Annotated in this window: 52 protein-coding genes, 2 tRNA genes and 1 other RNA gene (1 of these 55 running past the window's edge); 31 read left to right on the forward strand and 24 right to left on the reverse strand. The window is 69.7% G+C overall.

The features are described 5' to 3' along the window. The first annotated feature begins 164 nt into the window (after positions 1–164). Together istA and ACZK39_RS13360 are read left to right on the forward strand one after the other, a co-directional pair. The gene (gene istA, locus ACZK39_RS13355) at positions 165–1700 is read left to right on the forward strand and encodes an IS21 family transposase (protein WP_463612418.1); all 1536 of its coding nucleotides are present in this window, start codon (positions 165–167) and stop codon (positions 1698–1700) included. Beyond that, positions 1697–2440: an ATP-binding protein gene (locus ACZK39_RS13360; RefSeq protein ID WP_463612417.1), complete on the forward strand. Its 744-nt coding sequence runs from the start codon at positions 1697–1699 to the stop codon at positions 2438–2440. Before istA ends, ACZK39_RS13360 begins: the two co-directional genes overlap by 4 nt. Positions 2441–3396: 956 nt before the next feature. Here ACZK39_RS13360 and ACZK39_RS13365 read toward each other — a convergent pair. From ACZK39_RS13365 to ACZK39_RS13375, 3 genes are all read right to left on the reverse strand, one after another. Continuing rightward, positions 3397–3484 (reverse strand) — tRNA-Ser (locus tag ACZK39_RS13365). A 55-nt stretch (positions 3485–3539) separates the two neighbouring features. Further along, a complete protein-coding gene (locus ACZK39_RS13370; protein WP_182782078.1) occupies positions 3540–4889 on the reverse strand; it encodes a Na+/H+ antiporter family protein in 1350 nt (449 codons plus the stop codon). Positions 4890–4963: 74 nt separating this feature from the next. Beyond that, the gene (locus tag ACZK39_RS13375) at positions 4964–5944 is read right to left on the reverse strand and encodes an asparaginase (RefSeq protein ID WP_463613578.1); all 981 of its coding nucleotides are present in this window, start codon (positions 5942–5944) and stop codon (positions 4964–4966) included. Between the two features lie 84 nt (positions 5945–6028). Between ACZK39_RS13375 and ffs the strand changes: the two genes are divergently transcribed. From ffs to recR, 4 genes are all read left to right on the forward strand, one after another. After that, an RNA gene (ffs, locus tag ACZK39_RS13380) (signal recognition particle sRNA small type) lies at positions 6029–6125 on the forward strand. 34 nt (positions 6126–6159) lie between these two features. Then, positions 6160–8316 carry a DNA polymerase III subunit gamma and tau gene (locus ACZK39_RS13385; protein ID WP_463613579.1) on the forward strand — a complete coding sequence of 719 codons (2157 nt, stop codon included), beginning with the start codon at positions 6160–6162 and terminating at the stop codon, positions 8314–8316. Between the two features lie 39 nt (positions 8317–8355). Beyond that, positions 8356–8679, forward strand: coding sequence for a YbaB/EbfC family nucleoid-associated protein (locus ACZK39_RS13390; protein ID WP_182782080.1), 324 nt, complete (start codon positions 8356–8358; stop codon positions 8677–8679). Positions 8680–8687: 8 nt separating this feature from the next. Then, a complete protein-coding gene (gene recR, locus ACZK39_RS13395; RefSeq protein ID WP_463613580.1) occupies positions 8688–9344 on the forward strand; it encodes a recombination mediator RecR in 657 nt (218 codons plus the stop codon). A gap of 61 nt (positions 9345–9405) precedes the next feature. On the opposite strand, the gene pdxR is transcribed toward recR, so the two are convergent. Further along, complete coding sequence (pdxR, locus tag ACZK39_RS13400) at positions 9406–10803, reverse strand: MocR-like pyridoxine biosynthesis transcription factor PdxR (RefSeq protein ID WP_463613581.1); 1398 nt, start codon at positions 10801–10803, stop codon at positions 9406–9408. A gap of 82 nt (positions 10804–10885) precedes the next feature. On the opposite strand from pdxR, the gene pdxS reads away from it, so the two are divergent. The 8 genes from pdxS to maeA all read left to right on the forward strand — a co-directional run bounded on the left by pdxS (position 10886) and on the right by maeA (position 21201). Continuing rightward, the gene (gene pdxS, locus ACZK39_RS13405) at positions 10886–11785 is read left to right on the forward strand and encodes a pyridoxal 5'-phosphate synthase lyase subunit PdxS (RefSeq protein ID WP_182799168.1); all 900 of its coding nucleotides are present in this window, start codon (positions 10886–10888) and stop codon (positions 11783–11785) included. Beyond that, a complete protein-coding gene (gene pdxT / locus ACZK39_RS13410; protein ID WP_463613582.1) occupies positions 11782–12408 on the forward strand; it encodes a pyridoxal 5'-phosphate synthase glutaminase subunit PdxT in 627 nt (208 codons plus the stop codon). Before pdxS ends, pdxT begins: the two co-directional genes overlap by 4 nt. Positions 12409–12608: 200 nt before the next feature. Continuing rightward, positions 12609–14651 (forward strand): PhoX family protein, encoded by a 2043-nt coding sequence (locus ACZK39_RS13415; RefSeq protein ID WP_463613583.1) that lies wholly within the window; start codon positions 12609–12611, stop codon positions 14649–14651. Positions 14652–15039: 388 nt separating this feature from the next. Next, positions 15040–15966, forward strand: a complete 927-nt coding sequence (locus ACZK39_RS13420) for an ABC transporter ATP-binding protein (RefSeq protein WP_463613584.1) — start codon at positions 15040–15042, stop codon at positions 15964–15966. After that, positions 15963–16805, forward strand: a complete 843-nt coding sequence (locus tag ACZK39_RS13425) for an ABC transporter permease (protein WP_463613585.1) — start codon at positions 15963–15965, stop codon at positions 16803–16805. Before ACZK39_RS13420 ends, ACZK39_RS13425 begins: the two co-directional genes overlap by 4 nt. Further along, the gene (locus ACZK39_RS13430; protein WP_463613586.1) at positions 16802–17623 is read left to right on the forward strand and encodes an ABC transporter permease; all 822 of its coding nucleotides are present in this window, start codon (positions 16802–16804) and stop codon (positions 17621–17623) included. Before ACZK39_RS13425 ends, ACZK39_RS13430 begins: the two co-directional genes overlap by 4 nt. A gap of 76 nt (positions 17624–17699) precedes the next feature. Continuing rightward, a complete protein-coding gene (locus tag ACZK39_RS13435; RefSeq protein ID WP_463613587.1) occupies positions 17700–19439 on the forward strand; it encodes a SulP family inorganic anion transporter in 1740 nt (579 codons plus the stop codon). 46 nt (positions 19440–19485) lie between these two features. After that, positions 19486–21201, forward strand: coding sequence for an NAD-dependent malic enzyme (gene maeA / locus ACZK39_RS13440; RefSeq protein ID WP_463613588.1), 1716 nt, complete (start codon positions 19486–19488; stop codon positions 21199–21201). An 890-nt stretch (positions 21202–22091) separates the two neighbouring features. On the opposite strand, the gene ACZK39_RS13445 is transcribed toward maeA, so the two are convergent. Next, positions 22092–22889, reverse strand: a complete 798-nt coding sequence (locus tag ACZK39_RS13445) for an HAD-IIA family hydrolase (protein WP_463613589.1) — start codon at positions 22887–22889, stop codon at positions 22092–22094. A 220-nt stretch (positions 22890–23109) separates the two neighbouring features. Between ACZK39_RS13445 and ACZK39_RS13450 the strand changes: the two genes are divergently transcribed. From ACZK39_RS13450 to ptsP, 9 genes are all read left to right on the forward strand, one after another. Then, on the forward strand, positions 23110–24183 hold the full coding sequence (locus tag ACZK39_RS13450; protein ID WP_463613590.1) for an NAD(P)H-dependent glycerol-3-phosphate dehydrogenase: 1074 nt from the start codon (positions 23110–23112) through the stop codon (positions 24181–24183). A gap of 49 nt (positions 24184–24232) precedes the next feature. Next, positions 24233–26134 (forward strand): BglG family transcription antiterminator, encoded by a 1902-nt coding sequence (locus ACZK39_RS13455; RefSeq protein WP_463613591.1) that lies wholly within the window; start codon positions 24233–24235, stop codon positions 26132–26134. Continuing rightward, positions 26134–26604 (forward strand): transcriptional regulator GutM, encoded by a 471-nt coding sequence (locus tag ACZK39_RS13460; protein ID WP_463613592.1) that lies wholly within the window; start codon positions 26134–26136, stop codon positions 26602–26604. Before ACZK39_RS13455 ends, ACZK39_RS13460 begins: the two co-directional genes overlap by 1 nt. A 111-nt stretch (positions 26605–26715) precedes the next feature. Beyond that, positions 26716–27279 (forward strand): PTS glucitol/sorbitol transporter subunit IIC, encoded by a 564-nt coding sequence (srlA, locus tag ACZK39_RS13465; RefSeq protein WP_068749711.1) that lies wholly within the window; start codon positions 26716–26718, stop codon positions 27277–27279. Next, positions 27272–28321 carry a PTS glucitol/sorbitol transporter subunit IIB gene (srlE, locus tag ACZK39_RS13470; RefSeq protein WP_463613593.1) on the forward strand — a complete coding sequence of 350 codons (1050 nt, stop codon included), beginning with the start codon at positions 27272–27274 and terminating at the stop codon, positions 28319–28321. Before srlA ends, srlE begins: the two co-directional genes overlap by 8 nt. Positions 28322–28342: 21 nt before the next feature. After that, positions 28343–28705 carry a PTS glucitol/sorbitol transporter subunit IIA gene (locus ACZK39_RS13475; RefSeq protein WP_463613594.1) on the forward strand — a complete coding sequence of 121 codons (363 nt, stop codon included), beginning with the start codon at positions 28343–28345 and terminating at the stop codon, positions 28703–28705. Continuing rightward, entirely contained in the window at positions 28698–30053 is a 1356-nt protein-coding gene (locus tag ACZK39_RS13480) for a sn-glycerol-1-phosphate dehydrogenase (protein WP_463613595.1), read from the forward strand. The genes ACZK39_RS13475 and ACZK39_RS13480 overlap by 8 nt, the downstream gene beginning before the upstream one ends. Then, on the forward strand, positions 30040–30312 hold the full coding sequence (locus tag ACZK39_RS13485; protein ID WP_463613596.1) for an HPr family phosphocarrier protein: 273 nt from the start codon (positions 30040–30042) through the stop codon (positions 30310–30312). Before ACZK39_RS13480 ends, ACZK39_RS13485 begins: the two co-directional genes overlap by 14 nt. Further along, entirely contained in the window at positions 30309–31979 is a 1671-nt protein-coding gene (gene ptsP, locus ACZK39_RS13490) for a phosphoenolpyruvate--protein phosphotransferase (RefSeq protein ID WP_463613597.1), read from the forward strand. The genes ACZK39_RS13485 and ptsP overlap by 4 nt, the downstream gene beginning before the upstream one ends. Positions 31980–32007: 28 nt before the next feature. Here the strand turns inward: ptsP and ACZK39_RS13495 are convergent, their stop codons facing one another. Genes ACZK39_RS13495 through ACZK39_RS13510 form a run of 4 tightly spaced genes read right to left on the reverse strand, consistent with a single transcriptional unit; the run spans position 32008 to position 34855 of the window. Continuing rightward, a complete protein-coding gene (locus ACZK39_RS13495; protein WP_182799154.1) occupies positions 32008–32337 on the reverse strand; it encodes a type II toxin-antitoxin system PemK/MazF family toxin in 330 nt (109 codons plus the stop codon). Next, positions 32334–32567, reverse strand: a complete 234-nt coding sequence (locus ACZK39_RS13500; RefSeq protein ID WP_182782100.1) for a DUF2191 domain-containing protein — start codon at positions 32565–32567, stop codon at positions 32334–32336. Before ACZK39_RS13500 ends, ACZK39_RS13495 begins: the two co-directional genes overlap by 4 nt. A gap of 34 nt (positions 32568–32601) precedes the next feature. After that, positions 32602–33645 carry a Gfo/Idh/MocA family protein gene (locus tag ACZK39_RS13505; RefSeq protein WP_182799153.1) on the reverse strand — a complete coding sequence of 348 codons (1044 nt, stop codon included), beginning with the start codon at positions 33643–33645 and terminating at the stop codon, positions 32602–32604. A gap of 19 nt (positions 33646–33664) precedes the next feature. Beyond that, positions 33665–34855 carry an MFS transporter gene (locus ACZK39_RS13510; protein ID WP_182782102.1) on the reverse strand — a complete coding sequence of 397 codons (1191 nt, stop codon included), beginning with the start codon at positions 34853–34855 and terminating at the stop codon, positions 33665–33667. Positions 34856–35043: 188 nt separating this feature from the next. Between ACZK39_RS13510 and ACZK39_RS13515 the strand changes: the two genes are divergently transcribed. Continuing rightward, the gene (locus tag ACZK39_RS13515; protein WP_463613598.1) at positions 35044–36321 is read left to right on the forward strand and encodes a thymidine phosphorylase; all 1278 of its coding nucleotides are present in this window, start codon (positions 35044–35046) and stop codon (positions 36319–36321) included. Between the two features lie 75 nt (positions 36322–36396). Here ACZK39_RS13515 and ACZK39_RS13520 read toward each other — a convergent pair whose 3' ends face one another. The 7 genes from ACZK39_RS13520 to ACZK39_RS13550 all read right to left on the reverse strand — a co-directional run bounded on the left by ACZK39_RS13520 (position 36397) and on the right by ACZK39_RS13550 (position 46034). Further along, on the reverse strand, positions 36397–38283 hold the full coding sequence (locus tag ACZK39_RS13520) for a phosphoenolpyruvate carboxykinase (GTP) (RefSeq protein WP_463613599.1): 1887 nt from the start codon (positions 38281–38283) through the stop codon (positions 36397–36399). 89 nt (positions 38284–38372) lie between these two features. Continuing rightward, on the reverse strand, positions 38373–39809 hold the full coding sequence (locus ACZK39_RS13525) for an NAD-dependent succinate-semialdehyde dehydrogenase (RefSeq protein ID WP_463613600.1): 1437 nt from the start codon (positions 39807–39809) through the stop codon (positions 38373–38375). Between the two features lie 86 nt (positions 39810–39895). Then, positions 39896–40894: a trypsin-like serine peptidase gene (locus ACZK39_RS13530; protein ID WP_182782105.1), complete on the reverse strand. Its 999-nt coding sequence runs from the start codon at positions 40892–40894 to the stop codon at positions 39896–39898. A 99-nt stretch (positions 40895–40993) separates the two neighbouring features. Next, a complete protein-coding gene (locus tag ACZK39_RS13535) occupies positions 40994–42184 on the reverse strand; it encodes an AI-2E family transporter (protein ID WP_463613601.1) in 1191 nt (396 codons plus the stop codon). Between the two features lie 423 nt (positions 42185–42607). Continuing rightward, positions 42608–42681, reverse strand: a tRNA-Pro gene (locus ACZK39_RS13540). A gap of 42 nt (positions 42682–42723) precedes the next feature. Beyond that, complete coding sequence (locus tag ACZK39_RS13545; RefSeq protein WP_463613602.1) at positions 42724–43632, reverse strand: metallophosphoesterase; 909 nt, start codon at positions 43630–43632, stop codon at positions 42724–42726. Then, complete coding sequence (locus ACZK39_RS13550; protein ID WP_463613603.1) at positions 43629–46034, reverse strand: transglycosylase domain-containing protein; 2406 nt, start codon at positions 46032–46034, stop codon at positions 43629–43631. Before ACZK39_RS13550 ends, ACZK39_RS13545 begins: the two co-directional genes overlap by 4 nt. A gap of 146 nt (positions 46035–46180) precedes the next feature. Between ACZK39_RS13550 and ACZK39_RS13555 the strand changes: the two genes are divergently transcribed. After that, entirely contained in the window at positions 46181–46492 is a 312-nt protein-coding gene (locus tag ACZK39_RS13555; protein WP_182782108.1) for a WhiB family transcriptional regulator, read from the forward strand. A 46-nt stretch (positions 46493–46538) separates the two neighbouring features. Here the strand turns inward: ACZK39_RS13555 and ACZK39_RS13560 are convergent, their stop codons facing one another. The 7 genes from ACZK39_RS13560 to ACZK39_RS13590 all read right to left on the reverse strand — a co-directional run bounded on the left by ACZK39_RS13560 (position 46539) and on the right by ACZK39_RS13590 (position 50504). Further along, positions 46539–47174: an NUDIX hydrolase gene (locus ACZK39_RS13560; protein ID WP_182782109.1), complete on the reverse strand. Its 636-nt coding sequence runs from the start codon at positions 47172–47174 to the stop codon at positions 46539–46541. Next, complete coding sequence (locus tag ACZK39_RS13565) at positions 47171–47758, reverse strand: TlpA family protein disulfide reductase (protein WP_463613604.1); 588 nt, start codon at positions 47756–47758, stop codon at positions 47171–47173. Before ACZK39_RS13565 ends, ACZK39_RS13560 begins: the two co-directional genes overlap by 4 nt. A 10-nt stretch (positions 47759–47768) precedes the next feature. Further along, entirely contained in the window at positions 47769–48440 is a 672-nt protein-coding gene (nth, locus tag ACZK39_RS13570) for an endonuclease III (protein ID WP_182799148.1), read from the reverse strand. Continuing rightward, complete coding sequence (locus ACZK39_RS13575) at positions 48440–48904, reverse strand: RidA family protein (protein ID WP_182782112.1); 465 nt, start codon at positions 48902–48904, stop codon at positions 48440–48442. Before ACZK39_RS13575 ends, nth begins: the two co-directional genes overlap by 1 nt. Next, the gene (sp36, locus tag ACZK39_RS13580) at positions 48901–49056 is read right to left on the reverse strand and encodes a Sp36 family protein (protein WP_182782113.1); all 156 of its coding nucleotides are present in this window, start codon (positions 49054–49056) and stop codon (positions 48901–48903) included. The genes ACZK39_RS13575 and sp36 overlap by 4 nt, the downstream gene beginning before the upstream one ends. 126 nt (positions 49057–49182) lie before the next feature. Beyond that, a complete protein-coding gene (locus ACZK39_RS13585; protein ID WP_182799147.1) occupies positions 49183–49677 on the reverse strand; it encodes a phage holin family protein in 495 nt (164 codons plus the stop codon). Between the two features lie 83 nt (positions 49678–49760). Beyond that, a complete protein-coding gene (locus ACZK39_RS13590; protein WP_459056188.1) occupies positions 49761–50504 on the reverse strand; it encodes a class I SAM-dependent methyltransferase in 744 nt (247 codons plus the stop codon). Positions 50505–50629: 125 nt separating this feature from the next. On the opposite strand from ACZK39_RS13590, the gene ssd reads away from it, so the two are divergent. Genes ssd through ACZK39_RS13610 form a run of 4 tightly spaced genes read left to right on the forward strand, consistent with a single transcriptional unit; the run spans position 50630 to position 54303 of the window. Beyond that, on the forward strand, positions 50630–51640 hold the full coding sequence (gene ssd / locus ACZK39_RS13595; RefSeq protein ID WP_182799145.1) for a septum site-determining protein Ssd: 1011 nt from the start codon (positions 50630–50632) through the stop codon (positions 51638–51640). Next, positions 51633–52778, forward strand: a complete 1146-nt coding sequence (locus ACZK39_RS13600; RefSeq protein WP_463613605.1) for a TadA family conjugal transfer-associated ATPase — start codon at positions 51633–51635, stop codon at positions 52776–52778. Before ssd ends, ACZK39_RS13600 begins: the two co-directional genes overlap by 8 nt. Beyond that, positions 52772–53578: a type II secretion system F family protein gene (locus ACZK39_RS13605; RefSeq protein ID WP_463613606.1), complete on the forward strand. Its 807-nt coding sequence runs from the start codon at positions 52772–52774 to the stop codon at positions 53576–53578. Before ACZK39_RS13600 ends, ACZK39_RS13605 begins: the two co-directional genes overlap by 7 nt. Beyond that, positions 53575–54303: a type II secretion system F family protein gene (locus ACZK39_RS13610; protein ID WP_182782119.1), complete on the forward strand. Its 729-nt coding sequence runs from the start codon at positions 53575–53577 to the stop codon at positions 54301–54303. Before ACZK39_RS13605 ends, ACZK39_RS13610 begins: the two co-directional genes overlap by 4 nt. A 2-nt stretch (positions 54304–54305) precedes the next feature. Here ACZK39_RS13610 and ACZK39_RS13615 read toward each other — a convergent pair whose 3' ends face one another. Next, a complete protein-coding gene (locus ACZK39_RS13615) occupies positions 54306–54935 on the reverse strand; it encodes a polysaccharide deacetylase family protein (protein WP_182799142.1) in 630 nt (209 codons plus the stop codon). On the opposite strand from ACZK39_RS13615, the gene ACZK39_RS13620 reads away from it, so the two are divergent. Further along, on the forward strand, positions 54928–55431 hold the full coding sequence (locus ACZK39_RS13620; protein WP_182799141.1) for a hypothetical protein: 504 nt from the start codon (positions 54928–54930) through the stop codon (positions 55429–55431). The two genes, ACZK39_RS13615 and ACZK39_RS13620, sit on opposite strands and share 8 nt — an antisense overlap. Before the next feature lie 33 nt (positions 55432–55464). Beyond that, on the forward strand, positions 55465–56267 hold the start of the coding sequence (gene sftH, locus ACZK39_RS13625) for a DNA 3'-5' helicase SftH (protein WP_463613607.1). The gene runs 1447 nt beyond the window's last position; the window shows 803 of its 2250 coding nt (coding positions 1–803); it begins with the start codon at positions 55465–55467; its stop codon lies beyond the right edge, outside the window.

A 56267-nucleotide genomic window follows, 5' to 3' on the forward strand; every position in this document is an offset into this window, starting at 1 on the left:
TGCATATTGCGCTGGGTGAGAGCCGGTGTTCCGTTGTGGGGTGAGCCAGTGTTCCGTTGACGGCTGAGCCATGGTGACGCCGCGGTCGGCCGCGGTTTCGCGTGTGGGACGTTCGTCGGGTCCGTGCCGTTGGGGCACGGTCGTGACGAGAGGGGTCGCCTTCGATGGTCGACTACAAGAGGATTCTTCAGCTTCGTGCTGAGGGGGTGAGCCAGCGCGGGATCGCTGACGCGTTGGGGTGTTCACGTAACACGGTGGCGGGGGTGTTCACGGCGGCGGACTCGGCTGGTGTCGGGTTCGGGCAGGTGGCGGACCTCGGGGCTGAGGAGGTCCGCCACCTGTTGCTGCCGGAGCCGGTGAGGCCGGACTCTGGGCGGGCTGCACCAGATTTCGAGTATGTGCACCGGGAGCTGGGTCGGCCGTCGGTGACATTGCTGGTGTTGTGGAACGAGTACGTGGCGAAGTGCCGCTCGACGGGCGAGGTGCCGTACCAGTATTCGTTCTTCAACGAACAGTACCGCCGCTGGATTAAGTCGACGGGGGCGTCGATGCGGATCCAGCGCAGCCCCGGGGAGTCGGTCGAGGTCGACTGGGCCGGGGACCCGATGTGGTTCGCTGATCCGCTGAGCGGGACCCCGACCCAGGCGTGGGTGTTCGTGGCGGCGTTGTCGTTCAGCGCCTACACCTATGTGGAGGCATTCACCGACATGACGCTGTCGTCGTGGATCGAGGGCCACGTGCATGCGTTCGAGCAGTTCGGGGGCGTGGGTCGTCTGCTGGTGCCTGACAACCTCCGCACGGGGGTGTCGCGGGCGGACCGGTACGAGCCGGCGTTGAACCCGGCCTACGCCCAGTTGGCGGAGCATTACGGCACCGCGATCATCCCGGCCCGCGTGAAACGTCCCCGCGACAAGGCGGTGGTCGAAGGCAGCGTCCGGTTCGTCGCAGGTCAGGTCGCCGCGATACTGCGTGATCGTCAGTTCGTCGGGTTGGCGGAGCTGAACGAGGCCATCTTCGACGAGGTCGCCGCGATCAACGCCCGCCCGTTCCAGAAGCGGGAGGACTCCCGGCTGGTGGTGTTCGAACGCGACGAGAAGCCGCTCCTGATGCCGCTGCCGCCGATCGGATTCGAGCTGGCCGATCTCCGCAAGGCGAAAGTGGGGCCGAACTATCACGTCCAGGTCGACCGGAACTTCTACTCGGTCCCCGCGAGGCTGATCGGTGAATCGCTGGATGTCCGGGTCACCTCCAGCATCGTGGAGGTGTTCGATGGCGTCGAACGCGTCGCGTCCCATCCGCGGTTCAAGGGGGTCAGGGGCCGCTACTCGACCCTGCCCGCGCACATGCCGGCCTCGCACGCGAGCCGGCTGGTGGACTGGTCACCGGAACGCTTCGAGCAGTGGGCCGCGACCGTCGGACCGAACACGCAGGCCGCGATCCGGGCGATCCTCGGCTCACGCAAGATCGTCGAGCAGTCCTACCGGTCATGCCTGGGGGTGATGTCGCTGGCCAAGAGGTCGGGCGGTATGGCCCGGCTGGAGGACACCTGCGGCAGGGCGTTGGCGGCCACCCCTGCGCCGTCCTACACGCTGATCAAGAAGCTATGGGCTGGATGGACACCGGTCCCGACCCCGCCGCCGCCATCGCTGGGTGATGCAGGGTTCGTCCGCGGCTCTGACTACTACGGGAGCCGGGCATGATCGACATCGAAACCCTCACCCGGCTCAAGACCATGCGGCTCTCGGGGATGGCCGAGTACTTCGAGAACCTCGCCGACACCACCACCGCGGCCCCGTTGAACGGCCCAGAGCTGGTCAAGCAGGCCGTCGACTGGGAATACGAACGGCGCCGTGACAGCAAGCTGCACCGACTCCGCCGGCAGGCCGGCCTCGCGCAACCCGGTGCCGACATCGCCGACCTCAAGGCCATGCCCGGACGCAGCGTCGACGCCGAGTTGATCAGCCGGCTGGCGATCGGCTCCTACCTGGTCAAACACCAAGACGTCATCCTGCAAGGACCCACCGGAGCCGGGAAAACCTACGTCGCCTGCGCCCTGGGGAACAAGGCCTGCCAGCAGTACCGCAGAGTGCTCTACCTGTCCGCCGATGAACTGTTCGACCGGATCACCATCGCTGAGCGCACCGGCGACAAGAAACGATGCCTCGACACGCTGGTCAAGGTCGAGCTGCTGATCATCGACGACTGGTTCCTCACACCGCCGAGCCGGCCCCAGGTCCAGCAACTCCACACCCTGATCGACCGGCGCCACAAGACCACCTCAACGATCTACTGCACCCAGCTGCCGCCCGGTCAATGGCACGACCGGATGGAAGAGAAGATCCTCGCCGACGCCATCGTCGACCGGATCACCACCAACGCGCACGCCACCGTCCTCAACTGCGACGACTCCATGCGCAAACACTTCACCCACCTCGAATAGCCAACAGTCGGGGGCCGACCGTCCCGGCCGGCCCCCGACACCCACAGCCCACCCCACCACGCCCGTCGCACTGGCTCACCACCGCCCGGAACACTGGCTCACCACACAGCGGAACACCGGCTCTACCTGAGCGCAATATCCAACAGGAAGACGGTGATGGCTATCAGGATGCGCGGGTCAGACCCTCGCAGTTGTCGGGGGGCTCTCAGGATGCGTGGGCCCTGACGAGGGCATCTCCGACGGGGATGGGCCGGAACAAGCGATCGAGGTCTTCAACACGCACCCTGATCAGCCGCACTCCAAACCGGGCTGCTGGCAGACGGCCAGCGGAGATACGACGACGTAGAGTGTCAACACACTCCGTAGTAGAGAGCAGCCTGTTGAAGGGATAGCCACTCGGCGCTGGGATACTTGCTGGCTTCGGGATGCGTAGCGACGGCCATTACGACAACTCCTTTGATGGCAGGGCGCGAGATTCGGTGGTGCCCCCCTCGCCGTGTTCTCTTGCTAGTAAGAACCCGGCCCGGAGCTGGACACAGCGTGAGCAACGGCGCCCTACTCCGGGCCTTGGTGCCCACTCGGTGCCCAAGCAGGCCACCGAGGCGCGAGGCGGAGGACCATCACCAGGCACCAACCGGACATGTGTCGACAGCTGACCCCGCCTCCCGTGGGAGCTGCCTGACCGGAGACGTCCGTCCACGCAAGCACCATCCTGACCACCGACCTGTCAACGATGCCCGGCGCGCCCAGGCATGTAGCGCTGTGCGGCCGCAGGGTCCTGGCGCCTGAATGCGGGACTCCCCTGTCCATCGCACCCAGGAAAATGATACAGGTGCCCCCACGAAGCGCACGCACTCCCAAAAAACTCGGGGCACATTCGGGGCACGAATCGCGTCTGGCACCCCGCTGTGCCCCAGAAATAGCGATTCCCGCCCTAGTCAGAGCGGGAATCGTGGTGGCGGAGGATACGAGATTCGAACTCGTGAGGGCGTTAACCCAACCCGCTTTCCAAGCGAGCGCCATAGGCCTCTAGGCGAATCCTCCACGCGAGACCCTACCGGAGGCGACGACGGCGACTCAAGTCGGACCGGGTGAAGGGTCAGAGCACCATCGCCGCGACCCACCCAGCGGCCAGCAGCGGCAGGTTGAAGTGCAGGAAAGTGGGGATGACGGTGTCTCGGATGTGGTCGTGCTGCCCGTCGGCATTCAGGCCCGCCGTGGGTCCGAGCGTCGAGTCCGAGGCGGGCGAACCGGCGTCGCCCAGGGCGCCTGCGGTGCCGATGATGGCCACGGTCGCCACGGGCGAGAATCCGAGCGAGACACACAGCGGCACGTAGATCGCCGCGATGATCGGCAGCGTCGAGAACGAGCTGCCGATGCCCATCGTCACGAGCAGGCCCACCAGCAGCATGACGAAGGCCGCCATGCCCCGGTTGTCCCCGAAGATCGCTGCTGACCCCTCGACCAGCGGGGCGATCTGCTCGGTCGCGCGCATCACGGACGCGAATCCCTGGGCCGCGATCATGATGAGCCCGATGAGCGCCATCATGCGCATGCCGCCGGTGAAGACCTCGTCGGCGTCCTGCCACTTCACAGCGCCGGTGATGATGAACAGGCACAGGCCGAGCAGCGCGCCCACCAGCAGCGGATCGGCAGCGGATCCAGCGAGCGTCAGCCAGGTCTGGATCCCGAACGAGACCACGATGGCAGCCAGGGCGATGACGATGCGGAACGGCTTGATCTCGGTGGGCGCGTCGTGGTCGACGACGGCGTCCCGGTCGTAGTCGCGGGGGCGCCGGTAGGTGACGAACACGGCCACCAGGAGGCCGATCACCATGCCGAGTGCGGGGATGCCCATCGCGGACATGACGTTGACGTCGCTCACGTCCAGTCCGGAGGAGATGATGTTGCCGTAGAGGATGTCGCTCAGGAAGATCTTCCCGAAGCCGATCGGCAGGAACATGTAGGTGGTGACGAGGCCGAACGTCAGCACGCTCGCCACGGCGCGGCGGTCCAGTTGCAGGCGGTTCATCACGATCAGCAGCGGCGGGATGAGCAGCGGGATGAACGCGATGTGGACCGGGATGAGGTTCTGGCTCATGATCGCCATGGCCAGGGTTCCGGTCAGAAGGCCCGCGGTGGTCCAGCGGGTGACCTTCTGGGACGTCGTGAGGTCGTCCGAATCGAGCTTGCGGATCAGCCAGTTGGCGAGCAGTTGCGGCAGCCCCGAGTGGGCCACCGCCATCGCGAAAGCACCGAGCAGCGCGTAGCTCAGCGCGATCTTCGCGCCGCCGGCCAGGCCGTCCTGGAACGCCACCATGGTTGCCTCCAGGCCGAGGCCTGCGGCGAGGCCGCCGATCAGGGCGCCGAGAAACAGCGCCAGGACCACGTGCACGCGTGCCACCGACAGCACCAGCATCACGACAACGGACAGCACAACGGCGTTCATACAGACCTCTGGGGGAGACGGCGGGGCGGGCGCAGACTATCGGACCGCCCCGCGACATTCGACGGCGGGACCCGTCAGCCGAGACCGGCGCGCAACGCGGCGTCGAGGCCCGGATCGACGGTTATCCGGCCCACGGGCCGGCCGTGGCCGAGCACGGGCTCCGGCTGCAGCTCCCGCAGCGTTGCCGTGTCGTGGCCCAGCGCTGCCAGCACGGCCACGAGTGCTGCGACGGCTGCCCGGTGATGCCCGTCGCCCGCCTTCACCGCGACACCCGTGCCGTCCGCCAGACCCGCCGCGAAGCAGCCCTCCGCGCCCACTTTCGTCACCAGGCCCGGCACCTCGCGGTGGAGGACCAGCTCGTCGCGCCGCGTCCCCGACGCGTACTCGGGGTGGGCGCGGAAGGCCTCGGCCACCCGCAGCTCAGGCCCTGAGCGCGCACTCGCGAGTCGCCCGAACGCCCGCGACAGTCCAGCCAGGCTGAGGGGGAACGCCGGCGTGCCGCAGCCGTCGACCACCGGAACCCCGACGGGGTCGTCGGCCAGCTCGGAGATGGTGTCGCGGCAGGCGCGCTGCAGAGGATGGTCGGCCTCAAGGTAGGACTCGATGCTCCAGCCGGCCCGCACGCAGGTCCGCAGCATGCCGGCGTGCTTCCCGGAGCAGTTGTGCGCCAGCGGCTCCCTCCCGTTCCCGCCCGCCAGCCAGTCGGCCTGCGCGACGGCGTCCGACGGCACCCCGGGTGTGGTCTGCAGGTCCGCCGGCGAGAGGCCCGCGCCGTCGAGGATGCGGCGGACTCCGTCGAGGTGGAACGGCTCGCCCGAGTGCGAGGCGCCGACGAGGGCGAGCTCCGCGCCTTCGACGTCGAGCCCGTGGCGGAGCATCGCGACGGCCTGGAGCGGCTTGAGGGAGGAGCGGGGCAGGAGGGGGATTGACGCGTCGCCGGCCGCGAAGCGGAGCGCGCCGCCAGGTGAGGTGATGACGACCGATCCGTGATGCAGGCACTCGACGTACCCACCCCTCCACACCTGCGCGATCACCGGATCCTGACTGCTCACCATGGCCGCCAGACTAGGGCAGCACCTCGCCTCCAGCGTGAGGCCTCATCGGCTCCCGGGAGCCTCAGGGGATGGGGTAGAGTTAACGGAGGTTCCTCGCGCGGCGGTATCTCGCCCAACCCCCCCAGGGTCGGAAGGCAGCAAGGGTAAGTGAGCTCTGCTGGGTGCGCGAGGGACCCCTTTCTTTGCCGCTGGAATTGTCGGGCCTCTGGAATAGGGTGGGTCGCGTGGACGACTACGACGAGGACGAGTACGCCCCCATCGCCGACGAGGGGGTCGCGGCAGCTGATCTGCCCGGCTTCGAGCCGATGGACGGCCCCGGCCTGTTCGATGACCTGGAGCCTGAGGCCACCGTCGATGCGCCCGCGCTGCACGTGCCGCCGTCGAAGCTGAGCACCGGCCCCCGCCGCGAGTCTCCCGCGTCACCCTTGGCCCTCTACCGTCGCTACCGGCCGGACGCCTTCTCGGAGGTGATTGGTCAGGACCACGTGACCGTGCCCCTGCAGCGGGCGCTGGCCAGCAACCGGGTCAACCACGCCTACCTGTTCTCCGGGCCGCGCGGCTGCGGCAAGACCACCTCGGCCCGCATCCTGGCGCGCTGCCTCAACTGTGAGCAGGGCCCCACGGACACGCCGTGCGGCACTTGTGACTCCTGCAAGGACCTGGCGCGAGGCGGGCCGGGCTCCATCGACGTGATCGAGATCGACGCCGCCTCCCACGGTGGCGTGGACGACGCCAGAGACCTGAGGGAGCGCGCCTACTTCGCCCCCGTCGCCAGCCGCTACAAGATCTACATCATCGACGAGGCCCACATGGTCACCACGCAGGGCTTCAACGCCCTGCTCAAGCTCGTCGAGGAGCCGCCCCCGCACACCAAGTTCATCTTCGCCACCACGGAGCCCGAGAAGGTCATCGGCACCATCCGTTCGCGCACGCACCACTACCCCTTCCGGCTGGTGCCTCCGCGGATGCTGGTGGACTACCTGGCGGACATCTGCCAGAGCGAGGGTGTCGCGGTGGATCAGGCCGCCATCCCGCTGGTGGTGCGCGCCGGCGGCGGATCGGTGCGCGATTCCCTCTCTGTGCTGGATCAGCTGCTCGGCGGCTCGGGCGACGAGGGCGTCAGCTACACGCAGGCCGCCGCCCTCCTCGGCTACACCCCGGACGCGCTGCTGGACGAGATCATGGACGCCTTCGCGGCGGGGGATTCGGCCGGCGTTTTCCGGACGGTGGACAAGGTGATCGAGGTGGGGCAGGATCCGCGCCGGTTCGCCGAAGACCTGTTGCGCCGCCTCCGTGACCTGATCATCCTCGCCGCCGTGCCGGAGGCCGCCACCAACGGACTGCTGGATGTGGCCGCGGATCAGGCGCAGCGCCTCCAGACCCAGGTGGCGGGCCTGGGGGCCGGCGAGCTCACCAGGGCCGCCGAGGTGATCGCCACCGGCCTCACGGACATGCGAGGCACCACCGCGCCGCGGCTCCACCTGGAGCTGATGTGCGCCCGGGTGCTGCTGCCCGGCGCGGACGCGGACGAGCGCGGGCTGCACGCGCGGATGGACCGGCTCGAGAGGCGGGTCGGCATGATGGGCGACGGCGAGTCGGCCGCGAAGGTCGCGGATTGGGAGGACGTCGGGGAACCCACCCAACGTATCGAGACGCCCCGCGCCGCGGCCAGGTCGCCTCGGCCCACCCCTAGCCCCACTCCCGAGGCCGCGCCCGAACCTGCGCCGCCGTCGGCGCCGGCTGAGCGCAGGCCCGCAGGCGAGCCGCCGCGTCAGCGTTCCGCCGGGTCGCCGCCCGCCCAGGCCTCGGCAGCCAACCCCGGAGAGGCCCCTGCGCGGACGCCAGAGCCCACCCGGCCGCAGGCGCCGTCGGCCACCCCGGCCCAGCGGGCCGGCCTGAACGCTGCTGAGCTGCGCCGGGTCTGGCCCAACGTGCTGGAGGAGGTCAAGCGTCGCCGCCGCTTCACGTTCATGCTGCTCAGCCAGCACGCCCAGGTGCTGGACGTGACCGACGGCGTGTTGCACCTCGGGTTCACCCAGAGCGGACCCAAGGACAACTTCGGCAGTGGCGGAAGCCAGGACGTGCTGGCGGACGCGCTCATCCAGGTGATCGGCGTGGAGCTGCGGATCCAGGCCGTCATGGTCTCCGGCGAGGACGCCCCGTCGCAGCCCGTCCAGCGCCCCTCCGGTGCGCCGGTGGCGCCGTCCGCCCCGCCCGAGCCGGCGGCCGTCGTCGCCCCTCCGGATCCGAGCCCGGAGCCGGAGGTCTCCACCGACGACGAGGTGCTGGACTCGGCCCACAACGCGGAGGAGCTGCTGAGCAACGCCTTCGGCGCCGAGGTCATCTCGGTGCGCGATCTCAACGAGCCGTGAACCTAAGCTTTCCCCAACCCACCCAGGAGTAGACGAACCATGTTTGGTGACTTCGACATCAATGCCCTGATGCAGCAGGCCCAGCAGCTGCAGGAAGACCTTGCGCGCGCCCAGGCCGAGCTCGCCGAGAAGACCTTCACCGCTTCGGCTGGCGGGGGCGTGGTGACCGTCGCCCTCACCGGCGCCGGAGACATCGAGAGGCTCGACATCACGCCCGAGGCGTGGGACCCGGAGGACCCGGAGACGCTGTCAGCCCTCATCATCGCGGCGTTCCGTGCAGCCAAGTCCGAAGCGGACGCAGCCACCGCGGCGGCCATGCCGGACCTGCCGTCGATGCCGCCCATGCCCGGCCTCGGGGGCTGACCGCCGCCGTGTACGAAGGGCCCATTCAGGACCTCATCGACGAGCTGAGCCGGCTGCCGGGCATCGGCCCGCGGGGGGCGCAGCGCATCGCCTTCTACCTCCTCGACGCCCCGGAGGAGGAGGTCTACCTGCTCGCGGACACCCTGCGTCGCGTGAAGGAGTCCTCCCGGTTCTGCGAGGTCTGCTTCAACATCTCGCAGGAGGAGCGCTGCCGCGTCTGCCGGGATCCCCGCCGCGACCGCAGCCAGCTGTGCGTCGTCGAGGAGTCCAAGGACGTCGTGGCCATCGAACGCACCAACGAATTCCGCGGCCTCTACCACGTCCTCGGGGGCTCGATCTCGCCCATCGACGGTCGCGGCCCGGCGGATCTGCACACGCGCGAGCTGTTCCAGCGCCTCGCCGACGGCGTGGTCAGCGAGGTCATCATCGCCACGGACCCGGACACTCAGGGGGAGGCCACCGCGTCCTACCTCAGCCGCATGCTTCGAGACTTCGGCGTGCGCGTCACCAGGCCGGCCAGCGGCCTGCCGGTCGGCGGTGACCTCGAGTACGCGGACCAGGTGACGCTCGGGCGGGCCTTCGAGGGTCGGCGCTCGATGTTCGGACCGGAGGATTATCCGGCGCAGCCCGCCGTCGTGACGGCTGCGGGTGAGGCTCCCGCTTAGGTTCCCCGGCTACGCCTGTCGCTTGGCCACGATGGCCGGTGACCAGGGGTGCGGTTCCAGATCATCCAGACGTGAGGTCTGCGCCCGGCGCGCCCACCGCGTCGGCCAGGACGGCCACGGCCCGGCGGACGTCGCCGGGCTCGTGGCCGCCGTAGCTGAGCAGGAGCCCGGTGAGCCCTGGGTTCCCGGCCCACCCGTCGGCGAGGTCCGCGATGAGGAGCCCGCGCCGGCTGCAGTCCACGCGCACCGCGGTGGCTGCCTCGGCGGACATGTGAAGGACCAGCAGGTGTCCGGTGTCGGTCACGGAATCGACGACGGGGCCGAGACGGAGGTCGTCGACGCGACGGGTCACCTCAGCCTGGGCGGCGTCCGCCCGGCGACGGGCCCTTGCCAGGCGCCTGCGCAGGCCGCCGGTCTGCAGGTAGCGCGCCAAGGCCCGCTGCACGATGGGCGCCACTCCGCCGCCGAGCGCGGCCCGCGCCTCCAGAAGCTCGTCCTGCCACGACGGCGGGGCCACCAGGTAGCCCGTCCCGACGTCGCGGCCGAGAACCGCGGCGAAGGTGCCGAGGTGAGCCACCACGTCGGGCGCCAGGCTCCAGAGTGGGGGTAGGGGCGGCCCAAGGTGCCGGTACTCGGAGTCGTAGTCGTCCTCAACCAGCAGGACGCCGGTGCTCATCGACCAGCCGATCAGCGCCTGCCTGCCGGTGGCGTGCAGCGCGGTGCCGGCCGGGAACTGATGGTTGGGCGTGACCAGGACCAGGTCCAGAGGCAGCGCCCGGTCCAGCGCACCCAGATCCACGCCGTCGGCGCCGACGGGTACCGGGATCACCTCCACGCCCAACACCTCCAGCACCCGGCGCAGGCCGGGGAAGCCGGGGCTCTCTACGGCCACACGGGGCCGCACGCCCGTGCGCCGGGCCACCGCCCCCAGGAGGAGCGCGAGTCCGGAGCGGGCGCCCGCGGTGACGATGACGGCCGAGGGGTCCACCGCCATGGCACGCATGAGGCGCAGGTGCTGGGCGATGGCGTCGGTCAGCTGTGGTCCGCCCGGCGAGACCGCGGCCCGCAAAGCGGAGCGCCAAAGGGCGTCATCCAGGGGGCGCGAGGATTCGTGCCCGGACGAGAAGTCGAGCGGGGGGCGGTGCGGCGACGAGGGGGTGCGTCGGGCTGGAGCCGGGGCGCGAGGGGCGGCCGATGACAGGTTGGGGGCCACGCGCACTCCTGAGCGGTCCCGGGTGACCAGGTATCCCTCGGCTGCCAGCTGGTCGTAGGCCGCGCTCACCGTTCCGCGGGCCACCCCGAGGGTCTCGGCGGCGGACCGGCTGGAGGCCAGCACGTCGCCGCTCGCGAGAGCTCCCGAGGCGATCAGTCCGCGCACCCCGGCCGCGATCTGCGCCGGGAGCGGGGCGGCGCCCGGAGTGCGATCCAGTGCAAGCGTGGAGAGCGCGTCCGACTCCATGGCCCCACCCTACAACTGGCCCAACAAACTGGAAAGGGTCTGGCTCTTGTCTGGTCCAGAAACGGAGGCGAAGATCGTGCCCATGACTGCTACCGATGCACCTGTGTCCCCTCGCGCCCTCGTCAACACCGGCCTCGCCGAGATGCTGAAGGGCGGAGTGATCATGGACGTCGTCACTCCCGAGCAGGCCAGGATCGCGGAGGAGGCGGGCGCGGTCGCGGTGATGGCGCTGGAGCGGGTGCCGGCTGACATCCGCGCGCAAGGCGGCGTGGCCCGGATGAGCGACCCGGATCTCATCGACCGCATCATCGAGACGGTGTCGATCCCGGTGATGGCCAAGGCCCGCATCGGCCACTTCGTCGAGGCTCAGGTCCTGCAGGCGCTGGGGGTGGACTACATCGACGAGTCCGAGGTGCTCTCGCCCGCGGACTTCGTCAACCACATCGACAAGACCCGCTTCGACGTTCCGTTCGTGTGCGGCGCCACCAATCTGGGTGAGGCGCTGCGTCGGATCACCGAGGGCGCGTCGATGATCCGCAGCAAGGGCGAGGCCGGCACCGGCGACGTGTCCGAGGCGATGAAGCACCTGCGCACCATCAAGGGCGAGATCCGCGCCCTCGCTGCGAAATCTGAGGACGAGCTGTTCGTTGCGGCCAAGGAGCTCGCCGCCCCCTACGAGCTGGTGCGGCGCGTGGCCCGCGACGGCGCGCTCCCCGTCGTGCTGTTCGTGGCCGGCGGAATCGCCACCCCGGCCGACGCCGCGATGATGATGCAGCTCGGCGCCGACGGCGTGTTCGTGGGCTCCGGCATTTTCAAGTCCGGCAACCCCGAGCGGCGGGCCAAGGCGATCGTCGCCGCCACCGCCCACTTCGCCGATCCGTCGGCGATCGCGGAGGCGTCGCGGGGTCTGGGCGAGGCCATGGTGGGCATCAACGTGGCCGACGTGCCCGCCCCGCACCGGCTGTCCGAGCGCGGCTGGTGATTGTCGGCATCCTGGCGCTCCAGGGCGCCGTCCGGGAGCACGCGGCCGTGCTGCGGCTGTTGGGTCGCGACGTGAGCCTGGTTCGAAGCCCCGCCGATCTCGCCGGGGTGGACGGCCTCGTGCTGCCAGGGGGAGAGTCGACGGCGATCGCGAGGCTGGCCCGCCCGTCGGGGCTGCTCACGGAGATCCGGAACCGGATCGACGGCGGACTGCCCGTGTTCGGCACGTGTGCGGGGCTGATTCTGCTCGCCGACGATGTCGCGGACCCGGCCGCGCTCGCGGGGCTGCCCACCATCGGCGGGTTGAACGTGACGGTGCGGCGCAACGCGTTCGGCGCACAACTCGCGTCGGGCGAGGCAGAGGTGGGCCTGGTTGGCGGGTCGGCCTCGTCGGGTGATGCGCTGGCGGGCGAGGGCCCGTCGTCGGACGCTGCTGGGCCGACCATGCGGGGGGTGTTCATCCGTGCGCCGCGGATCGAGCGGGTGGGCGCGGGGGTGGAGATTGTCGCGGTGCGGGGGGACGAGCCTGTCGCGGTGCGTCAGGGCGCCGTCGTCGCCTGCACCTTCCACCCCGAACTGGTCCCCGACCCCACTCTGCATCGCCTGTGGCTGGGTGGAGTTTGAGCAAATGGAACGGGTCGCGGCGAATGTGATCGATCAAATGGGCCGCTCCGGGGGTTGACCCGTTCCATTTGCTCAACTCCCAGCGCGGCAGGGGCGGGGTCACCGAGTGTTCACCGAACGGTCACCTGAGGGTGGGGGAAGTCGTCGCCACTGTCGCGTTGGATGGTCGGGACCCACCGACCACCAAGAGGAGACCCTCCATGAAGCGACTGCTTCCCATGCTCGGCCACACCCGCGGTAACCGCTCGCCAGTCACCTGCGAGCTCAAGTGCGGCAGCGCCTGCGCGCACCCCGCCCCGAACACCTCAGGCAACGAGTCCTTCCGCGACATCGTCAGCGGTGTGTTCTCCCGCCGCGCCGCGCTCGGCGCCGGCGCCGGGGTGACCGGCGCGATTGTGGTGGGCGGCTGGGCCCAGCCCGCCGCGGCTGACTTCGGCAACCCGCCCAAGGGCGGCGGCAAGCTCCCCTTCACCGCGATCGAGCCGACGGCGCGCACCGTCGACACCGTCACCGTGCCCGAGGGCTACCGCTGGGATTCGATCATCCGCTGGGGCGACCCGCTCTTCACCGACTCGCCGGAGTTCGACATCACGAACCAGACCGGCGCCTCACAGGCGAAGCAGTTCGGCTACAACTGCGACTACCTCAACATCATCTCCGACGGACGCAACGACCGCTCCGGCTACCTCGTGACCAGCCACGAGTACACCAACGAAGACATCATGTTCCCGCCCGGGACCGACAAGCGCGACATCGTCGACGCCGCCCTGGCCGCCCACGGTCTGTCGGTCGTCGAGCTGACCCGAGCCAAGCAGGGCGACGTGTGGACCTACGTGCGCGGCGGCCGCCGCAACCGCCGCATCACGGGGTTCACCGAGTTCTCGGTGAGCGGCCCGGCCGCGGGCTCGAAGCTCTTGAAGACCGACGACGACCCCTCCGGCACGAAGGTGATCGGCACCCTCAACAACTGCGCCGGCGGCACCACGCCCTGGGGCACCGTGCTCTCCGGCGAGGAGAACTTCAACCAGTACTTCGTCGGCACCGGCTCCACCGAAGAGCGCCGCTACGGCATCGGTACGGGGCGCACCTTCCGCCGTTGGGAGGATCACTACGACCGGTTCAACCTCACCAAGCCCGGCTACGCCAACGAGGCCAACAGATTCGGCTGGATCGTCGAGGTGGACCCCGAGGACCCGACGTCGACGCCCGTCAAGCACACGGCGCTGGGACGCTTCAAGCATGAGGCCGGCACCGTCGCGATCTCGAAGTCCGGGCACGCGGTGGTCTACATGGGCGACGACGAGGTCAACGACTACGTCTACAAGTTCGTCTCCTCGGCCATGTACCGCAAGGGCGACAAGGCGCACAACATGCGCCTCCTCGAGGACGGCACCCTGTACGTGGCCAGGTACTCGGGCAATTCCCCGCAGTCCGAGATCAACGGGACCGGCGCGCTGCCCTCCGACGGTGCCTTCGACGGGACCGGGGAATGGATCGCGCTGGTCCGAGGCACGCAGTCGCTGGTGCCGGGCATGAGCGTCGACGAGGTGCTGGTGTGGACCCGCCTGGCGGCGGACAAGATGGGCGCCACCAGGATGGACCGCCCCGAGGACATGGAGCCCAACCCTCTCACGGGCAAGGTGTACCTGGCGCTCACCAACAACAGCCGACGTGGCTCCGTCAGCGCCCTCGACGAGGCCAACCCCGTCACTGGCAACCGCGACGGCCACGTCATCGAGATGACCGAGGCAGGGAATGACGCCGCCGCGGAGTCCTTCGCCTGGAACATCCTTCTCCTGTGCGGCGATCCGGCCGCCTCGACGTCGGCCTACTTCTCCGGCTTCCCGAAGAACAAGGTCTCCCCAATCAGCTGCCCGGACAACCTGGCGTTCGACTCCGAGGGCAACCTCTGGATCTCGACCGACGGCGCCCCCGGCAAGATCGGCCTCAGCGACGCCCTGCACAAGGTGACCCTCACCGGCCCGGAGCGCGGCCGGGTCGAGCAGTTCCTGGCAGTGCCTCGCGACGCCGAGACCTGCGGCCCGGTCATCCACGACAAGGACCAGTCCGTGTTCGTCGCCGTGCAGCACCCGGGCGAGGACGGCAAGTGGGGCGCCCACACGTCGTACTTCCCGGACCAGCTGCCGGCCGACGGCCCGGTCCAGGTGGGCGACAAGGTCGCGGTGCCCCGCCCGACCATCGTCCAGGTGACCCGCACCTCGGGCAACCGCTCGCGCAAGTGACATCTTGCCGATCCCTGAGGAGGCCGGCGTCGCGTAGCGACCGTCGGCTGTCTCGAAGGGTCGCGGGTCTGGCTCATCCCGGTCTGGCGTGGAGGTTGCGTCACGACCCTTCGAGACGGCCCACGCGCCTTCGGCGGTGGGCCTCCTCAGGGATCGAGGTGAGGCGCCCAGCGCGCCTTCGGCGGTGGGCCTCCTCGGGGATCGAGGGTTAGGCGCGGAGCGCCGCCGACCGCGTCGAAGCCTCCGGCGCACGGTGCTGGAACCTGTGGCCGGATCGGGCGACAGGGCTCACGTCCGCTTCGAGGCCGCTTCGCGGCTCCTCAGCCAGCGGGGTGGCCCGGCGCCGCGGCCGTGTGAAACGTCGGTGGGGTGTCGTAGTGTGTCGCGGGTGACTGAGCCAGTGATCACCGCCCGCGCGCTGACCAAGCGCTACGGCAACCTCACCGCCGTCGACGGGATCGATTTCGAGATCGCGCCGGGGGAGTCGTTCGGCTTCCTCGGCCCCAACGGCGCCGGCAAGTCCACCACGATGCGGATGATCGCCGCCACCTCCACGCGCACCGACGGCGAACTCACCGTGCTCGGCCTCGACACCAACCATCACGGCCCGCAGATCCGGGCGCAGCTCGGCATCGTCCCCCAAGGCGACCTCCTCGACGAGGAGCTGCGCGTCATCGACAACCTCACCGTCTACGGCCGCTACTTCGGTCTTCCCCGCGCCTACGTCAAGCAGCGGGCCGAGGAACTGCTGGACTTCGCCCAGTTGAAAGACAAGCGGCTGGCACGCGTCGATGGTCTCTCGGGCGGCATGAAGCGCCGCCTCACCATCGCGCGCGGCCTGATCAACAACCCGAAGATCATGCTGCTCGACGAGCCGACGACGGGCCTGGACCCTCAGGCGCGCCACGTCCTGTGGGACCGGCTGTTCCGGCTCAAGGAGGAGGGCGTGACGCTGGTGGTCACCACCCACTTCATGGACGAGGCCGAGCAGCTCTGCGACAGGCTCGTGGTGATCGACAAGGGGCGGATCGTCGCGGAGGGGAGCCCGCCGTCGCTGATCCGGCAGTACTCCACCCGCGAGGTGCTGGAGGTGCGCTTCGGGTCTGCGCGCAACGAGGAGGCCGCCCGCGTGCTGGCGGGCATCGGCGAGCGGCAGGAGGTGCTGCCGGACCGGGTCCTCATCTATGCGGACAACGGCGAGCACGCACTCCAGGCCGTGATCGAGCGCGGGATGGAGCCGGTCACGTCGCTGGTGCGGCGATCCTCCCTGGAGGACGTGTTTCTCCGCCTCACGGGACGGAGCCTCATCGAATGAGCGCAGACGTCACCCCCCGCGCCCCCGTCATCGACCGCGGCATGGCGGCGGAGCACCGCGTCGTCGCTCAGTGGGGGTGGTGGGCCGTCGTCGAGCACCACCTTCACCGGATGCGCCGCTACCTGGGGACGCTGCTGGTCACCGGCATCGGCTCGCCGATCGTCTACCTGCTCGGGCTCGGCGCCGGCCTCGGCGTGCTCGTCGACGGGGGCGAGGGCATCGAGGGCGTGCCGTACCTCACCTTCATCGCCCCTGCACTGGTGATGTCGACGGCGATGCTCACGTCAGCACAGGAGAACACCTACGGGGTGTTCGGCGGATTCAAGTGGTTCAACACCTTCCCCGCCATGCGGCTGACACCGATCAGTCCGGCCCAGATGGCGGTGGGCGTGCAGGTGGCGGCGCTGCTGCGGGTGCTTCCGGTGCTGGGGTTCTACCTCGCCGCGCTGGTGCTGTTCGGGATCGCAGGGCCGCTGCGGGCCCTGGCGCTGCTCCCCGTCGGACTGCTCCTGTCGGTGGCCGTGGGGTTCGCGGTCATGGCATGGGTGGCCACGCAGAAGGACGACCGCGGCCAACTGTCCTTCATCGAGCGGTTCGTCGTCGTGCCGCTCACGCTGTTCTCCGGCACCTACTTCCCTCTCGAGACGCTGCCCGGATACCTCCAGCCCATCGGGTGGGTCTCCCCGCTGTGGCACGCGGCCGAGCTGGGCCGCTGGGCCATGTACGGGCAGCCGCTGACCGTCCTCATGGTGTCCGTGCACATCGGATTCCTCGCCCTGCTCGCGGTGGTCTGCGGATGGCTGTCCATCCGGACGTTCAGGCGGAGGCTCGACGAATGACGTCCCCCGTTCAGGCTCCCGCTCCCCGTGTGCCGGCGTTCCTCGCCGGCCTCTACGGCGGCAACACCCGCTCGGTCGTCGCCCGCGGGATGAGGGTGGTCGCCCGCAACAACTGGCTGATCATCCTGACCGGCTTCTTCGAGCCCGTGTTCTACCTGCTCTCGATGGGGCTCGGCCTCGGCGCGCTGATCGGCTCGGTGGAGTACTACGGGCGCGACGTGCCCTACGCCGCCTACATCGCGCCCGCGCTCATGGCGGTCTCGGCCATGAACGGTGCCATCTACGACTCGACGATGAACGTCTTCTTCCGGATGCGCTACGGCAAGATCTACGACCAGATGCTCTCCACGTCGCTAGGCCCCATGGATGTGGCGCTGGGGGAGATCATCATGGCGCTGTTTCGCGGGCTGCTCTACGCGTGCGGGTTCATGGTGGTGACCACCGCGCTCGGGCTGAACCTGTCCTGGACGGCTGTGCTCGCCATCCCCGCCGCCCTGATGGTGGCGTTCGGGTTCGCGGCCATCGGGCTGGCGGCCACCAGCTTCATGAAGTCGTTCCAGCACCTGGACATCGTCTACTTCGTCATGTTGCCGATGTTCCTGCTGTCGGCCACCTTCTTCCCCATCGACGTGTACCCGCAGTCCGTGCAGTGGCTGATCATGGCCCTGCCGCTGTGGCACGCCGTGGACATGGTGCGCCAGCTCACCACCGGCCTGATCCAGCCGTCGATCTGGGGGCACCTGGCGTACTTCGCGGTGATGATCGTCCTGGGCACGACGGCGGCCACGCTGCGGCTGAAGGCGCTCTTCCTGCGCTGAGCCGGGGGCGGCGCCTGACCCCGATGAGCGGCGCCTCGTGGATCGGGCGTACCCTGACCTCTCGGAGAGGGTGAGCGTGGGCAACAGGGATTTCAGGATCGAAGCGAAACGGCTGACACCCCGGGAGAAGCTCGAACGCTACCGAACCCTCGTCGGCAGCCACCTGGTGAGCTTCGCCGGGCTGTGGCCCACCCCGAAGGACTACGCCGGGCTGCGCTCCTCCTGGGGCAAGGACCTGCTCGCGGGCGTCACCGTCGGGATCGTCGCCCTGCCCCTCGCGCTCGGGTTCGGCGTCGCCTCCGGTGCAGGTGCCGCCGCCGGCCTCGTCACTGCGATCATCGCGGGACTGGTCGCGGCGATCTTCGGGGGCAGCCACCTGCAGGTCTCGGGCCCCACCGGCGCGATGACGGTGGTGCTGCTGCCTGTGATCGCGAAGCATGGCGTCGAGACGGTGCCGCTGCTCGCCATCTTCGCGGGCACCATCGTCGTGGCCATGGCCCTGACGGCGGTGGGCCGCTCTGTCGAGTTCATCCCCCTCTCCGTGGTGGAGGGGTTCACCATCGGCATCGGCGTCATCATCGCGCTGCAGCAACTCCCGCTGGTTCTGGGGACCGAGCGTGCGGAAGCGGAATCCACGCTGGTGTCCTCGTGGCTGACGCTCGCCTCCACAGACTGGTTGCTCGCCTGGCGGCCGCTGCTGGTGACGGTGGGTGTGATTGCGGTTCATCTGCTCGGGCACCGCTTCTTCCGGCGGTTGCCCCTCTCCCTGATCGCCATCGTCGTCGCGACGATCGCGGTGGAGCTCACCGGGGCCGACGTCCATCGAATCGGCGCCCTCCCCACAGGCCTTCCGATGCCGACCCTCCCGCCTGTCAACGCGGCCCTGCTCCAGGATCTGATCGCGCCCGCATTCGCAGTGGCGGCTCTCGCCGCACTTGAGTCACTGCTGTCAGCCCGCGTCGCCGACGGTATGCGCCCCGATCTGACTCAGACCAGCCCGGACCGCGAGCTCATGGGTCAGGGGCTCGCCAATGTCGCCTCGGGCTTCTTCGGCGGCCTTCCCGCCACTGGCGCCATCGCCCGCACCGCGGTGAGCGTGCGCTCCGGAGCGAGGACGCGGCTGGCGTCCGTCTCGCACGCGGTAGTGCTGCTACTGGTCATGCTGCTGTTGGCGCCGCTGGTGTCGCTGATCCCCATGGCGGCGCTGGGCGGTGTGCTGCTGGTCACCGCCGGTCGCATGATCAACCTGGGACTGGTCCGAACCCTCACCGTCGTGACCCGGGCGGACCGCAACACGTTCTGGCTCACTCTGGGCGCCACCATCCTCCTCGACCTCGTCGCAGCTGTCCTCCTGGGCATCGGCATGGCGGCGCTGATGAGCCTGCGCCACATGGCGTCCTACTCCGTCGTCGCCCGACAGCGGCTGCCCACCAACACCCGTGAGGGCGACGTCGACCTCCGCCCCGAGCACGAGCATCTACGCCCGAAGGTCGCGGTGTTCCGCGTGGACGGAGCCCTGTTCTACGGCAACGCACGCCGTTTCGTGGACGAGGTCACGGCCGTCGAGGACGAGGTCGGCGCCGTGATCCTGCGATGCCACCGGATGACCATCCTCGATGCCTCCGGCGCCGACTCGATCAAGGCGGTGGTGCGGCAGTTCAAGGCGCGCGGGGTGTCGTTCGTGGTGCAGGGGATGACCGAGTCCCAACAGCGGACCTGTCGCCTGATGAATGTGTTCGACGACGATCAGCACGTGCGCGAGCTGTCGGAGGCCGTGGAGTGGGCAGTGCGGAGCCTGGCCGGGAACCAGCGCTGATCCCTCCGGCTCACGGCGGGCTGTCCGCTCGCGGTAAGTTGGAGGCGTGCCTGAACAACGTCGTTACGAGGTCCTCCCCGGCAACCACGGCTCACGAGTCAAGGTGAATGTCCGAGGCAGAGCCATCCTGAGAACGCCCCGCCTCAACCGGGGCACCGCCTTCACCTCGGAAGAGCGCCGGAACCTCGGCCTGGTCGGCCTCCTGCCGACCGGTGTCACACCCATCGACGCACAGGTCCACCGCGCCTACGAGCAGTTCCTGGAGGCGCGGCTGCCGATGGCGAAATTCCGCCGCCTCGCCGCTCTCAAGGACCGCAACACGGTGCTGTTCTACCGGCTGCTCAGCGAACACCTCGACGAGATGATGCCCATCGTCTACACCCCCACCATCGGCGACGCCATCGAGCAGTTCAGCCGGCAGTTCACCCGCCTCGACGGGGTGTTCCTGTCCATCGACGCACCGGAGGACATCGAGGAATCGCTGCGCGCCAGCGGCCGCACCGCCGACGACATCGACATCGTGGTGGTGACCGACTCGGAGGGGATCCTGGGCATCGGCGACCAGGGCGTGGGCGGGATCCTCATCTGCCACGGCAAGATGAGCCTCTACACGGCGGCGGCCGGCGTGGACCCGGACCGGATGATCGCCGTCGGGCTGGATGTGGGCACCGACAACATGGGCCTCCTCAACGACGACCTGTACCCGGGGCTGCGGCACGCCCGGGTGCGCGGCGAGCGCTACGACGAGTTCGTGGAGGCCTTCGTCGCCGCAGCCCAGCGCGTGTTCCCGCGGGCGATGATCCACTGGGAGGACTTCGGCGCGGCCAACGCCCACCGCATCCTCACCCGGTACCGCGACGAGGTGTGCACCTTCAACGACGACGTGCAGGGCACCGCCGCCGTCGTGGGGGCCGCCGCGCTGGCCGCCGTCCGGGCCAAGGGGGAGCGGCTGAGCGATCAGCGCATCGTCATCCACGGGGCGGGCACCGCCGGCGTCGGGATCGCGGACCTCATGCGCGACATGATGGCGGGTGAAGGCCTCGACGACGAGGACGCACACCAGCGCTTCTGGTGCCTCAACAGTCGAGGCCTCATCACGGACTCGTCGTCGGGTGTACGCGACTTCCAGCGCCCCTACGCCCGCGCGGCGGCGGAAGTGGCGGACTGGGATGTGGACCGGAGGGGCGCGATGTCGCTGACCGATGTGGTGCGCAACGTGCACCCCACCATCCTCATCGGCACCTCCGGCCAGCCGGGATCGTTCACCGAGCACATGGTGCGCGACATGGCCGCCCACGTGCAGCAGCCCATCATCATGCCGCTGTCCAACCCCACGGCGCTGGCGGAGGCCACCCCGGCGGAGCTGCTCGAGTGGACTGAGGGCAGGGCCCTGCTCGCCACGGGTTCCCCGTTCGACCCGGTGCTGCGCGACGACGTCGAGTACAGCATCGCCCAGGCCAACAACGCCCTGGTCTTCCCGGGGTTGGGCCTGGGGGTGGCCGTCTGCGGCGCCACCCGGGTCACCGACCGGATGATCGCGGCAGCAGCCCAGGCCGTCGCCTCGATGGTGGGGATCCGCAGCGCGGGCGCCCCGCTGCTGCCGAGGATCAAAGACCTGCGCCGCGTGTCGGCCACTGTCGCGATCGCCGTGGCGAAGGCGGCTGCGGAGGATGGGGTCGCCAGCATCGAGCTGGAGAACCCCGTCCAGGACGTGTTCGACCGCATGTGGCAGCCGAACTACCCGGACCTCATCCTCGACTGACAACAGACTCGGTGAGCCAGCGGGCGCGGCGGGGTGGCCCGTGCTTTCGCTCCCTGAGGAGGGCCGCCCGCGAAGCGGCGAGGCCCGTCTCGAAGGGTCGTGACTACCACCTTCACGCAGATCTGGTGGTCGGGTGCGGTGAGCCGTGAGTCGAGGTCCGGGCGGCCGTTGTCCAAGGTCTCATTGACGGCCGCAGGACGTTCTGGGGTCGGGTTGTTGAGGCCGCCCGGGCATCGTCTCCCGTCTCCCCGCACTCGGTTCTCCTGTGGTGTGTCTTGTCCCGGGTGTGGGCCGGCAGGGCGGCCTTGGGGTTGGGTCTACTGAGGCGGGATGCCGGCTGGGTGATCGTCGGGTTGGGCACCGCTGCGCAGTGCCGCCCTGCCGTCCCCCACCCTCGCTGTCGGCCATGGGTTTCGACCCTTCGAGACATCCCACGGTCAGGGATGTCCTCAGACATAACAATCCCACGGTCGCTTCGCGACGCGGGATCCTCAGGGATCGAGGGTGGGTCCCTCCGCCCAAGCGGCCCGATCCCATCGCTCCCTGAGGAGGGCCGCCCGCGCAGCGGCGTGGCCCGTCCCCCTCCGCTCCCTGAGGAGGGCCGCCCGCGCAGCGGCGTGGCCCGTCTCGAAGGGTTGTGACTGCACCTGGCAAGCGGTCGTGTGGACTCTGAGGAGTAACGGAGATCTCGGGGGCTGCTCTGAGGGAGGTCCGAAATTGCCCGAGCTCTAACAGTCGGGGCGGCTCTCTGGTTTCTCTTCTGTCAGCGCTGGGTTCCAACACGATTCTCACGAACGAGACGGTGGCGGACTCAGCCAGCAGTGGTCGGTCCGGCACTGAGCTCCTCCCACGCAGCTCAATCAGGCCGTCCCGGCCTGTCTCGCGGACGATCAGGAGGGCAGGAGGTGGTCGATCCGGTTCACGATGTAGGTGGGGCGGTGGTCCTCCGGCAGCGCCGCGACATCCTCGAGCGTCGATTCCCCAGTCAGAACCAGCGCGGATGCCATCCCGGTGTCGATGGCCATCTGAATGTCGGTGTGCAGCCGGTCGCCCACCATCAGACACCGCGACACTTCCAGCCCGAGTCCCCCCAATGCCGCCTCCAGCATCACCGGCGACGGCTTGCCCAGGCTGACGCTGCACGTGACGCCCGTGCACGCCTCGATCGCGGCGGTGATCGCCGCGCAGTCCGGTTCACCGCGACCGCCGGGGAACGGGCAGAACCGGTCCGGGTTGGTCTGGATGAGGATCGCCCGCTTGTGGAACCACAGCGCGTCGAAGGCGATCTGCAGCTTGCGGTAGTCGAAGGTGCGGTCGTAGGACGCGACGACGACGTCGATCTCGGCGGGATCCTCGGTCAGGCGGAACCCGGCCTCTCGGAGTGCGCGGCTGAGCGGCTCCTCGCCCACGACGAACAGGGCCGCGTCGGGGTGATGGTCGAGGAGCCAGCGGGTGGTGGTGACGACGGTGTTGGCGATGTCGGTCAGCTCCGTGGGCAGCCCGAGGCCCGCCAGCTTCTCCTGATACTGAGCCGGATCCTTGGTGGGGTTGTTGGAGAGGAACTTCACCACCTTGCCCTCCGCGCGTAGCCGCTCGATCAGCTCCCGTGCGCCCGGCAACAGCTCGTCGCCGAGGTAGATGGTGCCGTCGAGGTCGAAGACGTAAGCGTCGTACCAGCCGATACTCATGGTGCTCCTTGAGGCCTCGGCGTCTCTGTCCGCGGCCACGCCCAACCCTGCCACGTCCCGACGGCGGTAGCGAAGGAGTTAGGTCGGTCCGCCGCAGCGAATCGGAAGGAAACCGACTCGTTCGGACGTGATATCACGCAAAGTCAGGCGTAGCGTCAGCCACACATTCAGACAAAACAACGGTGTCGCGCAGCGGAGCGCGAAGGAATGGGAGCTCAGCATGGCTACAGTCGTCGTCCTCGGTTCAGGAATCATGGCCAGCGCGCTGGCCACACCCCTGACCGACAACGGCCACTCCGTCCGGCTCGTGGGTACGCACCTCGACCGCGACATCATCTCGTCGATCCAGGAGAGCGGGGTGCACCCCAATCTCGGGCTCACGCTTCCCGAGGGCACCACCGCCTTCCAGTTGGAGGACGCGGCGGAGGCCTTCGACGGCGTCGACCTGGTGATGAGCGGGGTCAACTCGTTCGGCGTCCGATGGGCCGGCGAGCAGTTGGCATCCCTCCTCCGTCCCGGCATGCACGTCATCGCGCTGGCCAAGGGCATGGAGGCCGACGCCGACGGCAACCTCGAGATCCTCCCCAGGGTCCTGGCCGGGCAGATCCCCGCCGAGTTGCGTGGGCAGCTCACCTTCTCGGCGATCGCCGGGCCGTCCATCGCCGGCGAGGTCGCGGTGCGCCGCCACACGTCGGTGGTGTTCACCGGCGAGGACGCCTCGGTGCTGCCGATGTGGCGCGACCTCTTCGCCACGGACTTCTACCACGTGTGGCTCAACTCCGACTTCGTCGGCGTCGAGGTCTGCGCCGCCACCAAGAACTGCTACGCGTTCGGGGCCGGGTTCATGTCGGGCATCCTCGACGCCATGGGCGACGAGGCCGGTGACCGATACGTCAACTTCAACTACGGCGCGGCGCTGTTCGGGCAGGCGTCGATCGAGATGATCGACTTCATGAACCTCCTGGGCGGCGAGCCCACCACCCCGCTGGGCCTGCCCGGCATCGGCGACTGCTTCGTCACGTCCATGGGCGGCAGGAACGTCAAGTGCGGCCGGCTCGTCGGCTCCGGCCTCACCTTCAGCGAGGCGGCCGCCCGGATGCCCGGCGTGACCCTCGAGGGTGCGGCGGCCATCAAGGTGATCGGCGCCGCGATGGAGCGCCTCACCGAGCGCGGCGTCGTGAACCCGGAGCAGTTCCCGCTGCTGCGCCATCTCTACGAGGTGGTGGGGCTGGACCGCAGCGTCAATGTGCCGTGGGACTCGTTCTTCGGTGACCGCGTCACCGTAGCCGCCTGACCCCCCCTCCTCCGAACACAGCCACCGACAACGAAGTGAGGTGATGACAATGAGCCGACCCGCTGCCATCCTCGATCAGCTCGAGGCGGCGCGTTCCGTGTCCGCGGACGAGCTGGCGCTCGATCTGGGCGTCAGCCGCCGCACGATCACGGCAGACGTGACCGCGTTGCAGGACCTGCTGGGCACGGCCGCCTCCATCACCATGGACGAAGGACGGTACCGCCTTCTGATCGCCGACCCGACGCGCTACCGGGCGGTCAAAGGCGGAGTGTCGGACGACGTCTCCTTCAACGACCTCGCCACCCGCGCGTCCTTCATCGTGGCCAGGATCTTCCGGGCCATCGTCCCGGTACGGATCGAGGAGTTGGCCTCCGCGATGTCGGTGGGGCGCACGACGGTGGTTGCCGATCTCGCGCGCGTCCGAGCCATCGTGGCCGAGTCCGACCTCACCATCAGCGGCCGGCCGAACGTCGGGCTCCAGCTGGAGGGTCCGGAGCTGCAGCAGCGGCTCCACGTCCTGCGCTGGCACTTCCCGACGGCTTACCCACATGAGCCCTGGCAGGAGAAGGTCGGGGCCATCGTCCGAGAGATGGCGACCGAGGCGGGTCTGGACCGGGCCTACGCGCCCGAGTTGACGCGCTGGGCGACGGTGGCCGTCGACAGGGCCCGCATGGGGCGCACGATCGACTACCTTCCCCAGCGCTACGCGGGGCTGGCCGCCACGCCCGCGCATGACTTCGCAGCGTCCGTGGCCGCCCGCCTGAGCGCCGCGCTGGGGGTGGAGCTGAGCGGTGACGAGGTCACCTTCCTCACCCTTCCAGTGGCGGGCATGCGCGCGCCCGAGGACGCGGTGGCGGCCTCGCGCTTCACGGCCACCGGGGACGGGGAGTCGCTCGTCCGCGCGGTGCTGGCCGCCGTCAACGAGGAGATGGACATCGACCTCGTCGGCCGTCGGTTCATGTCCGAGTTCGCCCGCCACGTGGCCTACATGATCAACCGGATGCGCTACCGCATCTGGGTGGACGACTCCGCCGTCGGCGACATCCGGGTCGAGTACCCCGTCGCCTACCAGATGGCGACGGTGGCGTCGCAGGTGATCCAGTCCGAGGTGGGCCTCCCCGTCGAGGACTCCGAGGTGGCGCTGCTGGCCACGTACTTCCAGGTCTTCCTCGACAGCGGCGAGGCAGAGCCGCCCGCCTTCCTGCGCGTCGCGATCGTCACGGCGAAGGGCCGCGTCACTGCGGAACTCGTCCGGCTCCAGTTGACCCGGCTCCTCCCCGCGTCCACGCGCTACCAGGTCTTCCAGGTGGCCGAGGCCACCCCCGACAACCTCAAGGCGGTCGACCTCGTCGTCGTCAACGGGGACGACGAGGTGGCCGCCGAGGTTCCCGTGGTGCGGGTCACCCGAATCCTCGACAGGGCGGGACTGAGCCGCCAGCTCGACCGCCTCCAGCTGCACATCCCGCTCGACGGCGGGGTACCCCGTGGCGGGTCGGTTCTCGCCGGCTCCCTCGACGAGGCGCACTTCTTCGCGCTCCCCGCAGGCACGGACTACGAGGACGCCGTCGACTACATGACCGGACACCTAGAGGCCCGCGGCCTCGTCGAGCGCGGATTCGGGGAGCGGGTACGGCAGCGGGAGAGCCAATCGCAGATGCGGCTGGACCCACTCCTCGGCTTCCCGCACGCCGCGCTGGAGACCCAGACCAACGTGATGCTCTCGATCGGTGTGGTGCCGCGCGACGGTGACGCCGAGGGCGTGCGCCTCATCGTGCTGCTCGGCGTCCCCTCCGACCCGGGCCGGAGCGAGGGCGTGCTCGTGCAGGTCTACGACGAGGTGCTCCGGCTCGGCGCACGGCGGGACCTCCTGGAGCGGCTCAGCCAGGTCACCACGTTCGAACAGTTCTACTACGTCCTTGAGAAGCACCCCCTGACAGAGAGAGAACGCTGATGTTCTGGATCCTCATCATCGCCCTGGGCCTGGCCTGGATCGTGCAGTCCGTGTTGTCCTTCAAGCAGACGCAGGCCTTCACCCGGCTCTTCGTGGCGCTCCGCCGCCGTGGCCGCGTGGCCATGGGCAAGTTCCGCGGCGGCCTCGCGCAGGGGGCGATCGTCATGTTCGTCATCGACGACGACGGCGTCATCCTGGAGGGGCAGCGCCTGCACGGCGTCACGGTCCTCGCCCGATTCCGGGCCTTCGACGCCTACAACGGCTCGCACATCGCCGACGTCGACCCGGCCCGGGCGAGCGGTTGGGGGAAGTCGATGGTCAAGGCCGTCACCAACGCCCGCGACAACTACCGCATCATCACCGGCGGCGGCCAGGCGCCCGAGCCGCCCACCGCTCTCACCCGGGCCCTCGGCGGAGTCTCGAGACTCACCACCCGGTGGCGACGCAAGCCGTTGCCGCTCAGCCCCTGACACAACCTCCATCCCGGGCACAGTCGCCCACACCCCCAGCAGCCCCACCGTGGGGCTGCGTAGACGGGGCCGCCCTGCGCTGCCCCGAACCGAACCTTGAAAGGAGTTGAGATGAATATTCTCGACTATCTCGTGCATGGTGCGGAGTGGTTCATCGGTCTCTTCCGTGAAGGTGCTGACACCTTTACCGCGTGGATGACCGGCATCGTCCCACTCGTGCTCGTGCTGCTCATCGCGATGAACTCGCTGATCGCCCTCATCGGTGAGGAGCGGATCAACAAGCTCGCCGCCAAGGCGGGCAAGAACGTGATCAGCCGCTACCTGATCCTGCCGTTCTTCGGCTCGTTCTTCCTCACCAACCCGATGGCCTTCACGCTGGGCCGCTTCCTCCCCGAGGCGCACAAGCCGGGCTACTACGCCTCGGTGGCGCAGATGATGCACACCAGCAACGGCCTGTTCCCGCACAACAACCCGGCGGAGCTGTTCGTCTGGATGGGCATCGCCCAGGGGATCATGTCGCTCGGCCTCAACACCGGCGACCTCGCAGTCCGCTACCTGCTGCTCGGCGCGGTCCTCAACTTCTTCGGTGGCTGGGTCACCGACTTCACGACGAAGTTCGTCGCCAAGCAGCAGGGCGTCACCCTCTCGACCCAAGTGAAGGCCTCCCATGTCTGAGTACCGCACCATCACCATCTCCCGCGGCCCCGGCGGCTACGGCGGCCCGCTCACCATCACCCCCGACGCCAAGCGGAACAAGATCGTCTACATCGTCGGCGGCGGGTCCAGGCCCGAAGTCGTCGACCGGATCGCTGAACTGTCCGGCGCCGAGCCCGTCAACGGGTTCACCACTTCGGTCCCCGACGACGAGCACTTCGTCGCCGTCATCGACTGTGGTGGATCGCTGCGCTGCGGCCTCTACCCGAAGAAGAACATCCCCACGGTCAACGTGGTGCCCACCGGCAAGACCGGACCGCTGGCCCAGTACATCAACGAAACGATCTACGTGTCCGCCGTCGGCTCCAGCCAGGTGGCGCCCGCCGACGAGCGCGAGCTCGTCACCGTCGGGGCCGCCGCGGCCACCGTCGGGGGCGCCGCCCACTCCGCGCCCTCGCCGACGGCCAGCCCGGCGCGCGAGGAGGGACGCCCGCTGAAGCTCACCGAGCAGATGGCGCGCCAGCCGCGCAAGAGCATCCTGCAGAGCATCGGCCTGGGCGCCGGCAGAGTGATCGCCGTGTTCTATCAGGCGGCCCGGAACGCCGTGCAGACCATGCTGCAGACGATCATCCCCTTCATGGGCTTCGTCGCCATGCTGATCGGCATCATCCAGGCATCCGGCCTGGGCGTCTGGTTCTCCAACCTGCTCACCCCGCTCGCCGGCACCGGCTGGGGGCTCCTGCTGCTCGGATTCATCTGCTCGCTGCCGTTCTTGTCGCCGCTGCTCGGCCCCGGGGCGGTCATCGCGCAGATCATCGGCACCCTCATCGGCGTGGAGATCGGCAAGGGCAACGTGCCGCCACATCTGGCGCTCCCGGCCCTGTTCGCGATCAACACCCAGAACGCGTGCGACTTCATCCCCGTCGGCATGGGCCTGGCGGAGGCCGAGCCCGAGACCATCGAGGTGGGCGTGCCTGCGGTGCTGTACTCGCGCTTCCTCAACGGTGTGCCGCGCGTCGCCATCGCCTGGCTCGCCAGCATCGGCCTGTACTCGGCTTCGTAACACACTGAAAGGAACACCACCATGGCGTACACCACCACCGTCCTCGAGGTCGGCGAGGAGGCCTCAGCCTTCCTCATGGAGAACATGGCCATCACCTTCGGCGGCAACGCTCCGGAGGAGCTGCGCCCCTACTGCTTCCTCATCGAGAAGGCCGAGCTGAGCGGTTCACTTGCCGTCGGCCAGCGGGTCCTGATCGCCCATCAGGAGTGGACCGTCAGCGCGGTGGGCGACGTCGCGGAGCAGAACCTGGCGGCCCTCGGGCACGTCACGCTGGTCTTCGACGGTGAGGCCGAGCCGCGGATGGGTGGAGCCATCCACCTGTCCGGGCTGGACGAGGCTCCCGCCCTGGTCCAGGGTGCGCTGGTGGTGTTCGAGTGTGACTAGTCAGGCCTTGCTCGACGCCCTCGCGCGGGCCGTCGACACCCGCGGCGCCGCAGTGGGGCGAGGGGTGCTGGCCGAGTCCGGCCGGCACCTCGCCGCCCACCTGGGCACCGGCCCCTACATCGTCGTGGCCGACGAGAACACCTGGGCGGTCGCCGGGGAGCAGCTCACCTCCTCGCTGGAGGAGGCCGGCTGCGCCACCGTGGCGCCGCTGATCTTCCCCGGCACGCCCACCCTGTATGCCTCGTACGAGAACTGCGAGGCCATCAAGGCGGGGATGGGGGAGGCCCTTCCCGTTGCGCTCGGTTCCGGCACCCTCAACGACCTGGTCAAGCTGGCCGCGTTCGAGATGGGCCGCGACTACGCCGTCGTCGGCACCGCAGCATCGATGGACGGCTACACCGGCGCCGGCGCGCCGATGAGCGAGAACGGGGTCAAGGTCACCCGCAACTGCAAGGCCCCCGTCGTGGTCATCATGGACCTCGACGTGGTGGCCGCGGCCCCCGGCTTCCTCACCGCCTCCGGGTACGGCGACCTCGCCGCGAAGATCCCCGGCGGCGCTGACTGGATCCTCGCCGACGTCACCGGCATCGAGCCGATCGACGAGGACGTCTGGGCGATGGTGCAGTCCGGCGTTGCGACGGCACTGTCGCGGCCGGCCGCCCTGGCCGCCGGCGACGCCGACGCCTTCGAGGGCCTGGTCGAGGGCCTGTGCCTCTCCGGCCTGGCCATGCAGGCCTACGGCGGCACCCGCCCGGCCTCCGGCGCCGAGCACTACTTCTCCCACCTGTGGGAGCTGGCCCACCTGGGCGCGGACCTGGACCCGCCGCTGTCGCACGGCGACAAGGTGGCCATCGGATCGCTGGCCATGTGCGCCTTCTACGAGGCGCTGCTGGCCCGTGACCTCGCCACGATCGACCTGCGGGCCGCCGTCGACGCACGACGACCGTGGGACGAGATCGAGGCCGACATCCGGTCCACCTTCGACGGGGCGCTCGCGGACCACGCGGTCCGCGAGACGAAGGCCAAGTACGCCTCGGGTGACGAGCTGTACGACAGGCTGAAGCCGCTCGTCGACCAGTGGCCCGCCGTCGCGGACCGCCTGCGCGCGCAACTGGTCACCACCGCCCAGCTGAGCGACCAGCTCCGCCAGGCCGGGGCGCCCTCGCGTCCGCAGGACATCGGGCTCACGCCTGACGACGTGCGGGCCACCTTCCCGCGCGCCATGTACTACCGCTCCCGCTACACGGCGCTCGACGTCGCCTGGGAGCTCGGCATCTTCGACGATCTCGTCGCCGAGGTCTTCGACCACATCTGGATCCCGAAGGAGAACACCCATGCCCAGCCGTGACGTCGCCATCGCCTCGGCGGTCGGCCTCCACGCCCGCCCAGCCAACCTGTTCGTCACCGAGGTCGCCTCCCTCGGCATCCCGGTCACCATCGCCAAGCAGGGCGGCCGCGCCGTCGACGCCCGCAGCATGCTCGGCGTGATGACGATGGGCGTCAAGCACGGCGAGGTTGTCACCCTCACCGCGGAGGGCGACGGGGCTGAGGCGGCGCTGGACCGGCTCGTCGCCTTCCTCTCGATCGACCACGACGCCCCGGCATGAGGATCCACGGCATCGGGGTGAGCCCCGGATCGGTCAGCGGCCCGGCCGTCATCGTCTCCACCGTCCTCATCACGCCCCCGGGCGAGCGCACCGACGATCCGGCCGCCGCTGAGGCCGCCGTGGCGGAGGCGCTCGAGGGGGTCGCGGCGGACATGGAGCTGCGCGCCCAGCGGGCAGACGACCACGCCCGACCGGTGCTTGAGGCGACGGCGATGATGGCCCGCGACCCGGGGTTGCTGTTCGCGGTGGGCTCGTTCGCCGCCGACGGCCACGGCCCCGTCGACGCGCTGTACCTGGCCGTCGAGCAGTACTGCGAGCTCCTTGCGGGGCTCGACGCCTACATGGCCGAGAGGCAGAGCGACCTCCGCGACGTCTTCCAGCGTGCGGCCGCCCGGCTGCTGGGCGGCCCGGCCCCGGGGGTGCCGGAGTTCGACGAGCCGAGCATCATCGTGGCGCTGGACCTGGCGCCCGCGGACACCGCGACCCTCGATCCCGCCCGCGTGCTCGGCATCGTGACCGAGGCCGGAGGCGTCACCTCCCACACCGCGATCCTGGCGGCGCAGCTCGGCATCCCCGCCGTCGTCCAGGCCGCCGGCGTGTTGACGGCCTCCCCGGACACGCTGGGTCTTGACGGGGCCACAGGCGAGGTCATCGTCAACCCCGACGCGGGGATGGCCGAGGTTCTCGTCGCGCGCAACGAGCACCGACTCGCGCTGCAGGCCTTGTCACAGGGGCCGGGCGCCACGCGCGACGGGCACCGCGTGCAGATCCTGGCCAACATCGGCACCGCCGACGATGCGCAGCGCGCGGCGAAGGCCGACGTGGAGGGCTCCGGGCTGTTCCGCACCGAGTTCCTGTTCCTCGACCGCTCCGACGCGCCGACTGTCGACGAGCAGACGGCCACCTATACGGCCGTGTTCGAGGCGTTCACCGGTCGCAAGGTGGTGGTCCGTACCCTCGACGCGGGCGCCGACAAGCCACTGGCCTTCGCTGACCTGGGGGCCGAGGAGAACCCGGCGCTCGGAGTCCGCGGGCTCCGCCTGCAGCGTGAGCGCGACGACCTGCTCACGGACCAGCTGACCGCCCTCGCGAGGGCGCGGGAGGCCACCGGCGCCGAGGTCTGGGTGATGGCTCCGATGGTGGCCACGGCTGAGGAGGCCGGCTGGTTCGCGGCCCGCTGTCGTGACGCCGGACTCCCGACGGCGGGCACCATGGTGGAGGTCCCGGCCGCCGCCATCAGGTCCGCGCAGGTCCTGGACGCGTGCGACTTCGCCTCCATCGGCACCAACGACCTGTCCCAGTACCTGTTCGCCGCCGACCGCATGAACGGGGCCCTGGCGCACCTGCTCAGCGGCTGGCAGCCGGCTTTGTGGGACCTCATCGTCGCCACCGTCCGCGGCGCCGACGGCAAGCCGGTTGGCATCTGCGGCGAGGTGGGCGGAGACCCGCTGCTCGCCCTGGTGGCGGCCGGCGCAGGAATCTCGTCGCTGTCCATGGCCGTCGGCAAGGTGGGTTCGGTGAAGGCCTCGCTGGCCCGCCACGACCTGGACACCTGCCGGGCGATGCTCGACGCGGTGCTCGCCAGCGCCAGCCCGGAGGCGGCCCGCGCCGCCGTCGTCGAGCTGCTCGATCCGGAGGTGGCCGACGTCCTGGCCGGTCTGCGGTAGGTGATCCGCTCCACGGCGATGGCGAAGCTCAGTCTGAGCAGGCGACCGCGGTGGCAAGGGCGGCGCAAATCTCGCGCATGCGGGCATCGGAGACGCGACCTAGACGTTGGACGAGGATCGCTAGCGAGGCGCTCTCGATAGAGTCCAGGTTGACCGCCGAGCGCAGCGGCACCGGGTCGTCTCCCGGCTCGAGGAGGACTTCGCTCGGTAGATTCCTGATGGTGGTGGTGCATGGCGCGATGAGTGCCCGGCGATGGCGTGGGATCACGGCGTCGCGAGACAGGATGACGACCGGCCTGCGCCCGATCTCCGGCATCTCACACCACCACACGTCCCCGCGTGCGGGGAACTGCGTCATGAGGCCGCAACCGCCCGTCGAAAGGAGGCCAGGTCCCCCCACTCGTCTGGTTCATCGAGCGGGTGCGCGTCGTAGGCGGCATAGCTGGCGTCCACCTCTGCAGTGCGACGGCTGGCCAGCAACGCAGCGAGGGCCTCGTCGACCAGCGCCGAGTCCGGCTTTCCTGATGCCCTGCGGGCGCGCTCGAGAAGGCCGGCGTCCACGGTCGTGCTCAGTCGTGTGCGACTCATGCCACCATCATGCCACGCAGGGCAGAGAGATCACTCACGATTCGCCGGGCAGGCTGACGCCCACCTGGCGGCGCAGCTCGTCCATGGTCGCCATCACGGCGAGCGTCTCCTCCAGCGGCAGCAGGTGAGACTCGGGCCGGCCCTCGGCGATCACCGTGGCGAGGTGCGCGGCCTGGTAACTCAGCCCCGCGTGCTCATGGATCGCCGGCTCCTCGGAGGCGGCGATCCCGCCGTCACGCCGGCGGACGGTGACCACCTGCGGGCCGTAGAAGGGGCCGGGGATCTCGAGGCGCGCGTCGTCGCCGGCGATGAACGCGCTCGTGGGGGTCAGCGCCGCGAGCGTCGTGGTGATGATCCCGTGGGCCATCGGATGCCCGGCGAAGCCGGTCAGCACCGCGGAGATCTGGCGGTCCACCCCGGTGAAGGCCTTGGTGCCGGTCGCCAGAGCGGCGCCGGGGGTGCCCAGGGCGAAGTGGGCGAAGCTGACGGGGTACACGCCGAGGTCCAGCATGGCACCGCCGGCCTTGTTCGGGTCGAAGAGGCGGAAGTCCGGGTCTCGTGGGAACCACTGCCCGTGATCGGCGAACGCCGTCTCGATCTCTCCCAGGACCCCGTCGGCCAGCACCTGGCGCACCACGTCCATGTGGGGGAGGAACCGCGTCCACATGGCCTCCATCGCGACGACGCCGGCCGCGCGGGCCGCGTCGACCACCTCGGTGGCCTCGGCGAGGTTACGGGTGAAGGCCTTCTCGACGAGCACGTGCTTGCCGGCTGCGATCGCCAGGAGTGCGTTGTCGCGGTGCTCGCTGTGGGGTGTGGCCACGTAGACGATGTCCACCTGCCCGTCGGCCACCACCGCCTCGTAGCCCACCAGGCTCCGCTCGATGCCGTGCCTGGAGGCGAAATCCGCGCCCTTCCCGGCGGTGCGGGAGCCCACCACCACCACCCGCTGCCGGGTGTGGGCGTGCAGCGCCTCGACGAAACGCTCGGCGATCCAGCCGGTCCCGAGCACTCCCCACCGCATCGGCGGCGCGTCCATCGGATCTGGTGTGCGGGGGGAGGGCAGCGTGAAGGTCATGCGCCCCAGTCAACCACCTTCAGAGGACGGTGGGGCGCGCGTCCCGGGGCGGGGTGAGGGCCGGGGTGAGCAGCAGCGCCAGCAGCGCGGCGATGGGCACCACGATCAGGGCCCAGCGGAGGCTGACGGTGTCGCCGACGATGCCGATCAACGGTGGGCCGGCGAAAAAGCCGAGCCGCATCAGCCAGGTGACGAAGGTGAGCCCGGAGCCGTGCGCCATGCCCGGGAGCTCGTCGGCGGCGTGCATCGCCGAGGGGATCGCGGTGGCGATGCCCCAGCCCGCGCAGGCGAAGCCCAGGATGGTGGTGACCGGGTGCGGGAACGCCACCGCGACACCCATGCCGACGGCGGCGATGCTCACCCCGAGCGTCACGGCCGGGCGGGCGCCGATGCGGTTGACCAGTGCGTCGCCCGTGAACCGGCCGATCATCTGCGCGCCCTGCAGCGCCACGAAGGCGAGGCCGGCCACGAAGGGGATCACCGAGAACATGCCGTCCATGTAGATGGCGCCCCACGACGCTGCGCTCTCCTCCACCAGCCCCACGGATGCCCCCAGCAGACCGAGCGCGATGAGGCGCACCCACAGGCTCGCCGGGAGGCGGCGCTGGGGACGCACCTCGGCGGCGGCCTCCTCGTCGACGGGGGCCTGATCCTTGCCCGGGAGCAGCAGCGTGCGGGCGAAGACCGCCATCGCGCCGAAGACCACCGTCGCGATGAGGGCCTGCAGCCACAGCGCCATCCCGATCTGGGCTGCGATGGAGCCCAGGATGCCGCCGCACACGGCGCCGATCGACCACCAGCCGTGGAACGAGTTGAGGATGGTGCGGCCGTACAACTTCTGCACACGCAGACCGTGCCCATTCATCGAGATGTCGGTGATGGCGTCCATCGCCGCCATGGTGGCGAGCGCTACGGAGAACAGCAGCAGTGTCGGCGCGTTGGCCACTGCGTTGAGCATGGCGATGCCGGCGATCAGCGTCACCCCGGCCACTGAGGCCGACGAGAATCGGCGGACCAGCCGGGCGGTGAACAGCCCCGCGATCAGGCCGCCCACGGGCCCCAGGCCGACGGCGACACCGAACGCCGTGTTCGACGCCTCCAGCGCCACTTTGATCTCCGGGTACCTCGGCAGGATTGAGGACCACGCCACCCCGTTGAGCCAGAACAGCAGGATGACGCCCCAACGGGCGCGCAGGACTTCCTTGGACATGGTGACTTCCGGGGAACAGGAGGGACCCGTCTCGCGCTGGACGCGCGGGGGAGGGGTGGGAGCGCTTCGATCCTGCCAGATCCCCGGCCCGTGCACCAAAGTCCGGTCCGGGCCCGGCCCAGGGTAGCTGCCGGCTACGAGGGGCGGTCCCGACGGCGTGTCGTGCACGGCGTCGATAGCCTGAGCCCATGATCATGGACGTCGTTGACCTCATCCGCACCAAGCGCGACGGCGGCACGCTCACCCCGGACGAGATCGACTGGGTGATCGACGCCTACACCACGGGCGCCGTCGCGGACTACCAGATGTCGGCGCTGGCGATGGCCATCCTCATCCGCGGCATGGACCGCGACGAGATCGCCCGCTGGACCGCCGCCATGATCGCGTCCGGCGAGCGGATGGACTTCTCCAGCCTCAGCCGCCCCACCGCGGACAAGCACTCCACCGGCGGGGTCGGGGACAAGATCACGCTCCCGCTCGCGCCGTTGGTCGCGGTGTTCGACGTGGCGGTCCCGCAGCTCTCGGGTCGCGGGCTGGGCCACACCGGCGGCACGCTGGACAAGCTCGAGGCCATCCCCGGGTGGCGCGCCCAGCTGACCAACGACGAGATCTTCGCCCAACTGGAGAGCGTGGGCGCGGTGATCAGCGCGGCCGGCTCCGGCCTGGCGCCTGCGGACAAGAAGCTCTACGCCCTCCGCGACACCACGGGCACCGTCGAGGCCATCCCGCTGATCGCGAGCTCCATCATGAGCAAGAAGATCGCCGAGGGCACCGGCGCGCTGGTGCTGGACGTGAAGGTGGGCTCCGGCGCGTTCATGAAGTCGCTGGACCAGGCCCAGGAGTTGGCCCGCACCATGGTGGACCTCGGCAAGGACGCCGGAGTCAACACCGTCGCACTGCTCACCGGCATGGACACGCCGTTGGGGCTCACCGCGGGCAACGCCCTCGAGGTGCGCGAATCGGTCGAGATCCTGGCCGGCGGCGGGCCCGCTGACGTCGTCGAGCTGACGCTCGCCCTGGCCCACGAGATGCTCGCGGCCGCGGGCAAACCCGACGTCGACCCGGCGCCCGCGCTCCGCGACGGCAGGGCGATGGACGTGTGGCGCCGCATGATCGCAGCCCAGGGGGGCGACCCCGACGCCCCGCTGCCCGTGGCCGAACACCAGCACACGGTGACCGCCGGGCGCGGCGGCTACCTCACCAGGATGGACGCCTATGCTGTCGGCGTCGCTGCGTGGCGCCTCGGCGCGGGTCGCGCACGGAAGGAGGACGACGTCCAGGCCGTGGCCGGCATCGAGATGCACGCCAAGCCCGGAGACGCCGTCGCCCCAGGTCAGCCGCTGTTCACGCTGCACACCGCCACCCCGGAGCGCTTCGGCCGGGCGCTCGAGGCCCTCGACGGCGCCGTCGGCTATGCGGAAGCCGCGCCCGAGCTGTCTGCCCTCATCCTCGGGCGGCTGGACTGATCCCAGACAGTGAGAATCCGGGGAGATGGCGCCCATAGCGGGCCATCTCCCCGGATTCTCACCGTTTGAGCCAGGTCAGACCTCCGTCGGTGTCCTCCCGAACGCCGTCTCCAACGTCCGCAGCTCGTCGACGAGCTCGCGCGGCAGCCGCCAGCCGAAGGTATCGAACCAGCGCCCGATGCGCGGCACCTCGTCGCGCCACTCGTTCTCCTTGTAGGACACCACCTCACGCAGGTCGGCCTCGTCGATCGTCAGGCCCTCGACGTCGAGGCTGCCTGCCGCGGGGAGGAAGCCGATCGGCGTCTCCACCGCCTCGGTCAGGCCGTCGACGCGCTGCGCGATCCACTTCAGCACCCGGGAGTTCTCCCCGAAGCCCGGCCACATGAAGCGGCCGTCGGTGTCGCGGCGGAACCAGTTGACGTAGAAGACCTTGGGCAGCAAGTCCGCGTCGGCGTGGCGTCCGATGCTGATCCAGTGCTGCACGTAGTCGGCGACGTGGTAGCCGATGAAGGGCAGCATCGCCATCGGGTCGCGGCGGAGCACCCCCACCGCTCCCGAGGCCGCGGCGGTGGTCTCCGAGGAGCAGGTGGCCCCCATGAAGACGCCGTGCTGCCAGGTCCGTGACTGCATCACCAGCGGGATGGTGTTCTCGCGCCGGCCACCGAAGACGATCGCATCCAGCGGAACCCCCTGGGGGGAGTGGTAGTCCTCCGACAGGATCGGGCACTGGTCGATCGGGGTGCAGAAGCGGCTGTTGGGGTGGGCCGCCTTCTCGTTGGGTCGCCCGCCGACGGGGCCCGTGCCGGCGCGCCACTCGCGGCCCTTCCAGTCCGTCAACACCGCGGGCGGCTCCTTCGTCATGCCCTCCCACCACACGTCGCCCTCGGGCGTCAGCGCCACGTTGGTGAAGATGGTGTTGCCGCCCTCCAGGGAGAGCATCGCGTTGGGGTTGGTGTCATGGCTGGTGCCCGGCGCCACCCCGAAGAAGCCCGTCTCGGGGTTGGTGGCGTAGAGGCGGCCGTCTGCCCCGAAGCGCAGCCACGCGATGTCGTCGCCGAGGGTCTCGACGGTCCAGCCGGGGATGGTGGGGTCCAGCATCGCGAGGTTGGTCTTCCCGCACGCCGACGGGAAGGCCGCCGCGATGTGATAGGCCCGGCCCTCCGGCGAGATCAGCTTGAGGATCAGCATGTGCTCGGCGAGCCAGCCCTCGTCGCGCGCCATCGCCGAGGCGATCCGCAACGCGTAGCACTTCTTGCCCAGCAGGGAGTTGCCGCCGTAGCCGGAGCCGTAGGACCAGATGACGCGTTCGTCGGTGAAGTGGACGATGTACTTGATCTCGTTGCACGGCCACGGCACGTCCTCCTGCCCGTCCACCAGCGGCATCCCGACCGAATGCAGGGCGGGCACGAAGTCCGCGTTCGTCTCCTCCATGCGAGCGAGCGTCTCGGCGCCCATCCGCGTCATGATCTTCATCGAGATGGCCACATAGGCCGAATCCGAGATCTCCACGCCGTACTTCGGGTCCTCGGCGTCCAAGGAGCCCATGCAGAACGGCATCACGTACATGATGCGCCCGGCCATGCAGCCGTCGAACAGCGGCGTCATGATCCGCTTCATCTGGTCAGGGTCCATCCAGTTGTTGGTGGGGCCGGCGTTGCGCTCGTCCTTCGAGCAGATGAACGTCTGATCTTCCACGCGGGCGACGTCGTCGGGGTCCGTGCGCGCCAGGACGGAGTTGGGCTTCAGCGTCTCGTTGAGCCGAACGACGGTGCCCTTGGCCTCCAGTTGACCCACCAGCGCGTCGTACTCGGCGTCCGAGCCGTCGCAGTAGTGGATCGCCTCCGGCTTGCAGAGCCGAACGACCTGGTCGAGCCAGGCCAGGAGCTTGGGGTGGGTGGGTGCCACGCCGGTGGCGGGAAGATCGGTCCGGGTCCTCTGGCGGGTTTCGGTGGCGGTTGACATGGGTCTCCTCGTTGCGGCACTGCGTCGGAAGCGCTCGTCGTTGAGCGCTTCCACCCCAACCGTAGCCCTGGGACCGTGCGGACGTGCTGTCAGAGGGCCATCCCGATGTACTTGATCTCCAGGAACTCCTCGATGCCTTCAGGGCCGCCTTCGCGCCCCAGTCCCGAGCTCTTGACGCCGCCGAAGGGGGCCGCCGGGTTCGAGACGAGGCCGGAGTTCAGCCCCACCATGCCGGACTCGAGGCGCTCGGCCGTCGTGATCGCCTCCGTGAGGTCCTCGGCGAAGACGTAGCTCATCAGGCCGAAGTCGGTGTCGTTGGCCAGGGCAACCGCCTCGTCGACGGAGTCCACCGCGACGATCGGCGCCACCGGGCCGAAGATCTCCTCCCGGAAGCACCTCGACGAGGGGGCCACGTCGGCCAGCACCGTCGGCTGCATGAAGTGGCCCGGCCCGTCGACGCGCGCCCCGCCCACGACCACCCGGGCGCCGTCCTCGACGGCCTCCCGGACCATCGCCTCCACGTCGTCCAACGCGGACGCGGAGACCAGCGGCCCCACCTCGACCCCGTCGGCCAATCCGTCACCCACGCGCATGGCGCCCACCCGGGCGGCGAGCTTGACCGTGAACTCCTCCACCAGGCCGCGGTGCACGATCATCCGGTTGGCCGCCGTGCAGGCCTGGCCGATGTTGCGCATCTTCGCCACCAGCGCACCCTCGACGGCGCGGTCCACGTCCGCGCTCGGCAGCACCAGGAACGGCGCGTTGCCTCCGAGCTCCATGGACGTCTTCAGGACGTTCGCCGACGCCTGCTCCAGCAGCTTTACGCCCACGCTGGTGGACCCGGTGAAGGTCAGCTTCCGCAGCCGTCGGTCGGCGATCAGGGGGCCGGTGGTGGCCGAGGCCGACGACGACACGAAGCAGTTCACCACCCCCGCGGGCACGCCCACCTCGTCGAACACGTCCATGAGCAGCAGCGACGTCAGGGGTGTCAGCTGGGCGGGCTTGAGCACCGCGGTGCAGCCGGCCGCCAGCGCCGGCCCGAGCTTGCGGGTGGCCATGGCCAGCGGAAAGTTCCAGGGCGTGATCGCCAGGACCGGGCCCACCGGCTGCTTGGTGGTCAGCAGGCGCTGCCCGCCGACGGGGGCGACGGTGTAGCGGCCGTGGATGCGAGGGGTCTCCTCGGCGAACCATCGGAGGAACTCGGCCCCGTAGGTCACCTCGCCGCGTGCCTCGGCGAGGGGCTTGCCCATCTCCCGGGTCATCGTCTCGGCGAACTCGTCGGCCCGCTCCATGATCCGCGCCCAGGCGGCGCGCAGCAGCTCGCCCCGGAACCGGGGCTCGCTGGCCGCCCACCCGGCGGCGGCGTCGACGGCCGCGTCCAGGCAGGCCATCGCCGTCGCGGCGTCCGCATCGGCCACCTGGGCGAGCTCCTCGCCGGTGGCGGGGTTCTCGACGCTCAGCGTGGTCTCGTCGTCGGTGAACCGGCCGTTGATGTAGTGGGTGGTGCGTAGCGCTGTCCAGGTCATCTCCGAGTCCCTCCGTAGCCCGTCACCCAGCTTAGAGCGGGGTGACGGGCCACGGGTGAGCGGGGGTACCAGGCGGCCGAGGCGGCTCAGCTGACGATCGTGTTCCTCGTCGCGGTGGTGGCGGCGCTGAACAGGGCTGCGGTCTTGTCGTTGAACATCGGCCCGTGCATCGCCTCGATCCCCGAGTAGCCGTAGGAGTTCACCGACATCGTGATTCCACTGCCTCGGCCCTCGTTGAAGGGGGCGTACCAGGGGCCGCCGGAGGAGCCGCCGGTCATGTCACTGACCACCCGGTAGGTCCGATCGTTGTTGAGCGGATCGGTGTCCAACGGGCCCTGCGAGTAGATGAGTTCCTTGCCGGCGTAGGGTGTTCCGGCGGGGTGGCCGAACAGGAACGTATCCGCGCCAACGGAAACCTCGTCGAAGGCGATCTCCTGGGCCCCGACGGTCTTGTCCAGTTGCGCCAAGGTCTTTCCGTTGCCGCCGAGGCCGACGACGGCGAACGCGAAGTCGTGCAGGGTGGCCTGGGTGTTGAACTTGCGCTGCGAGGTGAAGCCCTCGTGAGCCACGAGGGCCGTGGCCGTCCAGCAGCCGTAGGTGGTCTCGGCGCAGAACGACCCGCTGGTGGTGAGCGCGACGGCGTTCGAGTCGTAGTCCGGGATGAACACCCAGTTCGTCGCGAACTTGGACTTCTGGTTGTCGAAGACGCAGTGGGCCGCGGTCACGATGATCGACCTGGTGCTGTCGCCGTCCTCGATCACGGAAGCGGAGCACACGTAGTAGGACCTGCCCATCGCGAACAGCACCTTGCCGGTGGTCTTCTGGACGAGACCACCACCAGGCCAGGGTTCGCCGAGCGTGGCGGTGGCGGCCAGCGCAGCCTCCGAGAAGGTGCCGGTGGCCGGATCGCGCACGAAGTCGCGGGGCTTGGCCTGGGCAACCTTGTCCTTGGTCCAGAAGTCGACGATGCGCTGATGCTCAGCGCGGGCGCCACTGTCGGCCGAGGCCTGCGCGGCGGGGATCAGACCGAAGGCGAGCAGCAGGCTCGCCATCAGCGCGACCGGTCGGAGGATTTTCGCGATCATCGTGCTCGCTCCTTGTGTCCTGAGTGCGTCGACAGGTTCACCCCGGCCGACGATGCGACCGATCGCATGCCCGCGCCCGGTCCACGCGAGGGCATTGGATCAGGATTCGGGGCGGACCTTCGCGTCCTGTCGCGGGATGTAGATCTCCTTGATGATCATCAGCAGCGACGCCGTGACGGGCACCGCAACCAGGGCGCCGAGCAGTCCGAGCAGGGTGGCGCCCACCATGGCGCCGATCAGCACCAGCGATCCCGGAATATCGACGGCCTTGGTCATCACGCGCGGGGTGAGCACGTAGGCCTCGATCTGCATGTAGGCGAACATCACGACGGCGAAGATCAGCGCCGTCACGGGGGAGGCGAAGAGCGTGACGGTGGTGATCAGGATCCAGGACAGGACCGGGCCGATCATCGGAATGAAGGTGATGAACAGGGCCAGGAAGGACAGCAGGGCCGCGAAGGGGGCGCCGAGGATGGTCATGAGGACGAAGGTGAAGGCGGCGTTGGCGGCGGCCAGGATGGCCATGCCTGACACGTAACCGCCCACCGATTCGACGATCCGGTCGGTCATCGTGCCCAACCGGGGGCGGGCGTGCGCCGGTGCGAGCTGCTGGAGGGCCCTCTTCATGGGGTCAAGCGAGGCCAGGAAATAGAGGGTGAGGACCAGCACGATCAGGCTCGTGGAGACGAAGTCCACCAACCCCGTGCTCACGGCCAGCGCGCCTCCACCGATCGCGAGGAGGTTCTCCGGGTTCGACAGCCAGGCCTGCGCCCGGGCGAACAGCGCCTCGTAGAGGTCGCTCTGCCCGGTCGCGGCGGTCAACGCCTTGAACCAGTCCGTGTTCTGGACGTTGGAAATGTACCCGGGCACCGCCGCAGCCAGCTGCGTCACCTGCCCCACCGCTGCCGGCGCGATGAGGGCGATCACCCCGCCGAGGATGAGTGCGAATCCGGCGAACACGACGGCGATGGCCAGCCCACGCGACATTCGATGGTTGCCCAGCCACAGCACGACGGGTTCCAGCGCCATGGCGATGAACAGCGCCGCTCCGATGGAGACGAGCACCGTCGACAGGGCGGACAACGACCCTCCCAGCGAGATCGCCACGAGGGCGCCCGCGGTCGCGGTGAAGCCCCACATGAAGGGGTGGCCCAGGTCGACGGCGAACCGGGACCGGCGACGCGTGTCTCGCCTCGCTACCGGCGGCGTCGGCTCCAGCTCGGATACAGCTGTGGCGGCAGGTGGTGTAGCGGGTGGCGTGGCGGGGACACTGGGTTCCGTCTCGGACATGCGAGCAGCGTACGGTCCCGCCCGGGTCCCGCGCGACACGCGGCGCGTCGGGTTGGTGTTCCGGGACTACGTCCCTCCAACCCCTTCCTCGGCCTCGGAAATGGACAAGCGCCGAGTCCCTGGAAAGCAAAAAGTCGAGAGGTACGGGCGCCTGCCCATTTCTCTCGACCTTCGTCGGGGTGTTCCGGGACTACGTCCCTCCAACCCCTTCCTTGGCCTCGGAAATGGACAAGCGCCGAGTCCCTGGAAAGCAAAAAGTCGAGAGGTATGGGCGCTAGCCCATTTCTCTCGACCTGCGTCGGGGTGTTCCGGGACTACGTCCCTCCAACCCCTTCCTTGGCCTCGGAAATGGACAAGCGCCGAGTCCCTGAAAAGCAATAAAGTCGAGAGGTATGGGCGCTAGCCCATTTCTCTCGACCTGCGTCGGGGTGACAGGATTTGAACCTGCGGCCTCGTCGTCCCGAACGACGCGCGCTACCAAGCTGCGCCACACCCCGATTGGCCCAAGGACCAACCGAGATACTAGCCCATCGGCCCCGTCAGCGCGAAACCGGACGAAGGGTCAGCAGCGTGACCTCGGGACGGCAGGCGAACCGGTACGGGGCGAAGGGGGAGGTGCCCACGCCCGCCGAGACGTGCAGGTGGGCGGTGTGTCCGCCAGCGGTGTGTGTGGAGAGGCCCTTGACCCGGGCGGGGTCCAGATCGCAGTTGGTGATGAGTGCGCCGTAGCCAGGGACGCAGACCTGCCCGCCATGGGTGTGGCCGGCGAAGATCAGGTCCATCCCATCCGCGGTCATGGCATCCAGCAGCCGCAGATAGGGGGCGTGGGTCACGCCGATGTTGAGGTCCGCGGAGGCATCGGCCGGGCCCTCCACCATCGCGTAGCGGTCGCGGCCCAGGTGCGCGTCGTCGACTCCGCGGAACGCCAACCGGTACCCGTTGACCTCCAGAGCAGCCCGACGGTGGGTCAGGTCCACCCAGCCATGCTTGGTCATGCCGTCACGCAGCTTCTCCCACGGAAGGTTGGGCGCAGTCGGCCCCTTGGCCTCCGATTTGCCGTGTGCGAGGTACAGCAGCGGGTTGCGGAAGTGTGGCTTGAAGTAGTCGTTGGAGCCGAACACGAACACTCCGGGCACGAACCTCAACTTGTTCCACGCGGCGAGCAGCGGGAAAACTGCCTCGGCCTGCGCGATGTTGTCCCCGGTGTTGATGACCAGATCAGGCTCCAGCGCCGCCATCGAGCGGATGAAGTCCAGCTTGAAGTGCTGGCTGGTGGTGAGGTGGATGTCGGACATGTGCAGAATCCGGATCGGCCGCCCCCCGGCAGGCAGAATCGGGAGCTCCACCTGCCGGACAGTGAACAGCGCAGCCTCGATCAGCCCCCAGCCGAAGCATGCCGCGCCGACGGCAGCCGTGGCCCCGACGGCGCGGAGAACCGGCCGCGTCATTCGTTGGGGTTGCCGGGCTCGGCGTTGCCAGGCGGCGCAGGGGCCTCCTCGGCGGGAGGAGCCGGGTCGGCCGGAGCTTCGGGCGCCGGCGCCACAGGCTCAGGCCGGGGAACGGGCTTCGGGCCCAGGGAGACCTTCAGCGACACCGTCGAGAACTTGATGGCGGAGCCCGTCGGTGAGATGCCCAGGAAGGTGCCCGCTGGGCGGCTGTTGTAGACGCTCCAGCGCTGGGTCTGGAAGCCGGCGGCCTCAAGCGTGCGCTTGGCCTCGTTGTAGCCCATCCCGGACACGTCCGGCAGCGGCACCTTGACGCCCTCAAGCACCTCGGTGGTGGGCTTGGTGAAGGCAGTCTTCGGCTTGTCCGCCAGCGCGGAGGCCATGGCGGCCTTCCAGATCAGGCCCGCGTCCCCACCGCCGGAGCCGCGCAGATACGTGCCGCTGGGGAGCCTCACGTTCTTGAGCGTCTTCCGCTTGGATTCGTACCAGGGGTTGGTCTTGTCGATGGCGATCCAGGCGGCGCCGGCCATCTCCGGGGTGTAGCCCGCGAACCAGACGGCCTGGTTCTCGCTGATCGTGCCTGTCTTGCCGGCCTGGGGGCGGCCGTCGCTCAGGCGTGCCGGGCGCCCGGTGCCGTTGTCGATGACGCTCTTGAGGATGTAGTTGACGCCGTCGGCGATCTCGGGTCGGATCACCTGCTTGCAGTCGGCCGGTGGCACCGCCAGGGAGCTGCCGTCCTTGGTGGTGACCGCTTCCAGGATGATCGGGGTGCAGTGGATGCCCCGGTTGGCGAAGGTTGCGTAGGCCTCGGCCATTGACAGCGGCGTGACCTCGGAGGTGCCGAGCACGAAGGTGGGGTAGTTCTGGTTGATGCGCAGGTCCTGACCGGTGGACATCTTGACGCCGGCGGCCTTGGCCATGTCGATGGAGGCGCAGATCCCGGCGTCGGCCTCAAGTTGCATGAAATAGGTGTTCACCGAGTCCTCGGCGCCCCGGATCATGTCGATCAACCCGTAGCCGCGGTTGTAGTTGCGGACCGTGTGGTCCTGCTTGAACACGAAGGGTCCGGTGCAGTTCTTGAACGTCATGCCCTCAAGCGGCAGCGCCTCGGGGGCGTTGTACTGGCGATCGGGGGTCATGCCGAGGTCCAGTGCCGCTGCCATCGTGAACGTCTTGAACGTGGACCCGGCCTGGTAGCCCTCTGCACCGCCCATCGACTTCTCGACGTTGTAGTTGTAGTAGGTCTCGCCGGCGTCGGTGCCCATGTCCGGCCGAGACTGTGCCATGGCCACGATGAGCCCGCTGCTCGGCTGGATCAGCGCCGCCCCCGCCAACACCGGATCCGTGGGTGCGATCAGGTCTGCGACGGCTGCCTCGGCTGCGGCCTGGGCGGTTGGGTTGATCAGGGTCTGGATGGTGAGCCCGCCCCGGTTGAGCAGGTTCTCCCGCTCCTCGGGTGTGGCGCCCATGCTCGGCATCTGGTCGCTCAGCAGGGTGCGGCGGACGTAGTCGCACAGGAAGGGGTACGGCGAGGCGGTGCAGCCGTTGGGGGTCCGCTTGACCGTGGCCTGGTCGAAGGGGACCGCCTTGGCCTCCGCCGCGCGCTCCTCGCTGATGATGCCCAGCTCGGCCATGCGGTTGAGCACGACGTTGCGGCGCTCGATGGCCTTCTCTGGATTCTTCACCGGGTTGGTCGACACGGGGTTCTGCACGAGCCCGGCCAGCATGGCCGCCTGCTCCAGGGTCAGATCCTTGGCGGTGGTGCCCCAGTAGTGCTGGGCGGCGGCTTCGACGCCGTAGGCGCCGTCACCGTAGTAGGCGATGTTGAGGTAGCGCTCCAGGATCTCGTCCTTGGTGAGTCGCTCCTCCAAGGCCATGGCGTACCTGGCCTCGATGATCTTGCGGTCGATGGTCACCTCGGTGGCCTTGCGCACGCCCTCCTCGTCGCCGGCTGCCACGGCCGATTCCACCCGAACGAGCTTGACGTACTGCTGCGTGAGTGTCGAGGCGCCCTGGGTGTCTCCGGTCATCGTCTTGACGAACGCTCGGCCGAAGCCCTGGAAGTCGATCGCGCCGTGCTCGTAGAAGCGATGGTCCTCAATGGCGATCTGGGCGTCCTGCATGGCCGGGGCGATCTCGGAGAGCGGCACGTAGATGCGGTTCTCGTTGAAGAACGTGGCCAGCACCTGCCCATCGGCCATCAGGATCCGGGAGCGCTCGGACTGGGGAGGCGTCTCGAGGTCCGCGGGGAGGTACTCCAGCGACTCGGCGGCCAGCTTGGCGCTTCCGCCCGCGAGCGCGGCGAAGGGCACCGCGAGGCCCGACAGGAGGAGGCCGGCGAGCACGCTCACCGCGAGAAACATGAGGACGGAGTACGCCTTCTGGCTGAGGGAGGCAGACTTCATTGCCCCAGTTTACGTGACGGGTCCCAGGAGGCCATGGTCCGCGGCTTGGCTTGCGTTTTTGCTGGCCGGATACCCCTGTTGCGGAGTACCGCTGATGCGCTAGCGTGCATGTCATCTGACAGTGACTGCGCAAGGGAGGGCAGCTGATGTCCCTGGCTGAAGTGAGCGAATGGACGCTCCATGCCAAGTGCCGCGAAATGGCTGACGCACTATTTCCGGAAGGCAAGGACCAGAAGCGCGCGAGATCGGTATGCGTCGGGTGCCCGGTCCGCTCCGAGTGCCTTGCAGAGGCCTTGGACAACCGCATCGAGTGGGGCGTCTGGGGCGGCATGACGGAGCGGGAGCGACGCGCTCTCCTCCGCTCGCGCCCGGATATCGACTCGTGGCACGACGTGCTCGTCGAGCACCATGACACCCCGGGGGCACACATCTCAGTGTTACCCACCCGCCAGATCTGAAGTTCTGGCGACGGCGCACGGCCCTGCCGTGCGCCGTCGGCGTCTCTCAATCGCGCATGTAGCGGGCCGGGATGTCGGCGACCCGGCCACGGTTCCAGGGTTTGGCCCAGCCGCCCAACTCAAGCACCCAGTCCACCAGGTGCGCGGTCAGGCCCCAGATGAACTGATCGCCGAGCACGAACGCCGGCCCCTCGAAGCCGCTCGGGTGATGACCCGTCAACCGGACCTCCGCCGATGACAGGGCGGAGACGCCGAAGGCGTGCACGGCGCCGGTCTCGGCCGGGTCGCGGGGCGCCAACCGGTGCCCGCCGGGCCATACCGCCACCACCGTCGTCACGTCATAGCCGGAGGCAGGGACCCACAGCGGTGGCAATTCGCCCAGCACGGTGACGTGTTCTGCGGCCAGGCCGATCTCCTCGTTGGCCTCCCTCAACGCCGTGTGGCGCCGGTCCCGGTCCGTCGCGTCGACGGCGCCCCCTGGCAGGGCGATCTGGCCGGCGTGACGGCGCATCGTCTCGGCCCGGGTCACGAAGGTGAGCGACGGGTCCTGCTCATCGGTGAACAGCATCAGCACCGCGGCAGCGCGCTCGCCTCGTGGGGTGCGGTGCACGTCTATCTCACGCGCAGCAGGCCCCCGGACCAGGGCGTGGCAGAGGGCCTCGAACGTCTCTGGATGCCTCACCGCACCCCCAGGTAGTCGTCGGCCATCGTGAGAAGTTGCTCGGTGGATTCGAAGGGCCCCGCGTGGACGCCGACGATCCTGCCGTCGGCGTCGACAAAGTACGTGGTGGGCAGGCCCGGCACCCGCAGGGGCACCTGAAGGGACTTGTCGGCGTCGATCACATGCGGATATCTCCACCCGACAAGCCCAGCGAACTCGATGGCCCACTCCGGCCTGGGGTCGTTGTAGTTGACGCCGACGAAGGCCACCCCGTCGAGCTCGGCGAGGCCCGCCCTCAGGTAGGGCGATTCCTCGCGGCAGGGCCCGCACCACTGGGCCCACAGGTTCACGACGGTGGGCTTCCGCTCAAGTCCGGCCAGATTGACGACGGCGTCGCTGCCCAGGCAGGTCAGCTGGGTCTGCGGTAGTCCGCCGGCCACCTGGAGTGTCGCGGGGTCGGTGACCGGGCAGTCTGGGAGGCCGTACTCCACCCTGAGCGACGCGAGATCCACCGGCGCCGGGCTGGGCGGCTGCGAGGTCACGGCCGTCGGAGAGCACGCAGCCAGCGCGAGCGCCGCGGCGAGGGCAAGGAGGCGTGGGATCACAATGCCGAGATTACCCGCGCGGCTCGCGGATCAGCTGGGCGGCGATGGCGGGATCCTGCTCGCCGATTCCGCTGCTCGGGCACAGATCGCGGACGGGGCACGCGCCGCATGCGGGCCTTCGAGCGTGGCAGCAGCGCCGCCCGTGCCAGATCACCCGGTGGCACAGCATCACCCAGTCCTCAGGCGGGAACAGGGCGGCGACATCGCGCTCCACCGCGTCCGGCTTGGTGCTCCCGGTCCACCCCAGGCGGCCCGCAACGCGGATCAGGTGGGTGTCCGGAGTGACCCCGGGGATCCCGAAGGCGTTGCCCAGCACCACGTTCGCGGTCTTCCTGCCGACGCCTGGCAGCGTGATCAGCTCGGCAAGAGTGTTCGGGACGCGGCCGTCGAAGTCGTCGACGATGCGGCGCGCGAGTCCGATGATGGCCGCGCTCTTCGCGCGGAAGAAGCCTACGCTGAGGATGATCTCCTCGACATCAGCGGCGTCCGCCTCGGCCAGTGCGAGCGGGGTGGGGAAGCGGGCGAAGAGGCGCGGGGTGACGGTGTTGACGCGTCTGTCCGTGGACTGCGCGGAGAGCACGGTGGCGACGAGGAGCTCGAACGGTGTGGTGTAGTCCAGCTCGCACCGGGCCTCCGGGTAGGCCTGCGCCAGCGCGCTGTGGACGGCCGAGGCCCGGTCCATCAGACCTCGACGATCAGCTCGACCTCGACGGGGGCGTCCAACGGCAGCACCGAGACACCGACCGCCGATCGGACGTGGGCGCCCGCCTCGCCGAACACCTCACCGAACAGGGCCGAGGCGCCGTTGGCCACCGCCGGTTGGGCGGTGAAGCCCGGCTCGCTGGAGACGAACACCACCACCTTGAGCACGCGGCGGATGTGGTCCACCCCGCCGGCCACCTCGGCTGCGGCTGCCAGGGCGTTGAGCGCGGCCAGCCGGGCGGCCTGCACGCCTGTCTCCTGGTCCACCTCGCCTCCGAGCTTGCCGGTGGCGATCAGCCGCCCGTCGACGCTGGGCAGCTGGCCAGAGGTCCACACCTGGTTGCCCACCAGCGTGGCAGGCACGTAGGCGGCCACGGGTGCTGCAACCGGCGGGAGGTCGATGCCCAGCTCGGTCAGCCGCTGCGTTGCAGAGGTCCCGCTCACTGCTGGGGGCGCTTGAAGTATCCGACGAGCGTGTCCGGGTTGGGCCCGGGGGCGAGCTGGATGAGCTCCCAGCCGTCCGCCCCGAAGTTGTTGAGCAGCTGCTGCGCCACGTGCGAGAGGATTGGCGCCACGAAGTATTCCCACTTGGTCATGAGGCCCAGCCTGCCATGTCTGCAGGCTGGGCGACACTCGGCGCTAGGCGTCCATATCCAGATGGAGGGGTGCCGGATCGCCCGATCCGGTGCGCCGCAGCCGAGCCACGATTGTTCAGCAGGCTCCTAGGGACGCCCGAACGTGCTGTCGAGATCCGCGTCGCGGAAGCGCGGGAGATCGTCGGGCTTGATCACCACGTCAGCGCTCTTCGTGCGCGACGCGATGGCCGCAACCACCGCGTCGAGTGTGGCCTTGGCCTCGGCGATGGTGGCGTCCGGCTTCTTCACCTGGCGGAACTTGTTGCGGCCGAGGATCACCAGCACCAGGGCGACGACCAGCGAGAAGAGCACGCTGGCCAGGAACCCCAGGGTGAAGGACGACCACGGTCCCAGCGGCGTCACCGCGTGCAGCAGGAGGCCGAGCGCGAGCGCGATCAGGATCACCAGCATCCAGACGGCGTGGAACGCGAATACAGCGGCCCCGGCGAAGAGCCCGGCGCCGATCCCGGCAGCCTTGGCGGCGGGCTTGAGCTCGGCTGCCGCCAACTCGGATTCACGGGCGACGAAGTCTGAGACGGCATCCTTGATGTCCACCAGGTGGTGGCTGGGCTCAATAGGCATGTTGCTCCTTCCGGCAGTGGCCAGCCTAGTGGTTGTCACCGTCGGTGCGTCGGGGGGAGGGCCGGTTCAGGCGCGTCGTCGGGTCACAGCTGAATGGCCAGGGCGTGGTCGGGAAGCACAACAGGGGCGGTCAGCTCCTCGTGATCCACCCAGGCGCGCCAGCACAGAAGCTGGAAGGGCAGCCGCAGGCTCTCGCCCGGGCGAACCGCACCGTCGTAGAGCTCAGAGACCTGGTCGAGAAGGTGGCCGAGCTGCGCGGCATCCAGGTTGGCCGCGAGGGGTTGGGCCCTCACCAGGCCCACGAGGTCGTCGCGGCTGACGCTCTGCCAGACCCGGAATGCCCGCTGCTCAACCTCGGGGAAGTACTTGCTGGAGCTCAGGAAGTCGAGGCTGTGGTGGCCGTAGTCGCCCTTCATCGCCATCGGGTCGAATCGTCGCAGGAGTGCCGCGAGGCGGCGGACCCAGGGCACCGAGTCGTCGCGCACCAGGTACGAGGCGCTCAGACACCCACCCGGGCGGAGCACCCGGGCGAGCTGCGGGAGCGCCTGCGTGAGGTCGTAGCGGTGGAGCCCCTGGTGGATCAGCACCACCTCGAACGTGAACGGGTCCGTCGGGATCGCTTCGGGCCGAGCCATGATGGGCGTGACGGAACGCACCCGGCGCAGCCGCTCGATGCGCTGCGCGTCCTCCGACGTGGCGAACAGCGAATGCCCCGCGTCGGTCAGCCGCCTGGCCAGGTGTGGCTCGGGGTCCACAGCCAGGGCCCGCACACCGTGCCACACCGCCAGCCAGTCGAGGGCTTCGGTGGGAAGGGTGGCGCGGGTCATGGGTTCCTCTCGTACAGCGATCGCACCAAGGGTAACGGGAGGGAGATGGAGGCCGCGCGGCACCAGTTGTCCACAGCCCCGGGATGGGGCGGGACACGGGGGCCGGAGTTTGCGAACAAGGGGCTATGGACACCACTGCGTCGACGTTGCTGTGCTCCCGGGACCCTGCCGTCATCGAGGCGGTTGAAGTGGCCGCCGCGGCCATGGATGTCGGGCTCCGTGTGGCGCGGGACGCCCAGGAGGCCAGAGCGCTGTGGCCGGCCGCCACGCTCCGGTTCCTCTCCACCGAGGTGGCGGCCCGCTGGACGTCGGCGCCGCCGGGGCGGGCGTTCCTGGTGGGCACCTCTCCTGCTGAGCTGACCCGCTGCTCCGCCCAGCTGGAACTGCCGGTGATCCCCCTGCCAGACGTCGGGGGTCGCCTCGTGGATGCATTGAAGCGCAACTCGGGCGAGGCGCTCCACCGCGGTACGACGGTGGCGCTGGTGGGCGCCGCGGGGGGCCTGGGGGTCAGCACCCTGGCGGTGTCGCTGGCCATCACAGCGGGGCGCCGTGGCACGCCGTCGGCCGTGGTGGATCTGGCCTCCTGCAGCGGGGGGCTGGATCTGGCCGCTGGAGGCGAGACGGTGGAAGGGATGAGGTGGTCGGACCTCGGCCAGGCCCGCGGCGAGTTGGGTGACCTCGCGGGCAGCCTGCCCTCGCTGGGCGGAGTGGTGCTGCTGGCGCACTCGAGGGAGGCGCCGTCCGTCCCGTCGGGAGAGACGGTCGCAGCGGTGATGGGCGCCCTGGCGCGGTCCCACCGGATGGTCGTGGTGGACTGCGGGCGCGACCCGTCGCCAACTCCGGCAGATCACACGGTGTTGGTGGTGGGGGCGGATGTCAGGTCGGTGGCAGCAGCGCGCATGCTGGCGGAGGTGAAGGCGCTTCGCCCCACGTCTATCGTCGTGCGCCGTGGCCCCGGGCGCTCCCTCCCCGAGCAGGTGGTGGCGCGGGCGCTCGGCGCGCCCAGCCTGGGCCGGATGGACCACCACCGAGCGCTGCCTCGGCTGGCTGAACTCGGACTGCTGCCCGTGTCCGGGCCGGCCCGGCGGTACGCCCGGCAGGTGGGCGCCATCCTCGAGGGCCTCCCCGATGCCTGACATCGAACTGGACCGCCTTCAGGCGTCGTTGGCGTCGCTGGGGCGGCCCTTCACGCCGCTGGATGTGGTGGTGTCGCTCCGAGCCATGGGGGTGGCTGTGACGGACGCGGGGGTCCATGACGTCCTCGCAGACCTCAGACGCCACAGCGTGGGGGCGGGCCCGCTGGAGGATCTCCTGGGCAGGCCGGGGGTCTCGGACGTGGTGGTCAACGGCCCCCGGGACGTGTTCGTTGATACGGGTCAAGGGCTGGAACGCGCCCCCGTCGCGTTCGTCGACGACGAGCAGGTGCGCCGCCTCGCCATCCGGCTTGCGGCAGCGGCCGGCCGTCGGCTGGACGATGCCACCCCGTTCGTGGACGGACGCCTCCCCAGCGGGGTGCGGCTGCACGCCGTGCTGGCGCCCGTGGCAGCTCCCGGCACCTGCATCTCGTTGCGTGTCCCGGCAGCCCGCAGCTTCTCGCTCCAGGATCTGGTGCAGGCGGGATCGCTCCCGGATGCCGGGGCCACGCTGCTCCGGGCTGTGGTGGATCGACGCGTCCCGTTTCTGGTCTCAGGAGGAACAGGTTCGGGCAAGACCACGCTGCTGGCCGCCATGGTGGGGCTGATCCCACACACCGAGCGCGTGGTCCTGGTGGAGGACGCGCGCGAGCTCGTCCCAGACCACCCCCACTGCGTGCGCCTGGAGGCCAGGCCCGCCAACGCTGAGGGGACCGGCGCCATCACATTGACCACGTTGGTCCGGCAGGCGTTGCGCATGAGGCCGGACAGGGTGGTGCTCGGCGAGGTGCGCGGGGCTGAGCTGACGGACCTGCTCACGGCTCTCAACACGGGGCACGAGGGCGGCTGTGGCACTATCCACGCGAACTCGATCCAGGATGTCCCGGCGCGGCTTGAGGCCTTGGCGGCCCTCGGTGGCATGGGGCGGGAGGCCTGCCACGCTCAGGTGGCGGCGGCGTTGAAGTTGGTCATCCACGTCGTCAGGGACCCGGGCGGGCGGCGACGGGTGGCGCAGATCGGGGTCTTCCGGCGCAGGGAGGACGGGCGGGTGGACGTGCTGCCCGCCGCCACCCTGTCCTCCTCCGGTGTGAGCCACGGCGAGGGTGCCCATCTCCTGCGGTTGGCGGTGGGTCCGTGCTGACAGCGGCCCTCATGGCCGGGCTGGCGGCCGCCCTTGTTGTCGGACCGCCGCCCACCGCGGTGGCCGGCAGGCTCCGGCCGCCCAGAGTGGCGCGCGGCAACGGACATCTCGCCGTCGGTGCACTGGGGGGTGCGGCGGCTCTGGGAGCCGGATGGCTGGTGCTCGGCACCAGACCTGTGGTGTGGATGGTGGCCGTGGCTGTGGCGGTATCCACGCTCGGGTGGCTGGAGTACGGTCGCCAGGCACGGCGCGAGGAGGTCAGGGCTGCCGATGAGTGTGCCCAGGCGGCTCGGGCCCTGTCGTCGATGATGCGTTCGGGCAACATTCCCCGCGTTGCCCTGGCGGAAGCCGCCAGAGACTTCTCCGTCCTGGCTTCGGCCGCTGCCGCAGCCCGCCTGGGCTCAGATGTGGGGCGCGAACTGGATCGGGCGGCCGATGGTCCTGGGCGGGCCGGATTACGTGCCGTGGCCGCAGCCTGGCAGCTGAGCGAGCGCACGGGAGCCCCCATCGCGGAGGTGTTGGGGCGGGTCGCGGAGACCTTGCGGCGGCAGCGTCAGCTCGACGCGGTGGTGGCGACGGAGTTGTCCGCCGCACGCACCAGTGGCCACATCATGGCCACGCTGCCGTTCCTGGCGATGGGCTTGGGGCTGGTCTCAGGCGTCAACACGCTGGACTACCTGTTGACCGAGCCACTCGGGCAGTGGCTGGTCCTGGCAGGTGTGGCGCTCACTTCCGCCGGCGTGATCTGGGTGGACAGCCTGGCCAGGACGGGCGCCCGGCATGGGCGGGGGCGTCGGTGAGCAGCATCGCGCTGGCCGCAGCCATGGCCGCAATCGCCGCGTGGGTGGTGGTGCCCTTCCCTGCGGGCCGCCTGATCAGCCTGCGGGGCGGCCGTGCCGAGCGGCTCCTCGTTCTCCCGGGGCGGGTTGGGGCGCCACCCGGGGGGCAGCGTGTCGCCGTCGGGGCGGCGGCGGGGCTCCTGGCTGCGGTGGTGGTGGAGGGATGGGGTGGGGTGGTCCTCGGTGGCGGCGTGGCTCTTGTGGCAACGCTTGGCCTTGGGTTCGCCGCGCCGCGGCCGGACTGGTCCATGCTCGCCCGTGAGATGCCGGACGCGCTCGACTTCCTGGCGGTGTGCATGGACGCCGGTCTCCCCACCGCTCACGCGGTCGGCGAGGTGGCCAGGGTGTCGCCGTCGGCCACCCAACACCTGCTGCAGGAGGTCGCCGCTCAGCTCGCCCTGGGACGAGCCGGCCCCGCCGCGTGGGAGAGCCTGAGATCTCACCCGGTGTGGGGACGCGTGGCTGTGGACGTGATCAGGGCAGAGCACGCAGGAACCGCACTGGCAGGCGTCCTCCGAGACCATGCGGAGGACGCCCGACAAGAGCACAGGGACGCCGCTGCACGGCGCGCCCGGACCGTCGGCGTGAGGTCGGTGGTGCCGCTCATGGCCTGCTTCCTCCCGGCGTTCATGGCTGTGGGTGTGGTGCCGATCATCGCCAGCCTGATGCAGAGCTTCTTCGGGTGAGTTCAGCGGCCGTCGTCCAGCAGGTCCGGCACCGTGGTGAAGCTGTAGCCACGGGCCCGGAGGTCGTCGATGATCCCGGGCAGCGCGTCCGCGTCCAGGGTCGAGCTGTCGTACGGGTTTGCCCCCACGTGCATCAGAACGATCTGCCCGGGGCGCAGGCGATCCAGGATCCGCTGGCGGATGATGGCCGTGGTGATCCCTTCGCTGGTTCCCTTCCAGCCGAGGGTGTCCACCGTCCAGCGAATCGGGATGTAGCCCGCCTCGTTGACCACACGGATGTCAAGGGGCGCCACGTCGCCGAACGGGAACCGGAACAGGGGCTTCGTCGTGGTGCCGGTCAGCGCGGAGATGTCCCGCTCCGCGGCTGCCAACTCCGCCCGGATGGCCTCGTTGGTGATCTGCGTGAAGTAGGGGTGGGTGTTGCTGTGGTTTCCCACAGGATGCCCGGCACGGTCCATCGCGGTCACCTGCTGCGGGTAGGCGCGGGCGAAGGCGCCGGTGACGAAGAACGTGGCGGCCACGTCGCGGGCGGCGAGCGTGTCCAGGATGGACGCGACCCCCTGGGCCGAGGCGCCCCCGTCGAAGGTCAGTGCCACCACCTTCCGCTCAGTGGGGAACGCCTCGATGTCCATCCCTGCCCACAGCTGGACGAGCCCAGCGGCGGGTGCGGTGGTGCTACTGGTCGTTGTCGGTGGCGGCGCCGTGGCCGGAGCGGGGGTGGAGGTCCTCGGCGCTGGGGGGATCGTGGACGCCGCCGGTGTCGGTGTCGAGGTGCTCACAGGCGCGCTGGTGTCCGGTGGGTCGGGCGTCGTCGGCAGGCTCTCGGCCGGGGGTGCGGTCGGAGACTCAACCGGCGCTGACGGCTTCATGGTTGGGGTGCGTGACGCGGGTGAGGCCGTGCTGATCCGGCTGGAGGGGGTGGGGGTTGGATCGGCAGGGGTGCCAGGCGGGACCCCGCAGCCGACGAGCGCAAGGGCGACGATCAGCATCCCGGCCACCCCGGGCCGTGCCCGGTGGTGGACGGGCCCGCACAGGTCCAGTGACCGGCGCATCGTCCCCGCCTCCTTGCTGCTTCCACTGTACTCCCGCCCGGTGGGCAGGAGCCATGATGCGGTCTTGCGGAAATGAGGGATTGTCGGGGGGCGCTGGCACAGTGGGGGTGTGAAGTACGACTGGGTGCTCGGCAGGGACGAGGCGGTGGCGGTCCGGCACCGAGATCCCATGCCTGGCTGCACGGCGCCCTGGCCCGAGTGGGTCTCGGCGGCGGCCGTCTCGCGGATCGAGGAGGCCGGCATTTCGGCTCCATGGCGCCACCAGAGCCAGTTCGCCGAGGCGCTGTTCGCCGGCAGGCACGCCATCGTGTGTACCCCGACAGGGTCAGGCAAGACGCTCGGGTACCTTCTGCCCATCGTCGCCGCCACCGCGGAAGGCAGGCTCGGCGTCGCGGTGGACTCCACCCGGGCGCGGCTCACCGGAGCGCGACACACTGCCCTCTATCTGGCACCCACCAAAGCGCTGGCACACGATCAGTCCCGGGCGGCAACGGCGCTGGGGCCGGCCCGCTGGCGGATCAGCACCCTGGACGGGGACTCTGACGTAGCCGAGCGCCGGTTCGCCCGTGACCACGCTGATTTCGTCCTGACCAACCCTGACATGCTGCACTTCTCCGTGCTGCCCAACCATCAGCGGTGGGCCTCGTTCCTCGGGTCGCTGCGCTACATCGTCGTGGACGAGGCGCACCGCTATCAGGGTGTCTTCGGTGCCCACGTCGCGCAGGTGATCAGGCGGCTCCGGCGGTTGGCGGCCCAGTACGGCGCTGACCCGGTGGTGGCGCTGTCCTCAGCCACCGCCCCCAACGCGGGCGTGTTCGCGGAGACTCTCATCGGCGCCGAATGCGTTGAGGTCATCGGGCAGGACTCCTCCCCGAGCGGCCGCAGGACCGCGGTGTTGTGGCGTCCAGGGTC

The sequence above is a fragment of the Tessaracoccus luoxuelianae genome (genome assembly GCF_055326245.1).

What these genes read in the sequence shown, in the direction of transcription:
- istA (WP_463612418.1), top strand. Translation starts at nt 165, where the DNA reads ATGGTCGACTACAAGAGGATTCTTCAGCTTCGTGCTGAGGGGGTGAGC.
- ACZK39_RS13360 (WP_463612417.1), top strand. Translation starts at nt 1,697, where the DNA reads ATGATCGACATCGAAACCCTCACCCGGCTCAAGACCATGCGGCTCTCG.
- ACZK39_RS13370 (WP_182782078.1), bottom strand. Translation starts at nt 4,889, where the DNA reads ATGAACGCCGTTGTGCTGTCCGTTGTCGTGATGCTGGTGCTGTCGGTG.
- ACZK39_RS13375 (WP_463613578.1), bottom strand. Translation starts at nt 5,944, where the DNA reads ATGGTGAGCAGTCAGGATCCGGTGATCGCGCAGGTGTGGAGGGGTGGG.
- ACZK39_RS13390 (WP_182782080.1), top strand. Translation starts at nt 8,356, where the DNA reads ATGTTTGGTGACTTCGACATCAATGCCCTGATGCAGCAGGCCCAGCAG.
- pdxR (WP_463613581.1), bottom strand. Translation starts at nt 10,803, where the DNA reads ATGGAGTCGGACGCGCTCTCCACGCTTGCACTGGATCGCACTCCGGGC.
- pdxS (WP_182799168.1), top strand. Translation starts at nt 10,886, where the DNA reads ATGACTGCTACCGATGCACCTGTGTCCCCTCGCGCCCTCGTCAACACC.
- ACZK39_RS13415 (WP_463613583.1), top strand. Translation starts at nt 12,609, where the DNA reads ATGAAGCGACTGCTTCCCATGCTCGGCCACACCCGCGGTAACCGCTCG.
- ACZK39_RS13425 (WP_463613585.1), top strand. Translation starts at nt 15,963, where the DNA reads ATGAGCGCAGACGTCACCCCCCGCGCCCCCGTCATCGACCGCGGCATG.
- ACZK39_RS13430 (WP_463613586.1), top strand. Translation starts at nt 16,802, where the DNA reads ATGACGTCCCCCGTTCAGGCTCCCGCTCCCCGTGTGCCGGCGTTCCTC.
- ACZK39_RS13445 (WP_463613589.1), bottom strand. Translation starts at nt 22,889, where the DNA reads ATGAGTATCGGCTGGTACGACGCTTACGTCTTCGACCTCGACGGCACC.
- ACZK39_RS13450 (WP_463613590.1), top strand. Translation starts at nt 23,110, where the DNA reads ATGGCTACAGTCGTCGTCCTCGGTTCAGGAATCATGGCCAGCGCGCTG.
- ACZK39_RS13455 (WP_463613591.1), top strand. Translation starts at nt 24,233, where the DNA reads ATGAGCCGACCCGCTGCCATCCTCGATCAGCTCGAGGCGGCGCGTTCC.
- ACZK39_RS13460 (WP_463613592.1), top strand. Translation starts at nt 26,134, where the DNA reads ATGTTCTGGATCCTCATCATCGCCCTGGGCCTGGCCTGGATCGTGCAG.
- srlA (WP_068749711.1), top strand. Translation starts at nt 26,716, where the DNA reads ATGAATATTCTCGACTATCTCGTGCATGGTGCGGAGTGGTTCATCGGT.
- srlE (WP_463613593.1), top strand. Translation starts at nt 27,272, where the DNA reads ATGTCTGAGTACCGCACCATCACCATCTCCCGCGGCCCCGGCGGCTAC.
- ACZK39_RS13475 (WP_463613594.1), top strand. Translation starts at nt 28,343, where the DNA reads ATGGCGTACACCACCACCGTCCTCGAGGTCGGCGAGGAGGCCTCAGCC.
- ACZK39_RS13485 (WP_463613596.1), top strand. Translation starts at nt 30,040, where the DNA reads ATGCCCAGCCGTGACGTCGCCATCGCCTCGGCGGTCGGCCTCCACGCC.
- ptsP (WP_463613597.1), top strand. Translation starts at nt 30,309, where the DNA reads ATGAGGATCCACGGCATCGGGGTGAGCCCCGGATCGGTCAGCGGCCCG.
- ACZK39_RS13495 (WP_182799154.1), bottom strand. Translation starts at nt 32,337, where the DNA reads ATGACGCAGTTCCCCGCACGCGGGGACGTGTGGTGGTGTGAGATGCCG.
- ACZK39_RS13500 (WP_182782100.1), bottom strand. Translation starts at nt 32,567, where the DNA reads ATGAGTCGCACACGACTGAGCACGACCGTGGACGCCGGCCTTCTCGAG.
- ACZK39_RS13505 (WP_182799153.1), bottom strand. Translation starts at nt 33,645, where the DNA reads ATGACCTTCACGCTGCCCTCCCCCCGCACACCAGATCCGATGGACGCG.
- ACZK39_RS13510 (WP_182782102.1), bottom strand. Translation starts at nt 34,855, where the DNA reads ATGTCCAAGGAAGTCCTGCGCGCCCGTTGGGGCGTCATCCTGCTGTTC.
- ACZK39_RS13515 (WP_463613598.1), top strand. Translation starts at nt 35,044, where the DNA reads ATGATCATGGACGTCGTTGACCTCATCCGCACCAAGCGCGACGGCGGC.
- ACZK39_RS13520 (WP_463613599.1), bottom strand. Translation starts at nt 38,283, where the DNA reads ATGTCAACCGCCACCGAAACCCGCCAGAGGACCCGGACCGATCTTCCC.
- ACZK39_RS13525 (WP_463613600.1), bottom strand. Translation starts at nt 39,809, where the DNA reads ATGACCTGGACAGCGCTACGCACCACCCACTACATCAACGGCCGGTTC.
- ACZK39_RS13530 (WP_182782105.1), bottom strand. Translation starts at nt 40,894, where the DNA reads ATGATCGCGAAAATCCTCCGACCGGTCGCGCTGATGGCGAGCCTGCTG.
- ACZK39_RS13535 (WP_463613601.1), bottom strand. Translation starts at nt 42,184, where the DNA reads ATGTCCGAGACGGAACCCAGTGTCCCCGCCACGCCACCCGCTACACCA.
- ACZK39_RS13545 (WP_463613602.1), bottom strand. Translation starts at nt 43,632, where the DNA reads ATGACGCGGCCGGTTCTCCGCGCCGTCGGGGCCACGGCTGCCGTCGGC.
- ACZK39_RS13550 (WP_463613603.1), bottom strand. Translation starts at nt 46,034, where the DNA reads ATGAAGTCTGCCTCCCTCAGCCAGAAGGCGTACTCCGTCCTCATGTTT.
- ACZK39_RS13555 (WP_182782108.1), top strand. Translation starts at nt 46,181, where the DNA reads ATGTCCCTGGCTGAAGTGAGCGAATGGACGCTCCATGCCAAGTGCCGC.
- nth (WP_182799148.1), bottom strand. Translation starts at nt 48,440, where the DNA reads ATGGACCGGGCCTCGGCCGTCCACAGCGCGCTGGCGCAGGCCTACCCG.
- sp36 (WP_182782113.1), bottom strand. Translation starts at nt 49,056, where the DNA reads ATGACCAAGTGGGAATACTTCGTGGCGCCAATCCTCTCGCACGTGGCG.
- ACZK39_RS13585 (WP_182799147.1), bottom strand. Translation starts at nt 49,677, where the DNA reads ATGCCTATTGAGCCCAGCCACCACCTGGTGGACATCAAGGATGCCGTC.
- ACZK39_RS13590 (WP_459056188.1), bottom strand. Translation starts at nt 50,504, where the DNA reads ATGACCCGCGCCACCCTTCCCACCGAAGCCCTCGACTGGCTGGCGGTG.
- ssd (WP_182799145.1), top strand. Translation starts at nt 50,630, where the DNA reads ATGGACACCACTGCGTCGACGTTGCTGTGCTCCCGGGACCCTGCCGTC.
- ACZK39_RS13600 (WP_463613605.1), top strand. Translation starts at nt 51,633, where the DNA reads ATGCCTGACATCGAACTGGACCGCCTTCAGGCGTCGTTGGCGTCGCTG.
- ACZK39_RS13620 (WP_182799141.1), top strand. Translation starts at nt 54,928, where the DNA reads ATGTCCATCCCTGCCCACAGCTGGACGAGCCCAGCGGCGGGTGCGGTG.
- ACZK39_RS13615 (WP_182799142.1), bottom strand. Translation starts at nt 54,935, where the DNA reads ATGGACATCGAGGCGTTCCCCACTGAGCGGAAGGTGGTGGCACTGACC.